Annotated in this window: 50 protein-coding genes, 3 tRNA genes and 6 other RNA genes (2 of these 59 running past the window's edge); 31 read left to right on the forward strand and 28 right to left on the reverse strand. The window is 57.6% G+C overall.

All coding sequences use genetic code 11. The features are described from left to right. Positions 1–681 carry the 5' portion of a fimbrial biogenesis chaperone gene (locus CSK29544_RS17945; protein ID WP_007888987.1) on the reverse strand. Its footprint begins 9 nt before the window's first position, so 681 of the gene's 690 nt are visible here — the first part of the coding sequence; its start codon is at positions 679–681; its stop codon lies off the left edge, out of view. Between the two features lie 79 nt (positions 682–760). Then, on the reverse strand, positions 761–1,294 hold the full coding sequence (locus CSK29544_RS17950) for a fimbrial protein (RefSeq protein WP_007888988.1): 534 nt from the start codon (positions 1,292–1,294) through the stop codon (positions 761–763). Positions 1,295–1,852: 558 nt separating this feature from the next. Between CSK29544_RS17950 and CSK29544_RS17955 the strand changes: the two genes are divergently transcribed. Then, positions 1,853–1,940 (forward strand) — tRNA-Ser (locus CSK29544_RS17955). Between the two features lie 47 nt (positions 1,941–1,987). Continuing rightward, a non-coding RNA gene (locus CSK29544_RS23300) (RtT sRNA) lies at positions 1,988–2,130 on the forward strand. Between the two features lie 215 nt (positions 2,131–2,345). Here CSK29544_RS23300 and CSK29544_RS17960 read toward each other — a convergent pair. Continuing rightward, on the reverse strand, positions 2,346–4,670 hold the full coding sequence (locus CSK29544_RS17960) for an FdhF/YdeP family oxidoreductase (RefSeq protein WP_007887862.1): 2,325 nt from the start codon (positions 4,668–4,670) through the stop codon (positions 2,346–2,348). Between the two features lie 246 nt (positions 4,671–4,916). Between CSK29544_RS17960 and CSK29544_RS17965 the strand changes: the two genes are divergently transcribed. The 6 genes from CSK29544_RS17965 to CSK29544_RS23325 all read left to right on the forward strand — a co-directional run bounded on the left by CSK29544_RS17965 (position 4,917) and on the right by CSK29544_RS23325 (position 5,954). After that, positions 4,917–5,004: transfer RNA gene (locus CSK29544_RS17965), tRNA-Ser, on the forward strand. A 47-nt stretch (positions 5,005–5,051) separates the two neighbouring features. Further along, positions 5,052–5,194, forward strand: a non-coding RNA gene (locus CSK29544_RS23305) — RtT sRNA. A 47-nt stretch (positions 5,195–5,241) separates the two neighbouring features. Further along, positions 5,242–5,384: non-coding RNA, RtT sRNA (locus tag CSK29544_RS23310), on the forward strand. A 47-nt stretch (positions 5,385–5,431) separates the two neighbouring features. Continuing rightward, a non-coding RNA gene (locus CSK29544_RS23315) (RtT sRNA) lies at positions 5,432–5,574 on the forward strand. Between the two features lie 47 nt (positions 5,575–5,621). Next, positions 5,622–5,764: non-coding RNA, RtT sRNA (locus CSK29544_RS23320), on the forward strand. Positions 5,765–5,811: 47 nt separating this feature from the next. Then, positions 5,812–5,954: non-coding RNA, RtT sRNA (locus CSK29544_RS23325), on the forward strand. A 380-nt stretch (positions 5,955–6,334) separates the two neighbouring features. Here CSK29544_RS23325 and phoH read toward each other — a convergent pair. The 4 genes from phoH to efeU all read right to left on the reverse strand — a co-directional run bounded on the left by phoH (position 6,335) and on the right by efeU (position 10,964). Further along, positions 6,335–7,123 (reverse strand): phosphate starvation-inducible protein PhoH, encoded by a 789-nt coding sequence (gene phoH / locus CSK29544_RS17970; RefSeq protein WP_004387572.1) that lies wholly within the window; start codon positions 7,121–7,123, stop codon positions 6,335–6,337. A 538-nt stretch (positions 7,124–7,661) separates the two neighbouring features. Continuing rightward, a complete protein-coding gene (efeB, locus tag CSK29544_RS17975) occupies positions 7,662–8,945 on the reverse strand; it encodes an iron uptake transporter deferrochelatase/peroxidase subunit (RefSeq protein ID WP_007898009.1) in 1,284 nt (427 codons plus the stop codon). A gap of 5 nt (positions 8,946–8,950) precedes the next feature. Further along, the gene (gene efeO / locus CSK29544_RS17980) at positions 8,951–10,078 is read right to left on the reverse strand and encodes an iron uptake system protein EfeO (RefSeq protein ID WP_007898010.1); all 1,128 of its coding nucleotides are present in this window, start codon (positions 10,076–10,078) and stop codon (positions 8,951–8,953) included. A gap of 55 nt (positions 10,079–10,133) precedes the next feature. After that, positions 10,134–10,964: an iron uptake transporter permease EfeU gene (gene efeU, locus CSK29544_RS17985; RefSeq protein WP_007898011.1), complete on the reverse strand. Its 831-nt coding sequence runs from the start codon at positions 10,962–10,964 to the stop codon at positions 10,134–10,136. A gap of 357 nt (positions 10,965–11,321) precedes the next feature. Between efeU and CSK29544_RS17990 the strand changes: the two genes are divergently transcribed. Continuing rightward, positions 11,322–12,506: a NupC/NupG family nucleoside CNT transporter gene (locus CSK29544_RS17990; protein WP_004387577.1), complete on the forward strand. Its 1,185-nt coding sequence runs from the start codon at positions 11,322–11,324 to the stop codon at positions 12,504–12,506. Between the two features lie 29 nt (positions 12,507–12,535). On the opposite strand, the gene CSK29544_RS17995 is transcribed toward CSK29544_RS17990, so the two are convergent. After that, on the reverse strand, positions 12,536–12,958 hold the full coding sequence (locus CSK29544_RS17995; protein WP_007898012.1) for a DUF3574 domain-containing protein: 423 nt from the start codon (positions 12,956–12,958) through the stop codon (positions 12,536–12,538). A 117-nt stretch (positions 12,959–13,075) separates the two neighbouring features. Beyond that, on the reverse strand, positions 13,076–14,584 hold the full coding sequence (gene putP / locus CSK29544_RS18000) for a sodium/proline symporter PutP (protein WP_029038936.1): 1,509 nt from the start codon (positions 14,582–14,584) through the stop codon (positions 13,076–13,078). Positions 14,585–14,997: 413 nt separating this feature from the next. On the opposite strand from putP, the gene putA reads away from it, so the two are divergent. Continuing rightward, entirely contained in the window at positions 14,998–18,960 is a 3,963-nt protein-coding gene (gene putA / locus CSK29544_RS18005) for a trifunctional transcriptional regulator/proline dehydrogenase/L-glutamate gamma-semialdehyde dehydrogenase (RefSeq protein WP_007898014.1), read from the forward strand. A gap of 60 nt (positions 18,961–19,020) precedes the next feature. Here putA and rutR read toward each other — a convergent pair whose 3' ends face one another. Next, a complete protein-coding gene (rutR, locus tag CSK29544_RS18010; protein WP_007898015.1) occupies positions 19,021–19,659 on the reverse strand; it encodes an HTH-type transcriptional regulator RutR in 639 nt (212 codons plus the stop codon). 282 nt (positions 19,660–19,941) lie between these two features. Between rutR and rutA the strand changes: the two genes are divergently transcribed. From rutA to rutG, 7 genes are read left to right on the forward strand one after another with little or no spacing between them, the layout of a single operon-like run. Then, positions 19,942–21,030, forward strand: a complete 1,089-nt coding sequence (gene rutA / locus CSK29544_RS18015; RefSeq protein ID WP_029038935.1) for a pyrimidine utilization protein A — start codon at positions 19,942–19,944, stop codon at positions 21,028–21,030. After that, complete coding sequence (gene rutB / locus CSK29544_RS18020; protein ID WP_007898017.1) at positions 21,030–21,728, forward strand: pyrimidine utilization protein B; 699 nt, start codon at positions 21,030–21,032, stop codon at positions 21,726–21,728. Before rutA ends, rutB begins: the two co-directional genes overlap by 1 nt. A 9-nt stretch (positions 21,729–21,737) precedes the next feature. Further along, positions 21,738–22,136 carry a pyrimidine utilization protein C gene (gene rutC / locus CSK29544_RS18025; protein WP_007898018.1) on the forward strand — a complete coding sequence of 133 codons (399 nt, stop codon included), beginning with the start codon at positions 21,738–21,740 and terminating at the stop codon, positions 22,134–22,136. Beyond that, positions 22,136–22,939 carry a pyrimidine utilization protein D gene (rutD, locus tag CSK29544_RS18030; protein WP_007898019.1) on the forward strand — a complete coding sequence of 268 codons (804 nt, stop codon included), beginning with the start codon at positions 22,136–22,138 and terminating at the stop codon, positions 22,937–22,939. Before rutC ends, rutD begins: the two co-directional genes overlap by 1 nt. Next, complete coding sequence (locus CSK29544_RS18035; protein ID WP_007898020.1) at positions 22,936–23,526, forward strand: malonic semialdehyde reductase; 591 nt, start codon at positions 22,936–22,938, stop codon at positions 23,524–23,526. The genes rutD and CSK29544_RS18035 overlap by 4 nt, the downstream gene beginning before the upstream one ends. A gap of 9 nt (positions 23,527–23,535) precedes the next feature. Beyond that, positions 23,536–24,036, forward strand: coding sequence for an NADH-dependent FMN reductase RutF (rutF, locus tag CSK29544_RS18040; protein ID WP_007898021.1), 501 nt, complete (start codon positions 23,536–23,538; stop codon positions 24,034–24,036). Positions 24,037–24,053: 17 nt separating this feature from the next. Next, on the forward strand, positions 24,054–25,391 hold the full coding sequence (gene rutG, locus CSK29544_RS18045; RefSeq protein WP_007898022.1) for a pyrimidine utilization transport protein G: 1,338 nt from the start codon (positions 24,054–24,056) through the stop codon (positions 25,389–25,391). Between the two features lie 84 nt (positions 25,392–25,475). Here rutG and CSK29544_RS18050 read toward each other — a convergent pair whose 3' ends face one another. Beyond that, complete coding sequence (locus CSK29544_RS18050) at positions 25,476–25,649, reverse strand: con-10 family general stress protein (protein ID WP_007866642.1); 174 nt, start codon at positions 25,647–25,649, stop codon at positions 25,476–25,478. A 399-nt stretch (positions 25,650–26,048) separates the two neighbouring features. Here CSK29544_RS18050 and wrbA point away from each other — a divergent pair, with 399 nt between their 5' ends. Both wrbA and CSK29544_RS18060 read left to right on the forward strand, forming a co-directional pair. Further along, complete coding sequence (gene wrbA, locus CSK29544_RS18055; protein WP_007898023.1) at positions 26,049–26,645, forward strand: NAD(P)H:quinone oxidoreductase; 597 nt, start codon at positions 26,049–26,051, stop codon at positions 26,643–26,645. A gap of 21 nt (positions 26,646–26,666) precedes the next feature. Then, a complete protein-coding gene (locus CSK29544_RS18060) occupies positions 26,667–26,894 on the forward strand; it encodes a YccJ family protein (RefSeq protein ID WP_004385405.1) in 228 nt (75 codons plus the stop codon). Positions 26,895–26,929: 35 nt separating this feature from the next. Here the strand turns inward: CSK29544_RS18060 and blaCSR are convergent, their stop codons facing one another. Next, a complete protein-coding gene (gene blaCSR / locus CSK29544_RS18065; protein ID WP_029038934.1) occupies positions 26,930–27,817 on the reverse strand; it encodes a CSR family subclass B3 metallo-beta-lactamase-like protein in 888 nt (295 codons plus the stop codon). Between the two features lie 72 nt (positions 27,818–27,889). Here blaCSR and CSK29544_RS18070 point away from each other — a divergent pair, with 72 nt between their 5' ends. Next, positions 27,890–28,792, forward strand: a complete 903-nt coding sequence (locus CSK29544_RS18070; RefSeq protein ID WP_007898025.1) for a LysR family transcriptional regulator — start codon at positions 27,890–27,892, stop codon at positions 28,790–28,792. Between the two features lie 163 nt (positions 28,793–28,955). On the opposite strand, the gene CSK29544_RS18075 is transcribed toward CSK29544_RS18070, so the two are convergent. The 5 genes from CSK29544_RS18075 to CSK29544_RS18095 form a co-directional block, all read right to left on the reverse strand. Then, positions 28,956–30,293 (reverse strand): VasL domain-containing protein, encoded by a 1,338-nt coding sequence (locus tag CSK29544_RS18075; RefSeq protein WP_029038933.1) that lies wholly within the window; start codon positions 30,291–30,293, stop codon positions 28,956–28,958. Between the two features lie 23 nt (positions 30,294–30,316). Next, positions 30,317–30,772: a type VI secretion system baseplate subunit TssE gene (tssE, locus tag CSK29544_RS18080; protein WP_007898028.1), complete on the reverse strand. Its 456-nt coding sequence runs from the start codon at positions 30,770–30,772 to the stop codon at positions 30,317–30,319. A gap of 31 nt (positions 30,773–30,803) precedes the next feature. Then, complete coding sequence (gene tssA / locus CSK29544_RS18085; RefSeq protein ID WP_007898029.1) at positions 30,804–32,390, reverse strand: type VI secretion system protein TssA; 1,587 nt, start codon at positions 32,388–32,390, stop codon at positions 30,804–30,806. Positions 32,391–32,687: 297 nt separating this feature from the next. Further along, positions 32,688–32,775, reverse strand: a tRNA-Ser gene (locus CSK29544_RS18090). A 157-nt stretch (positions 32,776–32,932) separates the two neighbouring features. Continuing rightward, positions 32,933–34,558, reverse strand: coding sequence for an ABC transporter substrate-binding protein (locus CSK29544_RS18095; RefSeq protein ID WP_007898030.1), 1,626 nt, complete (start codon positions 34,556–34,558; stop codon positions 32,933–32,935). A gap of 259 nt (positions 34,559–34,817) precedes the next feature. Between CSK29544_RS18095 and yccA the strand changes: the two genes are divergently transcribed. Together yccA and tusE are read left to right on the forward strand one after the other, a co-directional pair. Continuing rightward, entirely contained in the window at positions 34,818–35,477 is a 660-nt protein-coding gene (yccA, locus tag CSK29544_RS18100) for an FtsH protease modulator YccA (protein WP_004385411.1), read from the forward strand. Between the two features lie 107 nt (positions 35,478–35,584). Then, positions 35,585–35,914 (forward strand): sulfurtransferase TusE, encoded by a 330-nt coding sequence (gene tusE, locus CSK29544_RS18105; protein WP_029038932.1) that lies wholly within the window; start codon positions 35,585–35,587, stop codon positions 35,912–35,914. Here tusE and yccX read toward each other — a convergent pair. Further along, on the reverse strand, positions 35,911–36,192 hold the full coding sequence (gene yccX, locus CSK29544_RS18110) for an acylphosphatase (RefSeq protein WP_007866613.1): 282 nt from the start codon (positions 36,190–36,192) through the stop codon (positions 35,911–35,913). The genes tusE and yccX overlap by 4 nt on opposite strands. Before the next feature lie 88 nt (positions 36,193–36,280). On the opposite strand from yccX, the gene rlmI reads away from it, so the two are divergent. Then, positions 36,281–37,471 (forward strand): 23S rRNA (cytosine(1962)-C(5))-methyltransferase RlmI, encoded by a 1,191-nt coding sequence (rlmI, locus tag CSK29544_RS18115; protein ID WP_007898034.1) that lies wholly within the window; start codon positions 36,281–36,283, stop codon positions 37,469–37,471. 59 nt (positions 37,472–37,530) lie between these two features. Further along, positions 37,531–37,848, forward strand: a complete 318-nt coding sequence (hspQ, locus tag CSK29544_RS18120) for a heat shock protein HspQ (protein ID WP_004385415.1) — start codon at positions 37,531–37,533, stop codon at positions 37,846–37,848. Positions 37,849–37,875: 27 nt separating this feature from the next. Here hspQ and CSK29544_RS18125 read toward each other — a convergent pair whose 3' ends face one another. Further along, positions 37,876–38,289 (reverse strand): CoA-binding protein, encoded by a 414-nt coding sequence (locus tag CSK29544_RS18125; RefSeq protein WP_007898035.1) that lies wholly within the window; start codon positions 38,287–38,289, stop codon positions 37,876–37,878. Positions 38,290–38,449: 160 nt separating this feature from the next. Between CSK29544_RS18125 and mgsA the strand changes: the two genes are divergently transcribed. Continuing rightward, positions 38,450–38,908 carry a methylglyoxal synthase gene (gene mgsA / locus CSK29544_RS18130; RefSeq protein WP_004385417.1) on the forward strand — a complete coding sequence of 153 codons (459 nt, stop codon included), beginning with the start codon at positions 38,450–38,452 and terminating at the stop codon, positions 38,906–38,908. A 1-nt stretch (position 38,909) separates the two neighbouring features. Here mgsA and helD read toward each other — a convergent pair whose 3' ends face one another. Further along, a complete protein-coding gene (gene helD, locus CSK29544_RS18135; protein WP_029038931.1) occupies positions 38,910–40,964 on the reverse strand; it encodes a DNA helicase IV in 2,055 nt (684 codons plus the stop codon). A 126-nt stretch (positions 40,965–41,090) separates the two neighbouring features. On the opposite strand from helD, the gene CSK29544_RS18140 reads away from it, so the two are divergent. Together CSK29544_RS18140 and yccS are read left to right on the forward strand one after the other, a co-directional pair. Then, complete coding sequence (locus CSK29544_RS18140; RefSeq protein WP_004385418.1) at positions 41,091–41,537, forward strand: YccF domain-containing protein; 447 nt, start codon at positions 41,091–41,093, stop codon at positions 41,535–41,537. Between the two features lie 14 nt (positions 41,538–41,551). Then, a complete protein-coding gene (gene yccS, locus CSK29544_RS18145; RefSeq protein WP_029038930.1) occupies positions 41,552–43,687 on the forward strand; it encodes a YccS family putative transporter in 2,136 nt (711 codons plus the stop codon). On the opposite strand, the gene CSK29544_RS18150 is transcribed toward yccS, so the two are convergent. Beyond that, positions 43,678–44,292, reverse strand: a complete 615-nt coding sequence (locus tag CSK29544_RS18150) for a TfoX/Sxy family DNA transformation protein (RefSeq protein WP_007898057.1) — start codon at positions 44,290–44,292, stop codon at positions 43,678–43,680. The genes yccS and CSK29544_RS18150 overlap by 10 nt on opposite strands. A 217-nt stretch (positions 44,293–44,509) precedes the next feature. Between CSK29544_RS18150 and sulA the strand changes: the two genes are divergently transcribed. Next, positions 44,510–45,016 (forward strand): SOS-induced cell division inhibitor SulA, encoded by a 507-nt coding sequence (gene sulA, locus CSK29544_RS18155; RefSeq protein ID WP_004385420.1) that lies wholly within the window; start codon positions 44,510–44,512, stop codon positions 45,014–45,016. A 356-nt stretch (positions 45,017–45,372) separates the two neighbouring features. Continuing rightward, positions 45,373–46,416, forward strand: a complete 1,044-nt coding sequence (ompA, locus tag CSK29544_RS18160) for a porin OmpA (RefSeq protein ID WP_004385421.1) — start codon at positions 45,373–45,375, stop codon at positions 46,414–46,416. Positions 46,417–46,600: 184 nt separating this feature from the next. Here the strand turns inward: ompA and matP are convergent, their stop codons facing one another. Further along, positions 46,601–47,056 (reverse strand): macrodomain Ter protein MatP, encoded by a 456-nt coding sequence (matP, locus tag CSK29544_RS18165; protein WP_007849091.1) that lies wholly within the window; start codon positions 47,054–47,056, stop codon positions 46,601–46,603. A gap of 183 nt (positions 47,057–47,239) precedes the next feature. On the opposite strand from matP, the gene CSK29544_RS18170 reads away from it, so the two are divergent. Beyond that, the gene (locus tag CSK29544_RS18170) at positions 47,240–48,997 is read left to right on the forward strand and encodes an AAA family ATPase (protein ID WP_032976065.1); all 1,758 of its coding nucleotides are present in this window, start codon (positions 47,240–47,242) and stop codon (positions 48,995–48,997) included. Positions 48,998–49,065: 68 nt separating this feature from the next. After that, on the forward strand, positions 49,066–49,584 hold the full coding sequence (gene fabA, locus CSK29544_RS18175; RefSeq protein WP_004385423.1) for a bifunctional 3-hydroxydecanoyl-ACP dehydratase/trans-2-decenoyl-ACP isomerase: 519 nt from the start codon (positions 49,066–49,068) through the stop codon (positions 49,582–49,584). A gap of 68 nt (positions 49,585–49,652) precedes the next feature. Here the strand turns inward: fabA and rmf are convergent, their stop codons facing one another. From rmf to rlmKL, 6 genes are all read right to left on the reverse strand, one after another. Next, entirely contained in the window at positions 49,653–49,820 is a 168-nt protein-coding gene (gene rmf, locus CSK29544_RS23335; RefSeq protein WP_004385424.1) for a ribosome modulation factor, read from the reverse strand. Between the two features lie 255 nt (positions 49,821–50,075). Beyond that, complete coding sequence (gene pqiC / locus CSK29544_RS18180) at positions 50,076–50,639, reverse strand: membrane integrity-associated transporter subunit PqiC (protein ID WP_007898070.1); 564 nt, start codon at positions 50,637–50,639, stop codon at positions 50,076–50,078. Then, positions 50,636–52,276, reverse strand: a complete 1,641-nt coding sequence (pqiB, locus tag CSK29544_RS18185) for an intermembrane transport protein PqiB (RefSeq protein ID WP_007898074.1) — start codon at positions 52,274–52,276, stop codon at positions 50,636–50,638. Before pqiB ends, pqiC begins: the two co-directional genes overlap by 4 nt. After that, positions 52,266–53,534, reverse strand: coding sequence for a membrane integrity-associated transporter subunit PqiA (pqiA, locus tag CSK29544_RS18190; RefSeq protein WP_029038929.1), 1,269 nt, complete (start codon positions 53,532–53,534; stop codon positions 52,266–52,268). Before pqiA ends, pqiB begins: the two co-directional genes overlap by 11 nt. A gap of 16 nt (positions 53,535–53,550) precedes the next feature. Next, on the reverse strand, positions 53,551–55,461 hold the full coding sequence (locus tag CSK29544_RS18195; protein WP_007898080.1) for an ABC transporter ATP-binding protein: 1,911 nt from the start codon (positions 55,459–55,461) through the stop codon (positions 53,551–53,553). 6 nt (positions 55,462–55,467) lie between these two features. Further along, a protein-coding gene (gene rlmKL / locus CSK29544_RS18200) for a bifunctional 23S rRNA (guanine(2069)-N(7))-methyltransferase RlmK/23S rRNA (guanine(2445)-N(2))-methyltransferase RlmL (RefSeq protein WP_007898082.1) crosses the window boundary here: on the reverse strand, positions 55,468–56,398 show its final stretch. The gene runs 1,187 nt beyond the window's last position; the window shows 931 of its 2,118 coding nt (coding positions 1,188–2,118); the start codon falls outside the window, past its right edge — the gene reads right to left on this strand; its stop codon occupies positions 55,468–55,470.

A 56,398-nucleotide genomic window follows, 5' to 3' on the forward strand; every position in this document is an offset into this window, starting at 1 on the left:
GCGAGTCTCGGGTTTTGTCACGCCGCCATAATCATTGATGACGCGCCAGCTCACTTCTCGCCCGGTTTCCGTTGCAGGCAGCGTAAAGTGCTGGTTTGCGAAAGGCGCGAGCATATCAGCGCTCTGAATGCGTGTTGTTCCCACCTTCAGGCTGTCAAATACCATGTAAAAGGGCGTCGGGTTTTCGGCCACCAGTTGACCACCGGCGAGATGAAATGTGAGCTGTTTATAAGCCGTCCGCGCGTCGGCAACCAGCGCCTGCGGGCGGTAAAACAGCTTGAGGCGGGTTTTCACCACGAGCTTGAGAGTATTGACCGCATCCTGAGATGAGGGTGGGATGGCCCGGATATTCAGATAAAATAACGATTCGCGATCCTCCGGCAGGCTACCCGTTTTCGCAATACGCAATTCATGATCTTCTAAAGGCTCGATACGAAATAGCGGCGGTGTGACCATAAAAGGGCCGCGCGTTTTCCCGTCTCCGTTATCCACCCACGTTTGCAATAAAAAGGGGCTCTCAGTGCTGTTATTTTTAACGCCCAGTGCCGCCTCTTTTTTATTTCCCTCATAAATGATACGAGTACCGCCAACGACAATACCACCGGCGGTGACGTTATTTACCATGAAGAGCAGAAAGATAAAAAGATTCACCCTGAGAATAAATTTTCTCATCGCACGCATAGTCAACTCAGTTTGAAAGAAGAATAACAAGCCGCTAACCCGTGTTAACGGCTTGATGATACGTTAAATAATTGCTTAATTAGCGATAATCAAAAGTAATATCGGTTGTCCCGTTAGCTACCCCTGCGCCAACCGTGGTGCTTGTTGACTCATAATAGGCAATGAGATTGAGATCCATAGTTGTACTGGTTAACTCATATTTACGCTGAGTAAACTGATTCATCGGAATTGTTTCTCCTTTATCATCAGTAATAACTATAGCGACCCCTGTAGCTCCACCGTCAGCCACTTTTAAATAATCTTTATTTATAGGATCAGAATCACCTGTAAGATAAACAGTGAAGTGTGGGTTCTCCCCCTCCTCCACTATAGGACAATTTTTAAGCTTAATATTAATCGGTGTTGGAGGACTCTTAACACCAACGGTCGCGTTAAACTGATTAACGGAATAGACACCCAGATCCACATCCAGCACTTTATCGTCATCATCAATTTCACATGCCTGATCGGTAATTGTGCCTGTGAAATTAATTGTGCCATCCGCGGCTAAAACTGAAGCGGCATGAAATGATAGCGCGCCTGCAAGCGCCATCCAACAGAGCTTTTTTTTCATATCTTCTCCTTGATTGTTTATCCAAAATCATATGTTTTACAGATAAATATCCGCTGTAACCAAATGCTCGCGCATATTATCCGCAGATAAATAAATTGACAATTCCCTGCCTCATTTTTCGTTAAAGTTTCCAGATAAATAGCAAACTTTGTTTTGTATTAGTTACATTGTTTCATTCAATTAAAATATATATTGATTGAATATTATTTTGCTCTCGGATTATTTCAGCACGCCTGTTTCATTAGTCTATAGATGATAGTTTCTTCGGCTTGTATTCATGCGATTTAGTCATTATTTTTTGTATTATTTGCCATGAAAATTATTTATCGCTTTTGATTACGTCGCACAGATTAAAGAAATCTGTCAATGTAAGCGATTAAAAAAAACGCATATATTCATTCCTGTAACGGACAACGGGACTGGAGAAAGAGTGGTTGTTTTAAGCGCATTTTGTATGAAGTTTGTTTAAACGCGCCGAAAAGCGCTAAATTTACGTTGACGCCTATGGGCCTTTCCCCTACATTAGCGCCCGTCCCGACAGCATCGGGATGACAATATGGTGAGGTGTCCGAGTGGCTGAAGGAGCACGCCTGGAAAGTGTGTATACGGCAACGTATCGAGGGTTCGAATCCCTCCCTCACCGCCATATTCAAAGAAAGAGCCTGTACGCAAGTACGGGCTTTTTTGTTTTTATATCGCGCCGACCCGGGAGGGATGAGAAACCTCGACCAGGGTTCGACCACTGGCGCAGCCAGGGGGACAGTCTGCGAGCCACGCGAGCTGACTGCCCGCAGGGTGAGGCCCAACGGGCCGAATCAATCCCTCCCTCACCGCCATATTCAAAGAAAAAGCCTGAGCTAACCCTCAGGCTTTTTTGTTTTTTTATCGCGCCAGGAAAACGGCAGGTGCGCTCCGCTTACCTGCCCTACAAAACCTGCCGTAGGGTGGGTAAGCGTCAGCGCACCCACCAGCTGCCTGTCAGAGACATTTTCGTAAGGTGGGTAAGCGCCAGCGCACCCACCACGCCCGCGAGAAGGCAGGTGCCCACCGGTTAGCGCCGCGCCCCCGACGTCGTCACCGGCTCGGCGACGCGCTCCATCGCGATTGGGATACTTTTGTAAGCCGGGATCCCGCTTTGCGTGTCGTGACTGTCCAGCGGCACCAGCACGTTGGCTTCGGGGTAATAAGCCCCTACCGAGCCAGGAGCCATATCGATAACCACCACGGTCAGGTTATTGAGCCGCCGCGAGGTCGGATTGCCGTCCGGATCAAGCGCGGTCACGTTTACCTGATCGCCCACGCGCAGCTCGCGTTTTTCTGCCTCATCCGGGTTGATAAACAACACGTCACGCCGCCCGGTCACGCCGCGGTAGCGGTCATTCAGGCCATACAGCGTCGTATTGTACTGGTCATGGCTACGCAGCGTGGTCAGCACCAGATCGTGGCACTTAAGCGATCGCGGATCCTCATTAATCCCCTGCATCACCTTAAACTCCGCCTTGCCGGATGGCGTATTCCAGACGCGCTCCGAGGCCGCGTTACGCAGACGAAAACCGCCCGGCTGCTTAACACGCTCATTAAAGTTCGCGAACGCCGGGAACACCGCCTCGATGGCGTCACGGATAAAACTGTAATCACCGATCATTTTGTCCCAGTTGACGACCGTCTCCGGCAGCGTCGCTTTGGCAAGCCCCGCAACAATAGCGGGCTCTGAGCGCAGGTACGGCGACGCAGGTTGCAGCATGCCACGCGAGGCATGCACCATCGACATCGAATCCTCAACGGTAATGCTCTGTTCGCCCGACGCCTGCACGTCCGTTTCCGTGCGGCCCAGCACCGGCAGAATATAGTTGTGCTTGCCGAGCAGCAGATGCGAACGATTAAGCTTGGTCGCCATATGTACGACTAAATCGAGATTGCGCATGGCCGGAAACGTAACCTGCGGATCGGAAATCGCCTCGGCCAGGTTACCGCCCAGGCACAGCAACGCTTTTGCTTTACCGTCGCGCATCGCCTGAATCGCAGCGACAGCGCCATGGCCGTGTTTCTGCGGCGGTTTAAAACCAAACACGCGCTCGATACTGTCAAGCAGCGACTGCGGCGGGATCTCCGTGATGCCCACCGTGCGGTCGCCCTGCACGTTAGAATGCCCACGCAGCGGGCAGATGCCTGCGCCTTTTTTGCCGATATTGCCGCGCAGCAGCAGGAGGTTGGCGATCTGCTGCACGTTCTGGGTCCCGTACTGATGCTGGGTTATCCCCATGCCGTAACAGATAATGGTCCGCTCCGCTTTTGCATACAGACGCGCGACATTCTGGATTTCTTTGCGCTCCATACCGGAGACTTTCAGGATGTGATCCCACTCGGTCGCGTCGAGATCCGCCTTCAGCGCCTCAAACCCTTCGGTATGCTCACGGATAAACGCCTCATCAATGATGCCCGGCTCACCGTTCGCCAGCGCCTCTTCATGCATGGAGAGCAAAATTTTCATTACGCCTTTGAGCATGGCCGCGTCTCCGCCGACACGCACTTTATAGTAGGTCGAGGCGAGCGCAGTGGAACTCAACGACAGCATCTCAATAGGGCTTTGCGGCGAGGTAAAGCGTTCCAGACCGCGCTCGCGAAGCGGGTTAATAGCGACAATAGTCGCGCCGCGCTTCGAGACTTCGCGCAGCGTGCCGAGCATACGCGGATGATTAGTGCCTGGATTATGACCGATGCACAGCACCAGGTCGCAGTGGTCGAAATCGTCAAGCTCTACCGTGCCTTTGCCGACGCCGATAGATTCTGGCAAGCCGACGCTGGTCGGTTCGTGGCACATATTCGAGCAATCCGGGAAGTTGTTGGTGCCATATTCGCGGGCGAACAGCTGCCACAGAAACGCCGCTTCGTTGGAGGCGCGCCCCGAGGTGTAAAACTCCACGCTGTCGGGGTCGTCATAGCTGCGCAGGCGCTCGCCAATCTCCTGAAACGCCGTTTCCCATTCAATGGGTTGATAGGTATCGCTAGCCACGTCGTATTTCATCGGGTGCGTCAGCCGCCCCTCGCCTTCCAGCTCAAACGCATTGCGCTCCCACAGTTCGCTGACGGTATGCGCCGCGAAAAATTCCGGCGTGGTGCGTTTGCTGGTGGCCTCCCAGGAGACCGCTTTCGCGCCGTTTTCGCAAAACTCAAACGACGAGGCGTGCTGCGGATCGGGCCAGGCACAGCCAGGGCAGTCAAACCCCTGCGGCTGATTGACTTTGAACAGGGCAATCACGTCCTGCTTCATCGACATCTGGCCGCGGATAGCGTCAGCAACGGCCTTCAGTGCGCCCCAGCCGCCCGCCGATCCGCCATAAGGCGCGATGCCGATAGTACGATTTCGCTCTTTCATAGTGCTCCACATTCTCTGTCTCATAGTTGTGGTTTAAGCCTGGTACAGAAAATGCGATAAGCGAAGCGAATGAAGGGATATCAGGCGGTATTGAGGGCTGTAATGGCGGGTTTTGCAGGAGAAAACGCCATTTCGTTTAACCCTTAACCGAACGATAAAGAAAGAAAAAAATCTGCTTGACCGTTTTCATGCAGATCCCTATAGTAGCGCCCCGTTGCCCCGCTACGCGAGGCAGCAAGACAATATGGTGAGGTGTCCGAGTGGCTGAAGGAGCACGCCTGGAAAGTGTGTATACGGCAACGTATCGAGGGTTCGAATCCCTCCCTCACCGCCATATTCAAAGAAAGAGCCTGTACGCAAGTACGGGCTTTTTTGCTTTTATATCGCGCCGACCCGGGAGGGATGAGAAGCCTCGACCAGGGTTCGACCACTGGCGCAGCCAGGGGGACAGTCTGCGAGCCACGCGAGCTGACTGCCCGCAGGGTGAGGCCCAACGGGCCGAATCAATCCCTCCCTCACCGCCATATTCAAAGAAAGAGCCTGTACGCAAGTACGGGCTTTTTTGCTTTTATATCGCGCCGACCCGGGAGGGATGAGAAGCCTCGACCAGGGTTCGACCACTGGCGCAGCCAGGGGGACAGTCTGCGAGCCACGCGAGCTGACTGCCCGCAGGGTGAGGCCCAACGGGCCGAATCAATCCCTCCCTCACCGCCATATTCAAAGAAAGAGCCTGTACGCAAGTACGGGCTTTTTTGCTTTTATATCGCGCCGACCCGGGAGGGATGAGAAGCCTCGACCAGGGTTCGACCACTGGCGCAGCCAGGGGGACAGTCTGCGAGCCACGCGAGCTGACTGCCCGCAGGGTGAGGCCCAACGGGCCGAATCAATCCCTCCCTCACCGCCATATTCAAAGAAAGAGCCTGTACGCAAGTACGGGCTTTTTTGCTTTTATATCGCGCCGACCCGGGAGGGATGAGAAGCCTCGACCAGGGTTCGACCACTGGCGCAGCCAGGGGGACAGTCTGCGAGCCACGCGAGCTGACTGCCCGCAGGGTGAGGCCCAACGGGCCGAATCAATCCCTCCCTCACCGCCATATTCAAAGAAAGAGCCTGTACGCAAGTACGGGCTTTTTTGCTTTTATATCGCGCCGACCCGGGAGGGATGAGAAGCCTCGACCAGGGTTCGACCACTGGCGCAGCCAGGGGGACAGTCTGCGAGCCACGCGAGCTGACTGCCCGCAGGGTGAGGCCTAACGGGCCGAATCAATCCCTCCCTCACCGCCATATTTAAAGAAAGAGCCTGTACGCAAGTACGGGATTTTTTGCTTTTATATCGCGCCAGGAAAACGGCAGGTGCGCTTCGCTTACCTGCCCTACAAATCTTCCGTAGGGTGGGTAAGCACAGGCGCACCCACCGACCGCCTGCATTGGCAGGTGCGCTCCGCTTACCTGCCCTACAAAACCTTCCGTAGAGTGGGGAAGCGCAAGCGCACCCACCATTCGCCTGCATTGGCAGGTGCGCTCCGCTTACCTGCCCTACAAAACCTGCCGTAGGGTGGGTAAGCGCAAGCGCACCCACCTTCCAGCCACAGAGAAAACGCAAAAGATAAAAACAAAAAAAGCCCAACACACGTTGGGCTTTTACGTGGTGATATCAGGCGAGCTTAATCGTAGGCGTTAAGCGTTCGCTGGCAGAGCGCGGAGCGCACGCAATCGGCTTTACCGAACCGCACGATGCCAATCATTTCATCTTCCTCAAAACGCGCCAGCGCGTCGCTCAGGCCGGACTGCACGCCCGCCGGCAAATCGCACTGCGTGATGTCGCCATTGACTATCACGGTCACGTTCTCCCCGAGGCGGGTTAAAAACATCTTCATCTGCGCGGCTGTCACGTTCTGGGCCTCGTCCAGAATCACGACGGCGTTCTCAAAGGTACGTCCGCGCATATAGGCGAACGGCGCAATCTCAACTTTCCCGATTTCCGGGCGCAGGCAATATTGCATGAAGGAAGCACCAAGACGGCGCACCAGCACGTCATACACCGGGCGGAAATACGGGGCGAACTTCTCAGAGATATCGCCGGGCAGGAAGCCGAGATCTTCATCGGCCTGCAGAACCGGGCGGGTGACAATTATCCTGTCGACATCCTTATGAATCAGGGCCTCAGCGGCTTTCGCCGCGCTGATAAACGTTTTGCCGCATCCGGCTTCACCGGTGGCGAATATCAGCTGTTTGCTCTCAATAGCCTCAAGATAATGCGCCTGAGCGTCGGTACGAGCGACAATCGGCGCGTTATCGCGGCTGTCCCGCGCCATGCCGATTGCTTCAACGCCACTCATTTGCACAAGCGTGGTGACCGATTCCTCTTCACGCTGCCGGTGGCTGCGTGAATCTCGTCTGAGAACGCGTCTTGCTTCACGACGAGCTTTGATCACTGCTTTCTGTCTTCCCATGGATGGCACCTTGTTAAGTTGGTTTACATGAGCCGCGTCCTGCTGATGGACGCGATTATGCGCACAAACGTTTGAGGTTTGGCTTCCTTTTAAGCCATAGATTGCCGGTCGAAAAGACGCGGTAGTACGGCTACGCGCACCGCTTACCGCATCGTCTGGAACAGGGTGAGAAGCTTTGAACGTTTCTGAGGGGGTGGAGATAACGCTGCCGGAGGAGGCTCCTCCGCGCCGGGTGGTGCGGGTTGTTTTCCGTTTAAGTCCAGTTCTGGACGCTACCATTCGCGATCTCCATCGTGCTACTGCTGCCACAGAGGGGAACTACCGCTAACACTTTAAGTACAACAAAAATTATCAACTTTGCAACATAATATTTACTAAAAGATAACTTTTGAGACTGAACGTCTGATGCATCTTTTATGACAGAAAAATATTACAGAAATGTATCAACAGAATAGCCGCCGCGAAAATGCTCTGCCACGTTCGCGCGAAAATTGTTAGCAAATGAAAACAAAAACCCCGCCGTTATGGCGGGGCTTCGTCAGGCTTTCAGCAGGCCGTCGGCAAGGAAGCGGGATTTATCCGCCACCCCCGGCAGCACAAAGAAATAGCCGCCGCCGATAGGCTTCACATACTCCTCCAGCGCCTCGCCGTTAAGCCGTTTTTGCACCGTTAAAAATCCCTTTTCGAGATCGTGCTGGTAGCAGACAAACAGCAGGCCCATGTCGAGCTGGCCGGAATTGGTCACGCCGAGCGAATAGCTGTAGCCGCGGCGCACCATCAGGCTGGACTGCGTCTCGGGTGTGCGCGGGTTCGCGAGCCGGATGTGGCTGTCGAGCGCAATCACGTTACCGTCAGGATCTTTACTGTAGTCCGGCACGTCATGCTCATGCTGCATACCAAGTGGCGCGCCGGTCTGTTTGTCGCGCCCGAAAATCGTCTGCTGCTCTTTGAGCGGCGTGCGGTCCCAAAACTCCACGTGGAACTGAATAATGCGCACGGCCTGATAGCTGCCGCCCACCGCCCACGCGGGCTCGCCCTGATCCGGCGTTACCCACACCACGCTGTCCATTAACGCGGTATTACGCGTATCGGGGTTCGCGGTGCCGTCTTTAAAGCCAAGCAAATTCACCGGCGTCTCTTTGCCACGGCTGCGCGCCGCGTGATCTGAGATAAACCCTTCACGCTTCCAGCGCACGCTCAGCAGATCCGGCGTGTGCTTAATAATATCGCGCAGCGCATGGATCACCGTATCCTGGGTATTGGCGCAGATTTGCAGCAGCAGATCGCCGTGACACAGCGCCGCGTCCAGTGAATCGTTCGGGAAACGCTCCATCTTTTGCAGCTTTTTCGGCATCTGCGGCGCAAGGCCGTAGCGATCGTCAAATAAAGAACGCCCCAGCGATACGGTGATCGTCAGGTTATCCGGCGCAATCACCGGCCCCAGAATACCGGAATCCATCGGCGGCAGACGCGGGTTCGGCGTCTGCGGCGCCGGGCCGCCCGCGGTTAAAAACGCGATGCGGTCGGTGAGCAAACGGAACAGCCGTTCGAGATCGGCTTTGTTTCCCGCCAGCACATCGAAGGCCACCAGCATCATCGACGCCTGCTGCGGCGTCAGCACGCCTGCCTGATGCGCGCCGTAAAACGGCTGCGTCTCCTGACGCGCATCCGGGGGAAGCGTGCCGGGCGCGCTCTGTACCTGCGCGCCATGCGCCACCGGACAACCGCCGGTGACCGCGAGCGCGCCGGTCAGCGCGCCCAGCCCTTTCAGCAGACGGCGGCGCGCCGGTTGCGGCACGCCGTGAGTATCATGTTCTTGCATTACGCTTAGTCCAGTCCGAGCACGCCACGCAGTAACGAGAGATCTTCAGCAAGCGAGGTAATCGGCCCTTTCAGCGCGTTGCGGTCAGCGTCGGTCAGCTTGTCGTAGGTCTCAAAACCGTCTTTAGTGCGGTACTTCGCAAGGATCGCATCCACTTTTTTGAAGTTCGCGTCCACTTTCGCGAGCAGCGGCGCGTTCTCTTTTTGCAGTTGCGGACGCAGCAGATTCACAATTTTCTGCGCGCCATCGATATTGGCCTGGAAATCCCACAGATCGGTGTGGCTGTAGCGATCTTCTTCACCGCTGATTTTGCTGGCCGCCACTTCTTCGATAAGGCCTGCCGCGCCGCCCACGACTTTGCCCGGCGGGAAGGCGAGTTCACTGATGCGTTTTTGCAGCTCCAGCACGTCGCTGTTGAGCTTGTCGGCATACTGCTCCATGCCTTTGACGCTGTTATCGCCAAACAGCGCTTTTTCCAGGCGGTGGAAGCCGGTAAATTTCGGGTCGGCTGCTTTCTGCTCGTAATCATCTTCGCGGGCGTCGATGCTGCCGTCGAGATCGGAGAACAGCTCGGCGATAGGCTCGATACGCTCATAGTGCTGGCGAGTGGGCGCGTAGAGGGATTTCGCTTTGGCGATATCGCCTGCTTTTACCGCGTCGGTAAACGCTTTGGTGCCGGAAACCAGCGCGGCGGTTTCGGCGCTCACCCAGGTTTTGTACTCGGTCACAGCGCCTTCCAGCGACATCAGCTCGCTCTTCGCCGCCGCTTTTTCACCACCGGCGGCCTTGACGATAAGCTTGCCTTTCGGGTTGCTCAGCAGGCCGCAGGTCATGTCATATTCACCCGGCTCCAGGTTAGCGGTCATCTTCTGGCTAAAGCCTGGCGCGATGTTTTCGCGCTCTTCGACGACCATCACGCCTTTAAGGATTTCCCACTCCAGCGCCTTCTGGCTGTGGTTCAGGATGATGAACTGGGTTTTACCGGCGTTTACCGTGAGCGTCATCGGCTCGCACTGTTTGTCGTTTACGGTGACTTTCACCTGCGGAATATCCGCCGCGCGGGCGGCAAAGGCGGAGCTGATAAGCGCCAGCAGCGTCACGGAAAGCGCGCTACGGCGAAGTTGATTCGTCATGACCATCCCTCTAAAAGTATGTTGTAACTAAGCCACGCACGGGCGCGGCAAAAAATCAGGCGTTCCCGGAGACGCGCGCTTCGGCGCGCGCTGGCAGCGCATAAAACGCCAGCGCCGGGATCAGATAGATAAACCATACCGCCACTTCGCTGACGGTCGGCGCTTCCTGGTAGCCGAAAATGCCTTCCAGCAGCGTGCCGGTGAGCGAATGCGTGGAGAGCACATTGCTGAAATCAAACGCCACGGCCTGGAAGTGGTTCCACAGTCCGGCTTCATGAAACGCGCGAATGGCACCCGCCGCGAGCCCGGCGGCGACGAGCAGAATAAAGAGGCTGCTCCAGCGGAAAAACGCGCCGAGATTAAGACGAATGCCGCCCCAGTAGAGCAGAAAACCGAGCACCACGGCGGTCGCAAGCCCAAGCATTGCGCCGAGCGGCGGCCAGACGCCGACATCCTGGCCAAACGCCGCCAGCAGGAAGAAGACCGATTCCAGACCCTCGCGCGCGACCGCAAAAAACACCATCATGATCAGCGCCCAGCCGTGACCGCCGGGGCGTTTCAGCGCGCGATCCACGGCCTGTTCCAGCTCGCCTTTCACGTTGCGGGAGACTTTACGCATCCAGAACACCATCCAGGTGAGGATCACGACGGCCACCGTCGCCACAAGCCCTTCAAACAGCTCCTGCTCTTTTTGCGGGAACTCGCCGGTAGTTTCATTGATAAAAATACCGAGGCCTAAGCAGAGGGCGGCGGCGAGAAACACGCCCGCCCACATTACGCCAAGCCAGTTGCCGCGCTGCGTGCGTTTAAGATAGCTCGCAATAAGGCTGACGATGAGCGCCGCTTCAAGGCCTTCACGCAGCATAATCAGAAAAGGAACAAACATTCGGGCACCTGTAAGTGTGAAATCAGGTCAACTGATGCAAAGAAACGTAAACGGGAGTGAAAGTGATTATCATTACCGCCAAAAGAAAAACAAGCGAAATGTGGGGATAAGTATGACGAAGTGTAAAAGTTGCGAAGTTGAGTAGTCACCTGATGAAACCATAAGCGAAATCGGCTGGCCCGGCGCCGCGTTTTCTCTTTCCACCGCCCTCTGAAAACATTCACCTGAAAAATAGCCAGCCATCGCTTTTTCTTATTCCATTTGCCAGATAACGATGCGGGAAATTATGCTTAGCGCGCTGTTTACCGGCCCGTTTTTATGTGGCTAACTATTTTTCTTTCAGACACCTGCGTAACTATGACAACCATACTGCATTTTATTTTCGCCGTGGTGGCGATCCTCCTGCTCGCGTGGCTCGCAAGCTTTGACCGTAAAAAGATCCGCCTGCGTTATATTCTTCAGCTGATTGTGATTGAAGCGGCGCTCGCCTGGTTCTTCCTGCATGCACAGGCCGGGCTGCTGGTTATCCAGTCGATTGCCGGCGCGTTCTCCTCGCTGCTGCACTTCGCGGCCCAGGGCACCGATTTTGTCTTCGGCGGCATGAGCCAGAAAGGTCTCGCGTTTGTCTTTCTCGGCGTGCTCTGCCCTATCGTGTTTATCTCCGCGCTCATCGGCATTCTGCAACACTGGCGCATTCTGCCAATTTTTATCCGCGTCATCGGTACGCTGCTGTCGAAAGTTAACGGCATGGGTAAGCTGGAATCCTTTAACGCTGTCAGTTCACTGATCCTCGGCCAGTCGGAAAACTTTATCGCCTATAAAGGCGTGCTGGCGGATCTCTCCTCGCGTCGGCTGTTCACAATGGCGGCGACCGCCATGTCCACCGTTTCGCTCTCCATCGTTGGCGCGTATATGTCGATGATCGAGGCGAAATATGTGGTGGCGGCCCTGGTGCTTAACCTCTTCAGCACGTTCATCATTCTCTCGGTTATCAACCCGACGCGCCCGCAGGATGAGCCGGAAGTGAAGCTTGAAAAGCTGCATGAATCACAAAGCTTTTTCGAGATGCTCGGCGAGTACATTCTGGCGGGCTTTAAGGTGGCGATGATTATTCTCGCGATGCTGATTGGCTTTATCGCCATTATCAGCGCGGTGAATGCGCTGTTCCTGACGCTGTTCGGTCAGAGCTTCCAGCAACTGCTGGGCTACGTGTTTTACCCGCTCGCCTGGCTTATCGGGATTCCGGCGCAGGATGCCCTGACGGCGGGCGGCATTATGGCCACCAAGCTGGTCGCCAATGAGTTCGTGGCGATGATCGAGCTGCAAAAAATCGCCGCGACGCTCTCCCCGCGCGGTCTCGGTATTCTGTCGGTCTTCCTGGTGTCGTTTGCCAACTTCGCGTCCATCGGCATTGTGGCCGGGGCGATTAAGGGGCTGAACGAGCCGCAGGGCAACGCGGTGTCGCGCTTTGGCCTGCGTCTGGTCTATGGCGCGACGCTGGTGAGTTTACTCTCCGCGGCCTTCGCCGGGCTGGTGCTGTAAAAGAAAAGGCGGGGTCTCCCCCGCCTTTTTCAGAACTGTACGCACACGCTTTCATCGACGCGCATGACCGACTCCTGCGCAAAGCGCGATTTGTAAATTCCGCGCAGAGCTTCAATCCCCTTCTCGCTCACGCTGTCATTCGCGTGAATCAGCATCAGCGCCTTGCTTGGCTCGCGCGCCACCTTGCCATCGTTACCGAGCCACTGCCCGCGCGCGTCAAATACCGTCAGCCCGTCGCGAAAGCGCGGCGTGACGTCGTTATCCACAAAACGCTGCCACTCGTCTGCGGTAATTGCCGGGCCGGAGGGCCGGTTGAGGCCAAAGTACAGCGTGGTTTGCGTCATGCGGTTTTGCGCCGCGCAGCGCGGCGCCTGTTCTGGCGCGTGCGGCGCGCAACCGGCGAGCGTCGCCGCCAGCGCGAGTGAAACAATAATCTTGTGAATCGCCATCATCCTGTCCTTTTTTGTTATGGGTGAACGCGACGATAACAGCGTAAATCGCGGCGTCTGGCAAGCTACCGGATTGATGAAAAAGAAAAAACCCGCCGGGTGGCGGGTTTGTTAAGACGCTTAGCTGGCGCGAAGCTTAGACGGCGCAGGCGTGTGATACTCCTCGTCCGCTTTTTCAAAGCGCGCCTGCATGGAGGCCGACGGCGCTTTGCCCATCAGGCTCACCACCACGATACCGAGGCTTGCAAAGATAAAGCCCGGAATGATTTCGTAAAGGTTAAACCACGCGAACTGTTTCCAGACGATAACCGTCACCGCGCCGATGATCATGCCCGCCAGCGCACCGTTGCGCGTCATGCGCGACCACATCACCGAGAACAACACCACCGGGCCGAAGGCCGCGCCAAAGCCCGCCCACGCGTAGCTCACCAGGCCCAGCACGCGGTTTTCCGGGTTCGCGGCCAGCGCAATGGCGACCAGCGCCACCACCAGCACCATCATACGCCCGACCCACACCAGCTCTTTCTGGCTCGCGCCTTTACGCAGAAACGCTTTGTAGAGGTCTTCGGTAATGGCGCTGGAGCAGACCAGCAGCTGGCAGCTCAGCGTTGACATCACCGCCGCCAGAATTGCCGACAGCAGGATACCGGCAATCCACGGGTTAAAGAGGATCTGTGCCAGTTCAATAAACACGCGCTCGCCGTTCTGGTTCACCGCGGCCGCTTGGTCAGGATGCTCGTTAAAGTAGGCGATGCCGAAGAAACCAACGGCCACTGCGCCCGCGAGGCACAGGATCATCCAGGTCATCGAGATACGACGCGCGTTGACGATGGTGTGGTGAGAATCCGCCGCCATAAAGCGCGCCAGAATGTGCGGCTGGCCGAAATAGCCCAGTCCCCAGCCCATCAGCGAGATAATCGCCACCAGATTCAGGCCCTTGAGCATGTCGATATTTTCGATGCTCTTCTGCTTAATAACGGCCAGCGAATCGTCCAGCCCGCCGACCGCGAAAATCACAATCACCGGCGTCAGGATCAACGCAAAAATCATCAGGCTCGCCTGCACGGTATCGGTCCAGCTCACCGCCAGGAACCCGCCGATAAAGGTGTAAAGAATCGTCGCCGCGGCACCCGCCCAGAGCGCGGTTTCATAGCTCATGCCGAAGGTGCTTTCGAACAGGCGCGCGCCCGCCACGATGCCTGAAGCGCAGTAAATGGTGAAGAACAGCAAAATCACCAGCGCCGAGATAATCCGCAGCAGACGGCTGTTATCTTCAAAACGGCCGGTGAAATAATCCGGTAACGTCAGGGCGTTATTGTTGTGCTCGGTGTGAACACGCAGGCGCCCTGCCACCAGCTTCCAGTTGATCCAGGCACCCAGCGTCAGGCCGATGGCTATCCAGCTTTCGGAGATCCCGGAGAGAAACACCGCGCCCGGCAGGCCCATCAACAGCCAGCCAGACATATCCGACGCGCCCGCAGAGAGCGCGGTCACCACGCTCCCGAGACTGCGCCCGCCGAGAATGTAGTCATCAAAGTTTTTGGTGGAGCGCCACGCAATAAACCCAATCAGTATCATCCCCAAAATATAAATAATGAAAGTCACCAGCATCGGTGTACTCGTCGTCATTTCACTTCTCCGCGTTATGGCCGGGTCGCCCCGTTTATCACCGCCGGAACGTAGCGGTGGCGTTATTGTCATGTCGTGTGGCGGCAGTATCCTGCCGGAAGCGTTTTTTATTCACAATCGATTTAACACACCATTCACATGTTTTGCATCTGTGAAACCTGTACATTTTTTGAGAGGTTGCACTCGCTCACGCTTTTGCCGGTTGCACCTGTTAAAAATGTTAACCAGGCCCGGATTCTGAGCTTATAACCGCCCTTTCTTCGGTGCGTCATAGCAATTTCATATTTAACATTTCATTCATTTTTAAGCTTGCTGGCGAGGTCACATTTAACAAGGTTGCACAAAGTTGCAACATGATAGATATTGCCGATCATTCGCCTTTTTTATACAGACCGAGACACAGGAGTAAGGGCATGGGCACCACCACGATGGGGGTCAAGCTGGACGACGCCACCCGCGAGCGCATTAAATCCGCCGCGACGAAAATCGACCGCACGCCGCACTGGCTGATTAAACAGGCCATCTTTAATTATCTGGAACAGCTGGAGAACAGCGACGGCCTGCCGGAGCTGCCTGCGCTGCTGGCGGGCGCGGCGAACGAAAGCGATGAAGTACCAGCGCCAGTGGAAGAAACTCACCAGCCGTTCCTTGAATTCGCCGAGCAGATCCAGCCGCAGTCCGTCAGCCGTGCGGCCATCACTGCCGCCTGGCGTCGTGCGGAAACCGACGCGGTGCCGATGCTGCTGGAGCAGGCCCGTCTGCCGCAGCCGGTCGCCGAGAAAACCCACCAGCTTGCCTGGAGCCTCGCCGAGAAGCTGCGCAACCAGAAAACCGCCTCCGGCCGCGCCGGTATGGTGCAGAGCCTGTTACAGGAGTTTTCGCTCTCCTCGCAGGAAGGCGTGGCGCTGATGTGCCTTGCCGAAGCGCTGCTGCGTATCCCGGATAAAGCCACGCGTGATGCGTTGATCCGCGACAAAATCAGCAACGGCAACTGGCAGTCGCACATTGGCCGCAGCCCGTCGCTGTTTGTCAACGCCGCCACCTGGGGCCTGCTGTTTACGGGCCGTCTGGTCTCGACGCACAACGAAGCCAGCCTGTCGCGCTCGCTCAACCGCATTATTGGCAAGAGCGGCGAGCCCCTTATCCGTAAAGGCGTGGACATGGCGATGCGTCTGATGGGCGAACAATTCGTGACCGGCGAAACCATCGCCGAGGCGCTGGCCAACGCGCGCAAGCTTGAAGAGAAAGGCTTTCGTTACTCCTACGATATGCTGGGCGAAGCGGCGCTCACCGCCGCCGACGCGCAGGCTTACATGGTCTCCTACCAGCAGGCTATTCACGCCATCGGCAAAGCCTCCAACGGGCGCGGCATTTATGAAGGGCCGGGCATTTCAATTAAGCTCTCCGCCCTGCACCCGCGCTACAGCCGCGCGCAGTACGACCGCGTGATGGAAGAGCTCTACCCGCGCCTGAAATCCCTGACGCTGCTGGCGCGCCAGTATGACATCGGCATTAATATCGACGCCGAAGAGGCCGACCGCCTGGAAATCTCCCTCGATCTGCTGGAAAAACTCTGCTTTGAGCCGGAGCTGGCGGGCTGGAACGGCATCGGGTTTGTGATTCAGGCGTACCAGAAGCGCTGCCCGTTCGTTATCGATTATCTGATCGATCTCGCCACCCGCAGCCGTCGTCGTCTGATGATCCGTCTGGTGAAAGGCGCTTACTGGGACAGCGAAATCAAGCGCGCCCAGATGGAAGGCCTTGAGGGCTACCCGGTTTACACCCGCAAGGTTTACACCGACATCTCCTACCTCGCCTGCGCGAAGAAACTGCTGGCGGTGCCGAACCTTATCTACCCGCAGTTCGCCACACACAACGCCCATACGCTGGCGGCCATCTACAATCTGGCGGGCCAGAACTACTACCCCGGCCAGTATGAATTCCAGTGCCTGCACGGCATGGGCGAGCCGCTCTATGAGCAGGTGGTTGGTAAAATCAGCGACGGCAAACTGAACCGTCCGTGCCGTATTTACGCGCCGGTCGGCACCCATGAGACGCTGCTGGCCTATCTGGTGCGTCGCCTGCTTGAAAACGGTGCCAACACCTCGTTTGTGAACCGCATCGCCGATAACACGCTGTCGCTGGACGATCTGGTGGCCGACCCGGTCAGCGCAGTCGAACAGCTGGCGGCGCAGGAAGGCCGCGTCGGTCTGCCGCACCCGAAAATCCCGTTACCGCAGGATCTCTACGGCGAAGGGCGCGTTAACTCCGCCGGGCTTGATCTGGCGAACGAACACCGCCTGGCGTCGCTCTCCTCGTCGCTGCTGAACAGCGCGCTGCAAAAATGGCGCGCGCTGCCGATGCTGGAAAAAACTGTGGACGACGGCGAGCTGGCACCGGTGATTAACCCCGCCGAGCCGCGCGATATCGTCGGTTACGCCCGTGAAGCCACCGAAGCGGAAGTGGCGCAGGCGCTGGAAAGCGCGGTGAACAACGCGCCTATCTGGTTCGCCACGCCGCCGCAGGAGCGCGCCGCCATTCTTGAGCGCGCCGCCGTGCTGATGGAAGACCAGACCCAGACGCTGATTGGCATTCTGGTGCGCGAAGCGGGTAAAACCTTCGCTAACGCCATCGCCGAAGTGCGCGAGGCGGTCGACTTCCTGCGCTATTACGCAGGCCAGGTGCGTGATGATTTCGATAACGAAACCCATCGCCCGCTCGGCCCGGTCGTCTGTATCAGCCCGTGGAACTTCCCGCTGGCTATCTTTACCGGCCAGGTGGCCGCCGCGCTTGCCGCAGGCAACAGCGTGCTGGCGAAACCGGCGGAGCAGACGCCGCTTATCGCCGCTCAGGGCATTCAGATCCTGCTGGAAGCAGGCGTGCCGCAGGGCGTGGTACAGCTGCTGCCAGGGCGTGGCGAAACTGTCGGCGCGCAGCTTACGGGCGATCCGCGCGTGCGTGGTGTGATGTTCACCGGTTCAACGGAAGTGGCGACGCTGTTGCAGCGCAACATCGCCGACCGTCTCGATCCGCAGGGCCGTCCGACGCCGCTTATCGCGGAAACCGGCGGGCTGAACGCCATGATTGTCGACTCCTCCGCGCTCACGGAACAGGTGGTCGTGGATGTCGTGGCCTCAGCTTTCGACAGCGCCGGCCAGCGCTGCTCCGCGCTGCGCGTGCTCTGCCTCCAGGAAGAGATTGCCGATCACACCCTGACCATGCTGAAAGGCGCGATGGCCGAATGCCGGATGGGCAACCCTGGCCGCCTGACGACCGACATCGGACCGGTTATCGACGCCGACGCCAAAGCCGGTATCGAGCGCCATATTCAGGCGATGCGCGCCAAAGGCCGCAAAGTCTTCCAGGCCGCGCGCGACAACAGCCTTGATGCGCGTGAATGGCAGACTGGCACGTTTGTCATGCCGACGCTTATCGAGCTGGAAAGCTTTGATGAGATGAAAAAAGAGGTCTTCGGCCCGGTGCTGCACGTGGTGCGCTACAACCGCAACAACCTGGCGGGACTGATCGAGCAGATCAACAAAGCGGGCTACGGCCTGACGCTCGGCGTACACACGCGTATCGATGAAACCATCGCGCAGGTGACCGGCAGCGCGCACGTCGGCAACCTGTATGTGAACCGCAATATGGTCGGCGCCGTAGTCGGCGTGCAGCCGTTCGGCGGCGAAGGGCTGTCCGGCACCGGGCCGAAAGCGGGCGGGCCGCTCTATCTCTACCGCCTGCTGGCGAGCCGTCCGGACGCGGCGGTGCAGACGACGCTTGAGCGTCACGACGCCCGCTACGCCCAGGATGCACAGGTTAAAGCACTGATTACGCGCCCGCACCAGGCGCTGACCGAATGGGCCGCAGGCCGTCCGGAGCTTAAAGCGTTATGCGAGCACTACCTCGCGCTGTCGCAAAGCGGCGTACAGCGCACCCTGCCAGGCCCGACCGGCGAGCGCAACACCTATACCCTGCTGCCGCGCGAGCGCGTGCTGTGCCTTGCGGATAACGAGCAGGACCTGCTGGTGCAGCTCGCCGCCGCCACCAGCGCGGGCAGCCGCGTACTGTGGGTTGACGAGCCGCTGCAACGCACCCTGGCCAAACAGCTTCCGGCCGCCGTGAACGCGATTATCGACTTCGCCAAACCGGATGTGCTGTTTAGCCAGTTCTTCGACGCGGTGATTTACCACGGCGATTCCGATCAGCTGCGCGCGCTGTGCGAGAAAGTGGCCGCACGCGACGGCGCGATTGTTTCGGTACAGGGCTTCGCACGCGGGGAAACCAACCTGCTGCTGGAGCGCCTGTGGCTTGAGCGTTCGCTTAGCGTCAACACCGCCGCCGCAGGCGGCAACGCCAGCCTGATGACCATCGGCTGACGGTTGATAAACACTAAAGGCGCCCGCGGGCGCCTTTTTCTTTGGTAATACACGAACGCTTCACCGCACCCGAACACCTTCAATAATCATCCGCTGGACATTCTCGACGGTGCGGTTAAAAAACGCCTCGTCGGCGAGCGTCGCGCCGGTGACGGCTTCCACCTGGGTGGCGAAATCGGCGTAGTGCTGGGTCGTGGCCCAGATCATAAAAATCAAATGGTGCGGATCGACGGGCGCGAGCTTGCCGCTTGCCACCCAGCCGGTAATGATCGCCGATTTGGTTTCCACCAGCGCTTTTAAATCTCCCTGCAATTCAGCCATCAGAAGCGGCGCGCCCTGCAACATCTCCAGACAGAACAGCCGCGAGGCTTCGGGGAAATCGCGCGAAACCTCAAGCTTTAAACGAATGTATTCGCTGATGGCTGCGAGCGGTTGCAGATCGGCGCGAAAGGCCCGCAGCGGTGCCAGCCAGATGTCCAGAATGTGCTTTAGCACGGCGACATACAGCGCCTCTTTGGACGGAAAATAGTAGAGCAGATTGGTTTTGGACACGCCGGAGCGCTCCGCGACCTGTTCAAGCGTCGTGCCATGCAGGCCGAACTGGGAAAACAGCGTCAGGCCAGCGTCCAGTATCGCCTGTTTCTTCGCCGCTACCGCCTTTGACCGCTTGCCGGTCTCTTTTTGCGCGCCTTGTGCCATGCGCCCTCTCCTTTTTGTTTTGCTCAAGCATAGCAAAAGCGCGCTGCAGGCTCGACCTCGCTGCACTTTGATTGCGCAACGCTGCCTGTTTTCTGTGCAACGTTTTTGACCATTCAGTCCGTTTTTTTAACCGCAAAAATGCCACACTTCATCAACACAATGATAACAAAGACATTTTTAAAACTGGCATTCGCTTTGCAAAACCTTCTCTGAGCGCGGCACAGGACGTGCAGGATGCAACGCCACGCGACGGTTCTTTCACCTGCAAAAGAGAGGTTCGTGATGAAAATTGGTGTCTTTGTGCCTATCGGAAATAACGGCTGGCTGATTTCCACCCATGCCCCGCAATACATGCCGACGTTCGAGCTGAATAAAGCCATTGTGCAGAAAGCCGAGCAGCAGCAGTTCGATTTTGCGCTCTCGATGATCAAACTGCGTGGCTTCGGCGGAAAGACCGAATTCTGGGATCACAATCTGGAGTCGTTCACCTTAATGGCGGGCCTCGCCGCCGTGACCTCGCGTATACAGATTTACGCCACCGCCGCCACGCTCACCCTGCCGCCCGCGATTGTGGCGCGCATGGCGTCAACTATCGACTCCATCTCCGGCGGACGGTTTGGCGTGAATCTGGTGACCGGCTGGCAGAAGCCGGAGTATGAACAGATGGGCCTGTGGCCGGGCGATGACTACTTCTCGCGCCGCTACGACTACCTCACTGAATATGTCCATGTGCTGCGCGACCTCTGGGACACTGGACGGAGCGATTTCAAAGGCGACTACTTCACGATGAACGACTGCCGCGTCAGCCCGCGCCCGCAGCAGCCGATGAAAGTGATCTGCGCCGGCCAGAGCGACGCGGGTATGGCGTTTTCCGCACAGCACGCCGACTACAACTTCTGCTTTGGCAAGGGCGTCAACACGCCCGCCGCGTTCGCCCCGACCGCCGCGCGCATGAAGGCGGCGGCTGAAAAAGCCGGGCGCGACGTGGGTTCCTATGTGCTCTTTATGGTGATCGCCGATGAGACCGACGAAGCGGCACGCGCCAAATGGGAGCACTACAAAGCCGGTGCCGATGAAGAGGCGCTGTCGTGGCTTACCGAGCAGAGTCAGAAAGATACCCGCTCCGGCGCGGATACCAACGTGCGCCAGATGGCGGACCCGACCTCGGCGGTCAATATCAATATGGGTACGCTGGTCGGCTCTTACGCGAACGTCGCCCGGATGCTGGATGAAGTCGCCGCCGTGCCGGGCACCGAAGGCGTGCTGCTGACGTTCGACGACTTCCTGACCGGCATCGACGCCTTTGGCGAACATATTCAGCCGTTGATGCGCTGTCGCGATCATCTGCGCGTGACGCAGGAGGTGGCCTGATGAATACGATAACGCTGACGGCGCGCCCCGAGGCGCTCACCTTCGCGCCGAAACAGAGCGCGCTGATTGTGGTGGATATGCAGAACGCCTACGCAAGCCAGGGCGGCTATCTGGATCTGGCGGGGTTTGACGTCTCCGCCACCGCGCCGGTGATTGAAAACATCAAAACCGCCGTGGCGGCCGCGCGCGAGGCAGGCATGACCATCGTCTGGTTCCAGAACGGCTGGGACAGCGACTATCTCGAAGCGGGCGGCCCCGGCTCGCCAAACTTCCATAAATCGAACGCACTGAAAACCATGCGCCGCCGCCCGGAGCTGCACGGCAAGCTGCTGGCGAAAGGCGGCTGGGATTATCAGCTGGTGGATGAACTGACGCCGCTTCCCGGCGATATCGTACTGCCGAAACCGCGCTACAGCGGCTTTTTCAACACGCCGCTCGACAGCATGCTGCGCGCGCGCAATATCCGCCATCTGGTCTTTACCGGCATCGCCACCAACGTCTGCGTGGAATCAACGCTGCGCGACGGTTTCTTCCTGGAGTATTTCGGCGTGGTGCTGGAAGACGCCACGCACCAGGCCGGGCCGCCATTCGCCCAGCAGGCGGCGCTGTTTAATATCGAAACCTTTTTCGGCTGGGTGAGCGACGTGCAGAGCTTCTGCGACGCGCTCTCACCAGAAGCCCTCGCCCGCATCGCGTAAGGAGTCGTTATGCCAAAACAGGTCATTATTCCGCCCAGCACCAGCACGCCCATCGCGCCGTTTGTGCCCGGCACGCTCGCTGACGGCGTGGTCTATGTCTCCGGCACGCTGCCTTTTGATAGCGCCAACAACGTGGTGTACCCCGGCGACCCAAAGGCGCAAACCCGCCATGTGCTGGAGACGATTCGGCGCGTTATCGAAACGGCGGGCGGGACGATGGAGGACGTGACGTTCAACTCGATCTTTATTACCGACTGGAAAAACTACGCCGCGATTAACGAGATTTATGCGGAGTTTTTCCCCGGCGATAAACCGGCGCGTTTCTGTATTCAGTGCGGCCTGGTGAAACCGGAGGCGCTGGTAGAGATAGCGACAGTCGCCCATATCGGACAGCCGGGAGGCGCATGATGAAACTGCGTGTAAGCGAAGCGCCCTTTCCCGGCGCGCCGGTGATGGTGATGATTGCGGGCCTCGGCGGGCTTGGCGGTTACTGGCTGGCGCAGCAGAGCGCGCTGAGTCGCGATTATCAGGTGGTGGTGTATGACCAGCTCGGCACCGGCGATAACGCCGATACGCTACCGGAGGGCTATACGCTCGCCGATATGGCGCAGGAGCTGCACCACGCGCTGTTCATCCACGGCGTGCATCGCTATGCGGTGCTTGGCCACGCGCTTGGCGGGCTGGTGGGTCTTGAACTGGCGCTGGCGTTTCCGGAGGCGGTGAGCGCGCTGGTTATCGTTAACGGCTGGCTGTCACTCAGCGCCTGGACGCGCCGCTGCTTTGAAGCTCGCGAGCGGCTGCTGCTCGACAGCGGCCCTGAAGCGTATATCGCCGCGCAACCGCTGTTTCTCTACCCGCCGTCGTGGGCGCAGGAGAATCAGCCGCGCCTCGAAGCCGAAGAAGCGCTGCATAACGCCCATTTTCAGGGCACCGAAAACCTGCTGCGCAGGCTGTGGGCGCTGAAAAACGCCGATTATCGCGAACGCGCCGCGCGCGTTATCACGCCGGTTCAGATTATCTGCGCGCGCGATGACGTGCTGGTGCCGTGGACCTGTTCGCAGGCGTTGCACGAGGCGCTGCCCCACAGCCGTCTTGACGTGATGGACTTTGGCGGCCACGCCTGCAACATCACCGCGCCGCAGCCGTTCCATTCCCTGCTTTATGCCGGGCTGGCATCACTTGCGCCCGCGCCCCACAAGGAGACCGTATGAGCGAAGCTCTGAGCGCCAGCGCGCTCGCCACGTTATTTACCGACGCCCGCACCCACAGCGCCTGGCGGGAAACGCCCGTCAGCGACGCGCAGTTGCGCGATCTCTATGAGATGGTGCGCCTCGGCCCGACCTCCGCCAACTGCTCGCCGGGGCGGCTGCTGTTTGTCACCACGCCGCAGGCCAAAGCCCGCCTGAAACCCGCGCTCTCCAGCGGCAATGTCGACAAAACCATGCAGGCACCGGTGACCGCCATCGTCGCCTGGGACAGTGAATTTTACGAGGCGCTGCCGAGGCTGTTTCCCTATGCCGACGCCCGCGCCTGGTTCACCTCAAGCCCGGCGGTGGCTGAGGAGACTGCGTTTCGCAATAGCTCGCTACAGGCCGGGTATCTGATCATGGCCTGCCGGGCGCTGGGGCTTGATACCGGCCCGATGTCCGGCTTTGACCGCGCGGCGGTGGACGCCGAATTCTTCAGCGGCACTCCCTGGAAGAGCAATCTGCTTATCAATATCGGCTATGGCGATACCGAAAAACTGCATCCGCGCCTGCCTCGTCTTGCCTTTGAAGACGCCTGCGCGATCGTTTAAGGAGGGGTTATGAGTGAACAACAGGCTTTTCGCGATGCAATGTCCCGCCTCGGCGCGGCGGTGAATATTGTGACTACCGACGGCCCGGCGGGCATGGCGGGCTTTACCGCCTCGGCGGTGTGCAGCGTGACGGACAGCCCACCGACGCTGCTGGTGTGTCTGAACCGCAACGCCTCCGTCTGGCCGGTGTTTCAGGCCAACGGGCAGTTGTGCGTCAACACGCTCGCCGCCGGGCACGAGGCGCTCTCTGGCCTCTTCGGCGGCAAAACCCCGATGGAAGAGCGCTTCGCCGCCGCCCGCTGGCATCGCGGCGTCACCGGCTCTCCGAAGCTCGACGGCGCGGTGGTCTCCTTTGACTGCCGGGTGGAACAGGTGGTGCCGGTCTCCACCCACGACGTGCTGCTGTGCCGGGTGCTGGAAATCTCACGTAATGACGATACGCACGGGCTGGTCTGGTTTGACCGGCGTTATCACGCCCTTTCGCGCCCCGTCTGCGGGCTCGCCTCTTAGCTCCACAGGAGATACCTATGGCCAATTCCTGGTTTCCTCACTGGCGTAAACCTGCCGGCCCCGCGGGCGGCGTGGTCGCCCCGGACGAAACGCTCTCCGCCGGCCAGACGCTGGTCATGGGCGCGCAGCACGCGGTGGCGATGTTTGGCGCAACGGTACTGATGCCGCTTTTAATGGGGCTCGACCCGAATTTGTCGATTCTGATGTCCGGCATCGGCACGCTGCTGTTTTTTGTGATTACCGGCGGACGGGTGCCGAGCTATCTCGGCTCCAGCGCCGCTTTCGTGGGGGTGGTGATCGCCGCGACCGGCTTTAACGGCCAGGGGCTGAATCCGAATATGAGCGTGGCGCTGGGCGGGATTATCGCCTGCGGTTTGTTGTATACGCTTATCGGCGTGGTGGTGATGAAATCGGGCACGCGCTGGATAGAACGGCTGATGCCGCCGGTCGTCACCGGGGCCGTCGTGATGGCGATTGGGCTTAATCTCGCGCCGATTGCGGTTAAAAGCGTCTCCGCCAGCGGCTTTGACGGCTGGATGGCGGTGATGACCGTGCTCTGTATTGGCCTCGTGGCGGTGTTTACGCGCGGCATGGTGCAGCGGTTGCTGATTCTGATGGGGCTTATCGCCGCCTGGGCCCTGTATGCGCTGTTCACCAATGTGCTGGGCTTCGGCAAGCCGGTGGATTTTACGCCGGTGACGCAGGCCGCGTGGTTCGGGCTGCCCCACTTCGCCGCGCCCACGTTTAACGTGCAGGCCATCATGCTGATTGCGTCGGTTGCCGTGATTCTGGTGGCGGAAAACCTCGGGCATCTGAAAGCGGTCGCGGGCATGACGGGGCGCAATATGGACCCGTATATGGGGCGCGCGTTTGTCGGCGACGGGCTGGCGACGATGCTTTCCGGCGCGGTGGGCGGCAGCGGTGTGACGACCTATGCGGAGAATATCGGCGTGATGGCGGTGACGAAAGTCTACTCGACGCTAGTCTTCGTGGCGGCGGCGGTCATCGCCCTGCTGCTCGGCTTCTCGCCGAAATTTGGCGCGCTGATCCACACTATTCCGGCCCCGGTCATCGGCGGCGCGTCGATTGTGGTCTTCGGGCTGATTGCGGTCGCGGGCGCGCGTATCTGGGTGCAAAACCATGTGGATCTGAGCCAGAACGGCAACCTGATTATGGTGGCGGTAACGCTGGTGCTGGGCGCGGGTGATTTTGCGCTCACGGCAGGCGGCTTTACGCTTGGCGGCATCGGCACCGCGACCTTTGGAGCGATTGCGCTCAATGCGCTGTTAAGCCGCAAACAGGCGCAGACGCCGGAGCCGGTACTTGCGCCACAGGAGCCGCCCCCGCAGGCATAAAAAAACCGCCGGGAATGCCCGGCGGTCAGGGGTGCTATTAACCTTTGACGTACATAGAATGGTTAATAACGGTCATGCGAGGCGCTAGCTACGTCCGCCGCCATGACTGTTTTTACCCCCTTTTTTCCCGGCTTCGGAGGCGCGTTGCGGGTCATTTTTGAAGTTCCCGCCGCTGTGCTGGCCACCTTTACGACCTGCTTCTGATGCTCTGTCACGATCTTCTGCGAAATTACCTGAACCACCACGATGGTTTGCCATTTCTGACCTCCAGATTGTGTGAATCATTAGACATCATACTGCATTCAGTAAAAGAGGATTCTTTCACCTCACGGCACTGGCCGGAGCCGTTATCGTTGCCGCGTGATTAAAAGCTTAGCCAGGGTGCCCGACCTCGCCACTTTTCGGAAACATTTAGCAACATCAATCTGGCGTTTCGCCCGTAAAACTGACGAAACGATTAATAAGGCATTCTTATGATTGAAAAATTTCAGCGCTTAAAAAATGTGATCTAATGCTACAAACACCCCATTCATAGATAAGCTCTTATTTTTAAAGATTTTTTAGCTGCCGGTTTGCACTCTGCCATCAGGGGCATATGCTTTATAGATGAGCGCAGCGATAACGGCTGTGGCAACCACTGATACAGGAGCAAGGCTGATGGCGAAAGTTCTGGTGCTTTATTATTCCATGTATGGGCATGTCGAAACGCTGGCGCACGCAGTGGCGGAAGGCGCCGAAAAGGTTCAGGGCGCGGAAGTGACAATTAAGCGCGTGCCGGAAACTATGCAGGCGGAAGCCTTCGCGAAAGCGGGCGGGAAAACGCAAAATGCGCCGGTCGCCACGCCGCAGGAGCTCGCCGATTACGACGCGATTATCGTCGGCACCCCGACCCGCTTTGGCAATATGTCCGGTCAGATGCGTACCTTCTTTGACCAGACCGGCGGCCTGTGGGCCTCCGGCGCGCTGTACGGCAAACTGGCGAGCGTGTTTAGCTCAACCGGTACGGGCGGCGGTCAGGAGCACACGATCTCCTCCACATGGACTACGCTTGCTCATCATGGAATGATCATTGTGCCTATCGGTTACGGGGCGCAGGAGCTGTTTGATATTTCCACGGTTCGCGGCGGAACGCCTTACGGCGCGACCACCATCGCAGGCGGCGACGGTTCACGCCAGCCAAGCCAGGAAGAACTGGCGATCGCCCGCTATCAGGGCGAATACGTGGCGGGCCTCGCCGTCAAAATGAAAGGCTAACTCACTTCACTGGAGGAAAGCATGCCAACACAAGAATCGAAAACCCATCACGTGGGGGAATGGGCCAGCCTGCGTAATACGTCCCCTGAGATCGCCGAAGCGATTTTTGAAGTGGCCGATTATGACGAGGTGATGGCCGAGAAAATCTGGGAAGAAGGCAGCGACGAAGTGCTCATTCGCGCCTTTAAGAAAACCGATAAAGATTCGCTCTTCTGGGGCGAACAGACGATCGAACGTAAAAACGTCTGACGCTTCGGCCCTCTGCGTATGCAGAGGGCTTCGTTTTATGGTTGCGCGCGCTGCGCTGCCAGCTGTTTCTCAAAAGCCGCCCGCGACTGCGCGACATAGCGCGCCAGCCCTGCCTTATCGATAAACGCGTTATTCTCTCCCCTCGCCTTGCGCGCCATTTTATCCATCAGGCCAAAACGCTCGCCTTTGTTGGCAAGAAAAATATCCACCTGTTGCGCCTCAAGCCGCGCAAAACTGCGACGGATATCTTCCACCAGTGTCGGATAGTTGCGGTTGTTGATAAGCGGATACCCCGGCGTCGCGAGGCTGTCGGCATAGATAAGCGTTTTACCGTCAGCGAGTGTGACTTTCCATGAGGTCGCTCCCGGAAGATGGCCTGGCGTGAAAATGGCCGCAAGCGTCACGCCGCCCAGATGCCACTGCTGCCCGTCCTGCGCTTCCATATCCACCGTCACTGGCGGGAACGGCAGCGCGTCGCCCAGCGCGAAATCCTCTTTACCACCGCGCGCCATCTGCTCTGCATTGGCGTGGCTTGCGATAACGCGCGCGCCGCTCCACGCTTTAAGCCTCGCGATGCCGCCCGCCTGATCGAGTCGCGCATGGCTGTTCGCGATGTAGCGAATATCGGCCATGCGAAAACCGAGCGCTTCAATGTTGCGCCTGATTTGCGGCGCGCTGGCATCAAGACCCGCGTCAATCAGAATGTGGCCCTGCGGCGTGGTAAGCAGCACCGACGAGAGGTTTTCGGTGCCGACGTACCAGACGCCAGGCCAGATGGCGAAGGGCTGAACGGGCTTCGCCCAGGCTTCAAAAAGGGAATACGGCGGTGCCTCGGCGAGCGGCTGGGCGGGGTCGAGCGCGGCATGCGCGGGTACAGAGAGCAGTGACATCAGACAAGAAAAAAGTGCGATACGGGGTTTCATTATCATCTCCTGAATAAGGAGACGCAGTATAATCAGCGCCTTTTTAATGCGGCTCAATTGGAATGACATCTGATGAATATCCTGCAACTGGATATGAACCTGCTGAAAGTGCTCTATGTGATGCTACAGACGGGTACGACCGGCGAGACGGCGCAGCGGCTGAATATTACGCCTTCCGCCGTGAGCCACGCGCTCTCGCGCCTGCGTGAAGCGCTGGGCGATCCGCTGTTTCGACGCGAAGGGAACCGCCAGCATCCAACGCCTTTTGCACAGGCGCTGCGCGATAAACTGGTGCCGCTGTTCGTTTCGCTGAATGAAGAGATGTTCGGCGAGCCGCAGCCGCACGAGCGGCGTTTTCGGGTGGTGGTGCCGCCCGCGCTCAATACGCTGCTCGCCCCTGTTCTTGCGCAAAAAGCGCATCAGGCGCAGGCGAGCGTCGAGTGCGTGGCGTTCGAGCGGCGCGCCTGGCGTGACGATCTGGTGGATGGGTCAATTGATCTGCTGCTGGCGGTGGGCGATCACCAGAAGCAGCTTAGCGCGCTGCACTATGAGCGCGTCGGGCAGACGCGGCTGGTTATCCTTTATGGCCCGCCGCTTCGCCCTGCGCTTGCCGGGCAAAAGAGCCTGACGCTTGCAGGGCTGTGCGACTACCCGCATGCCTATTGTCACCCGTGGCCACAGCCAGAAAACGAGCTGGATCGCCAGCTGGCGCGCAGTGGACTGACGCGGCGGCTGGGGTTTATCGGCACCGATTACGCCCAGCTTCCCGGCGCGCTGCGCGAAGCGCCGCTACTGGCGGTGGTGCCCTGGCCATGGTTTGCCACGCTCAAAGATAACGCGCAGCTCTCGATGCTGGAGCTTGACGATGAAAAAGCGCTCGGCAGTCTTTTTTTGCAGTACCGCACCTCGACGGTGCCATGGAAAAAGCGTCTGATAAGCGCGGTACGTCAGGCGCTAACGCCCTGGTATCATTGAGAATCTTCTCAAATGCACTGAGGGAGCCTCAAGGCTGGCTACACTGGATTCATGTACTCATTACTCCTGAGATACATGCTCGATGTGAATCCCCTGATACTGTTATTTCCTGCCCGGTGGGCAGGATTTTTTTTGCCTGTTACAGGGAGAGCGAAACTAATCGTTATGGCGTGGCGGCATCGGGTGACGGCGGTGTCAGCAGCACATAGCGATAGAGAAGCTGATTAAGCCGGGTGGCGGTTTCCTGACGCAGCGCACCAGGCTCAACGCCCTGCTGGCGCTGCTCTGCCATCTGACGCAGCAACTCCTCCGCAGGCGGCATGGCGGCAAACGCCTGGTGAATATTAAACACCATCGTTTTAAGCTCGCTGCCGGTCAGGTATTTCCCCCGCCGCTCATCCAGCGCGTTGAGCCGCGCGGTCAATTCGTCAAGCTGCGTCATGCCACGGCGCCAGCCATCCAGATTTTGCAGCGGCAGCGCCGCGGCGCTCATCTGCTGACGCCATTCGCGGGTCAGCGTTTGTACCTGGGCGTGCTGAGGCAAAAGTTGGCCCGCCTGGCGCACCAGCTCACAGGCAAAACGGATATTGCGATCGGGCGGCAGCGTTGTCAGCCACCCCAGACGCTGGCGCGTTTGCGTCAGGAGCATAGCAGGATCAATCTGGCGCGCCTGTTCCGGTGTGATGGTGGCACTGTCTGCCATCTGCGGCCACGCGCGAAGTGACGCCGCAATCCGCGCCTGCACTGGATCGGGGCGGTGATACGCCTGCCAGCCCATCAACACGGCGCTGCCCGCCACCAGCATAGTGAGCATCCCGGCGATGAACGGCTTCAGGCTACGGCGCGTTAGCATGTGAGCCGATGCCACGTCTGGCGCAGGCACGCTGTCCGGAACATACACCCGGCGGATATCATCATCCGTCTGCGGATCGTTAACCGTCACCGCGCGCTCCTTCAGCGTCACTTCACTCTGCCCCGCGTCATTTTCCAGCCGCGCCGCTGCGTTTTGCAGATGCAGACGCAGCGCGTCCATCTGACTGACATGCTTAAGCTCAAGGCGCTCCAGCACCGTGATAATACGTGTCAGGTGCTGCTCCGCCTGATAGAGCGCGCCGAGATCCGCATAACGCAACGAGAAAGTGCGCAGCGTCTGCTGCACACGCTGGCTGAGGCCGCTTAAAATCTCCATTCGCGCGTGTACCGGCTGCGGCCACAGGTTGCCCCACTGGCGCGAGATGAGCGCCTCGAGGATCGCCAGCCCTTCGTTAAGACCGGGCAACCCCAGCAAGCGCAGACGCGCCTGCGTATACCAGGCGGCGGTTTGCAGCTCGACACCATTGCGCTCAAAGAGCGAGAGCGACAGCTGTTCGACCCGCCGCCAGTCCACATCCGGGCGCGCCGGGTGCGTGAGTTTGCCGAGCTCTTCGCGAAGCGCGGCGTAGTCCGGCAGCAGGCGCGGATCGCTGCCGGTTTTCAGATGACGTTCGGTGGACGTGTCCATAATATCCCTGTCCTGAAGGCCGCTCAGATCGCGGCGCGGTTATCCATAAACTGCTGTTGTTTGAGGTGGCGGATCAGCACCCGCCCTTCTGGCATAAACGCCGTGCCGTAGCGCACCAGCCCCACGCCTTTCAGCTCGGCGTCGATGGCATAGCGCAGCTCGCCGGGAAGGGATTGCGGGAGCATCACAACGTTGATCCGTTTCAGACGCGGCTCATATTTCAGCAATACGGCAGAGAGCGCGCTGATGAGTTCATGGGCGGTGCCGGGCATACCCTGAAGAATTTTGGTCAGATCCGGCAGGCCGTAATCCGGCAGATGTTTGAGGCTACCGGCGCGGGTATTGAGAATGCGCTGCATGTTATCGAGCACCGACAAAATGACCTGATTTTCTTCGCTGACCGCATCCAGCGGCAGGCCGCCGTCGAAATTGCCGTAGAGTATTTCATAGAGCGATGGCGAGAGAGGGGTTTCGGGCATCATTTTCTCCTTCCATGAATAAGGTGATGACTTAGCTGCATAACACGGCGGCGCGCGCCGGATCGATGGCGATAAGTGCCGCCAGCAGCTGTTCCATATCAGTTTGCAGGCGCGCTTTCTCCGCGTCGCTACGCCCGGCTTTCATACGCAGCAACCGCAGCCGTCTGGCACCCACTTCAAAAAGCAGCGCCGGCTCCCATTGTGCAAGCGTCATTTGCGACGCGCCCGCGTCCAGCGCGGCAAGCAGATGCAGCGCCAGATCGTTTTTGCCGTATTGCTCCGCCAGACGCGCCATCAGCAGGCGCAAAAGCCAGCGCTGGCGCGGTGTGGTGAGCGCGGGCCGGGTCTGTAGCCAGCCGAGTGCTGCGTCAATACCGTCGCTGTCGGCGAGCGCGACGGCTTCCGGCTCCAGTTGCAGTACCTCGTCATCGGCGGCGCTGCCAGCGTCCACAACGTGCGCTGCGTCAGGGCCGGAGGCATTCTCGCGCACCTGCTGCGCGATCCAGTGTTGCGTTACCTCATCGGCAAACGGCGTGCCGTCGCTAAACGCCAGCGTCTCAAGGCCGGGCAGCCGGTTTAACAGCCCGTTCAGATCGGCGCGAATGATGCCTGCCAGTGTCTCCTTACCAGACTTCTGCAGCGCTTCGTGAAGATACCACTGCAAATCGAGCCACAGATGGCTGGCACCGCGCGCAAAGAGGCTGTCGGCCTGCTCCAGCAGCTCAAGCCAGCTCTGCTGAAGCCAGAGCCTCTTCAACAATGCGCGCTGGTCGGCCTTCGGGGGTTCTATGCGGGTGCGTCCGTCGCCTGCGAGCGGCGGCAACTGGTGAAGGGTGTCGTGACGCAGGCTTTTCATCATGCGGTGGGCGGCGAGCCAGCCGTCAGGCTGATTACGCAGGTAGTCGGCAAGCTGACGGGCCTGATCCAGCAGATCGCGCCCGGACGTAATTGCGCTGATAACAGGCGCAGCCGTGGGCTGCGACGCGTTGCTGTCGCTGGTGGTTTGCGGCACCACCGCATCCACGCCGCCCGCTTTCATCAGCCGCGCTTCCAGCGCGCCGTAAAGCGCGCTTAATGACGGACGCGCGGAAGGCTCCTCCTGCGCCAGCGCCTGTTCAATCAACAACAGCGCGCCCGCGGTGCGCCGGGCGTCATCGCGCGTCACTTCCGGGTAAAGCGACAGGCTGTCGAGCACGCGCGAGCCCGCAAGCCACTCCAGCGCCGCCTGACGACTGCGCGCGCGCTGCGGGTGCAACGACGTGCCAAAACGCGCAAGCAGCGCGGCGAGCAGTTCCAGCCCTTCGGCAAAACCAGCCTCGCCCTCCTGGTGCAGCCGCGACCACGCATAATAGGTGGCGACACGAATATCTTTCGATGCCGTGATCAGCACTTTTTCTGCCAGCTCGCCGATAAGCGTGAGATCGGCACCGGAAAGCTTATTCACCTCCTCGCGGATCTGCTGGAAATCGTCGTCATAACCCGGATCGTCCCCGGTGGGGGCCGTGGTGATGATGGGTTGAAGCCATTTTTCCCAGAGCGCGAGACGCGCCTGCGCCTGGGCGGCCAGTTCATCTGTCTGCGCCTGACAACTTTCCAGCACTGTCTGCAGCGATGCCATTGTTTCTCTCCCTGAAACGAAACCGCCAGCTCCGCCACAAGACGGGAAGCATTTATTTAACAGCGGGTTAAAGCGCAGATGCTACGCACGCAAGAGACATTCACAAGCAATGGGCAACGGGCAGATGTAAACAGAGTTTACGCATCAGGAGAGGTGTTCTGCGGCGAGGCGCTGGCTGCATGCCACAGGAATGTTGTCTTCAGTAACAAACTTACTGCAAGCGTTTAAGGAAAGACTGATGACACATGAGAGATAAAACGAAAAAGGGGACGCCTTTCGGCATCCCCTTAAATTGGTTGGCGGAAGCGCAGAGATTCGAACTCTGGAACCCTTTCGGGTCGCCGGTTTTCAAGACCGGTGCCTTCAACCGCTCGGCCACACTTCCGCAATGACGCGAACTATAAACATCCCCCTGCGCCGTGTAAAGCCCGAATGTGTTCGATTGCCTTAAAAACAGCCAAAAGCACGCTAATTGACTGAAATACCGGCACAACGATCACAAATACAGCAGCTTTACGGGCAATAACGGCGTCGCGCTCCGGTTAATGTTTTTTGATGTACATATCTTTTGTGTAGTAGAAGCCCAGGTTATTGGAGTAAAAACCGCCAACCCAGGGTTTCACCATATGGGTACGCACGTAGTGATAGACCGGAATCGCAGGCACATCCTGAGCCAGGATCGTTTCCGCCTGCTGATAATATTTCCCGCGTTCGGTGGCATCAGCGGCTTTTGAAGCGTTCGTCAGGACCTCGTCATACGCTTTGTTGGTATAGCGCGAGGTGTTCTGGCTGTCGCCGGTGCGGTAGTTATTCAGGAAGGTCGAGGCGTCGTCGTAATCGGCGTTCCAGGCGTAGCGTACCACGTCAAAATTGCCGGTGTGTTTACTATCCAGCATGGTTTTCCACTCCTGGTTCTGGAGCTTTACCACCACGCCGAGATTTTTCTGCCACATGGAGCTTGCCGCGATGGCGATGCGCTGGTGCGATTCCAAAGTGTTATAGAGCAGATTAAACGTGAGCGGATGCTGCGCATTGAAGCCTGCCTCCTCCAGCAGTTTTTTCGCCTCGCTGACGCGTTTTTCCAGCGGCCAGCTGGCGTACTCCGGCGGCGCAATTTTCACGCCGCCAATTTCAGGCTGGCTGACCACCCACGCCGGACGCTGCCCCTGCGCCAACACTTTTTGGGCGATGATGTCTTTGTCGAGCGCCATGTTGAGCGCGCGGCGCACACGTGGATCGTTAAACGGCGGTTTGCTGGTGTTAAATTCGTAGTAATACGTCGCCAGCAGTGGAGAGACATTAACCTGATCGGGCAGCGTTTTTTTCAACTGCGTGAACTGATTGAGTGGCACAGTACTGGTGATGTCAATTTCGCCCGCTTTATAGCGATTCAGATCCGCTGTTTCAGCGGCGATCGGCAGATAAGTCACTTTATTAATGACGGTCTCTTTGTCGTTCCAGTAGCGTTTATTACGCTCGGCCACGATCTTTTCATTCACCACCCAGTCGGTGACTTTGTACGCCCCGCTGCACACGAAATGCTCCGGCCGCGCCCATTTATCGCCGAAACGCTCAATGGCGGTTTTATCGATGGGCACCAGCGACGGGTGCGCCAGCATCGACAGGAACGCCGCGGTGGGCTGCGTCAGCGTCACCTGAATGGTATTGTCATCCAGCGCCTTCACGCCCAACGTGTCGGTCGGCTTTTTGCCGTTGGCGATGTCAGCAGCGTTTTCAATATTCATGTTGCCCGGAAAGCTGGCATAAGGAGAGACGGTTTTCGGGTCGACCAGACGCCGCCAGCTCCAGACCACATCTTCCGCCGTGATAGGCTCGCCGTCAGACCAGGTCACGCCTTTGCGCAGATGAAACGTCCAGACGGTGTTGTCTTTGTTTTCCCAGCTTTCTGCGAGCCGCGGTTCAATCGAGCCATCTTTACGCACCGCCACCAGCCCTTCAAAAACGTCGCTGATGATGTTGAATTCAACGTCGCTCTCCACTTTATGCGGATCGAGCGAGGCAGGCTCGCTGCCGTTGTTGCGCACCAGTTCCTGTTTTGCCGCCAGCTCAACGCCTGCCGGCACCTGCGCCGCATACGCCGTCGCGCATGCGCCGGAAATGACGGCAGCGATGAGAGAAAAAGTCAGAGCCTTATGATTCACTTTCATTTTCCACGCCTTGTGTGTTGTTGTGATGTGTCGTTAACACTGATAGTCGCGCGCCGGGTTTCATGCAACGGTTTTACGTCATATATAAGAGGGGGATCTGAAAGCGCGTCGGGGCAGCCCGGTTTTTATGATATAAACGCCTTTTCTGAGTCCTTGTTTTTAGAGAAATAAAGCAGCGTAAAGATGGGTAAAAGGGCTTTTCCCGTTGCGTGCTACCTTCTATGCTCGGAAACTAAACACCTGTAATGAGAGACTACTCATGGATCGCTTAATTACCTCTGCGCGCGACAGACAGTCGCTGCTTAGCACCCATAAGGTTCTGCGTAACACCTATTTTATGCTGAGCCTGACGCTGGCGTTTTCCGCGATCACCGCGACCGCCAGTACCGTATTCGCACTGCCATCGCCGGGTTTGATTCTGACGCTGGTCGGTATGTACGGCCTGATGTTCCTGACCTACCGCCTGGCCGATAAACCGAGCGGCATCCTGGCGGCGTTCGCCTTCACCGGCTTTCTGGGCTATATTCTGGGGCCGATGCTGAATGCCTATCTGTCTGCCGGTATGGGCGATGTCATCGCACTCGCGCTTGGCGGCACCGCGCTGGTGTTCTTCTGCTGCTCCGCCTACGTGTTGACCACCCGTAAAGATATGTCTTTCCTGGGCGGTATGCTGATGGCGGGCGTGGTGGTTGTGCTGATCGGCATGGTGGCGAACATCTTCCTGCAGCTTCCTGCGCTGCACCTGGCGATTAGCGCCGTGTTTATTCTGCTTTCTTCAGGCGCGATCCTGTTTGAAACCAGCAATATCATCCACGGCGGCGAAACCAACTACATTCGCGCGACCGTCAGCCTGTATGTGTCGCTCTACAACATCTTCGTGAGCCTGCTGAGCATTCTGGGCTTCGCGAGCCGCGACTAACGGTTAACCGAAACTGCGCTTAAGCCCCGCCCCGTGCGGGGCTTTGTTTTTTCTGGCGGCGGGAATTTGCTACACTGCGCGCTGTGTGAATCAGGGCAAAAATGCGTATGTTAACGTTTGAAGGTAAAGAGTTTGAAACCGACGCCGAGGGCTATCTGAAAGTCTTCGACGCCTGGAACGAAGGCCTGGCGGAAGTGATTGCCGAAAAAGAAGGCATCACGCTCACGCCAGAGCACTGGGAAGTGGTGCGCTTCGTGCGCGAGTTTTATATCGAATTTAATACATCGCCGGCTATTCGCATGCTGGTCAAAGCGATGGCGTCGAAATTTGGCGAAGAGAAAGGCAGTAGCCGCTATCTCTATCGCCTCTTTCCGAAAGGCCCGGCAAAGCAAGCCACTAAAATCGCGGGTCTGCCGAAACCCGTGAAGTGCATTTAATAGCGAATACGGAAATCCTGGTAATCTTCCGCGGGCGAATGCGGCTCGGTCAGCACCTTTTCCACATGGGCGCTGCGCGGTCCGCCCGCTTTCAGCCAGGCGATTAACTTCTCCACCTGCTCGGCCTCGCCGCAGGCCAGCACCTCCACGCTGCCGTCGTCCAGATTACGCGCATAGCCGGTCAGACCCAGCCGCGTCGCTTCATGCTGCGTGGTGTAGCGAAACCCGACGCCCTGTACCCGGCCATGTACCCAGGCCATTGTGCATTGTTGTGCCATAGCGGTTCTCCTTTGCAGTGGCGTTGCATTTCCCGGCTGAAGTCGGGAGAATGGCGCCCATTTTCTTTGAATCACAGAATAGCAAATTATGAGCGTACGTTTAGTGTTAGCCAAAGGGCGCGAGAAATCTCTCCTGCGCCGCCATCCCTGGGTCTTTTCCGGTGCCGTCGCGCGCATGGAAGGTAAAGCCGCACCGGGTGAAACCATCGACATCGTCGACCATCAGGGAAAATGGTTAGCACGCGCCGCCCTCTCCCCCGCTTCGCAGATCCGCGCGCGCGTCTGGACGTTTGATCCGAATGAAACCATCGATATCGCCTTTTTTACTCGCCGCCTGCAACAGGCGCAGCAGTGGCGCAACTGGCTGGCGAAAAAGGACGGGCTCGACAGCTACCGTCTTATCGCTGGTGAATCGGACGGCCTGCCGGGCGTGACGATTGACCGTTTCGGTAATTTCCTGGTGCTGCAACTGCTCTCGGCGGGCGCGGAATATCAGCGCCCGGCGCTGGTGTCGGCCCTGCAGGCGCTCTATCCGGAATGCGCCATCTATGACCGCTCCGACGTCGCGGTACGTAAAAAAGAAGGTATGGAGCTCGCGCAGGGGCCGGTCAGCGGCGAACTGCCGCCGGATCTGCTCGCGATTGAAGAGCACGGCATGAAGCTACTGGTGGATATCAAAGGCGGCCATAAAACGGGGTATTACCTGGATCAGCGCGACAGCCGTTTCGCCACGCGCCGTTACGTAGAAGACAAACGCGTGCTGAACTGCTTCTCTTACACCGGCGGTTTTGCCGTTTCTGCGCTGATGGGCGGCTGCCGCCAGGTCATCAGTGTCGATACGTCGCAGGACGCGCTGGATGTGGCGAAGCAAAACGTTGAGCTGAACAAGCTTGATATCAGCAAAGCAGAATTCGTGCGCGATGACGTCTTTAAGCTGCTGCGCAAATATCGCGACCAGGGCGAGACGTTCGACGTCATCGTAATGGACCCGCCGAAATTCGTTGAGAACAAGAGCCAGCTTCAGGGCGCATGCCGCGGTTATAAAGACATCAATATGCTGGCTATCCAGCTGCTTAACCCTGGCGGCATTTTGCTGACGTTCTCCTGCTCCGGGCTGATGACCACCGATTTATTCCAGAAAATTGTTGCCGATGCCGCAACAGATGCGGGGCGTGATGTACAATTTATAGAGCAGTTCCGTCAGGCCGCCGATCACCCCGTGATCGCGAGCTACCCGGAAGGTCTTTATCTGAAAGGGTTTGCCTGTCGCGTCATGTAGCTTGAAAAGGAATGCTCCGCCCTTATATACAGGGTATGAACGTTTCCCGGGAGGTGACAATGATTGCCAGCAAATTTGGTATCGGCCAGCAGGTTCGTCATTCTCTTTTAGGGTATTTAGGGGTTGTGGTGGATATCGACCCTGAATACTCGCTTGATGAACCTGAAGTCGATGAACTGGCGGTAAACGCCGAGCTGCGCGCCGCGCCGTGGTATCACGTCGTGATGGAAGACGACGACGGCCAGCCCGTGCACACCTATCTTGCAGAAGCCCAGCTCAGTGGCGAAATGCAGGAGGAACATCCGGAGCAACCCTCTATGGATGAACTGGCGCGATCCATTCGCCAGCAGCTCCAGGCACCCCGTCTGCGTAACTAAAAAAACCCGGCAACGCCGGGTTTTTTATTACTGTAAAAGACCGAGACGCGGAATTTCTATCGCCGGACAGCGGTCCATCACCACCTTCAGCCCCGCATCGCGCGCCAGTACGGCGGCCTCTTCGTTGATGACGCCAAGCTGCATCCAGAGCGTTTTTGCGCCGATCGCAATCGCCTCCTGCGCAACCCCCCACGCGGCCTCGGAGTTACGGAACACATCCACCATATCGACTTTTTCCGGCACGTCAGCAAGCGTGGCGTATCCCTGCTGGCCGAGCAGCGTTTTGCCCGCCACTTTCGGCGAGACGGGGATAACGTGATAGCCTTTATCCAGAAGATACGACATGACGCGATAGCTCGGACGGTCCGGTTTATCGCTCGCGCCCACCAGCGCGATCGTTTTGGTGCTCTGTAAAATCTCTGCGATATCAGAATCTTTCATTTTACCTCCCCGTTAGCTCAGTCCTTTCAGTGTATGCCAAAGGCGTCGGGCGCACCATGCGACGACGGTAAGCAGAAACGCACACAGTTTTTGCCGGCTTCGCTTGCAGCCGCCATCACTTCCAGTAATCTGTAGGCAGTTATGTAATCCGGAAAATAATATGGAACTGACAACCCGAACCCTGCCAGCCCAAAAGAAAATCGCCCTGGTGGCGCATGACCACTGCAAATCGATGCTGATGAAATGGGTGGAGCGCCATAAAGCGTTGCTGGCAAACCATACGCTGTATGCAACCGGCACCACAGGCAATCTGGTACAACGCGCGACCGGTCTTGACGTCAACGCCATGCTGAGCGGCCCGATGGGCGGCGATCAGCAGGTAGGCGCGATGATCGCCGAAGGCAAAATCGACGTGCTGATTTTCTTCTGGGATCCGCTCAACGCCGTGCCGCACGATCCCGACGTCAAAGCGCTGCTGCGCCTTGCCACCGTCTGGAATATCCCGGTGGCGACCAATCTCTCAACCGCGGATTTTATTATCCAGTCGCCGACCTTTAGCGACACGCTGGATGTGTTAATCCCCGACTATCCGCGCTATCTCGCCGAACGCCTGAAATAAGTTACGGCTTACGAGCCGTCGGTACGCCGAGACGCGTCAGCGCTTCGACAAACACCGACGGCGCCGCTTTGTCATACAGCAGCCAGACCCGGTGCCGCGCGCGGGTCAGCGCCACATAGAGCAAACGCCGCTCTTCGGCATCCGGGAAATCCTCCGGTGGCGGCAACAGCGCCTGTTCCATGATGGATTCCCGCGCTGGCGCCGGAAAGCCTTCCCGCCCCTCGTTCAGCCCGAGAATAATCACATAATCCGCCTGCTGCCCTTTGCTGGCGTGAATCGTCATAAATTCCAGTTGCAGCTTCGGCCAGCGGGTCGCGGCCATTTCCAGCGCCGCCGGGCGCAGATGGTGGTAGCGCGCCAGCACCAGAATGCGCTCGTCAGGGCGCACGTAACCGCTCATCTTATCAAGCAGCGCCTCCAGTTGCTCCTGCGCAAGCAGCGTCACGGCGTTCTTGTCACCCGCGCGCAGACTGTTGAGCGGTTTTTCACGCTGGTGCGGGTTTTGTTGAATGAAGCGATTAGCGATATCGCCGATGCGCCCGTTAAAACGGTAGGTGGTATCCAGCGCGCACTGGTCGCCCCGGCCAAAATGCGCCTCAAACGCCGTCGTTAGCGAAAGCTGCGCGCCGCTAAAGCGGTAGATAGCCTGCCAGTCGTCACCCACCGCAAACAGGCTGGTGGCGGAGTTCTGACGCCGCAGGGCAGCCAGCAGGGCCGCGCGCTGCGGCGAGATATCCTGAAACTCGTCCACAAGAATATGCTTCCACGGACTGACGAACCGGCCTTTTTCCAGCACATTGATGGCCTGATGGATAAGCCCGGAAAAATCGACGGCCTCTTCGGCTTTTAGCGCGGCTTTCCAGGCTTTCAGCAGCGGTGCCATCAGTTTGACGCGCTTCTGGAACAGATCGCGTACCTCGTCGGGCGCGGCGGATATCATCTCGGCCTGCGAGCCGCCATGCATGCGCATCAGCCCCAGCCAGCGGTCGAGACGGCTCGCCAGCCGTTTGCCCAGCGTCTCGTCCTCCCAGAAATCGCCGTCCTCAACGTCCCACTCCAGCTCGTCGGTAAGCCACTGTCGCCACCCCTTCGCCTGCGCTTTTTTCTCGCGGCACTGTTCCCGCCAGGCGTTCAGTAAGAGTTCATGGCGCGCCGCGGTATCGTTTTCCAGCTCGCTGACGCGCGGGGTTTTCCGCCCGCCCTGGCCGATAATTTGCAAGGCCAGCGCATGAAACGTGCGTGCGGTGATGGCATCCGTATGCAGCCGCGCCTGAAGCCGCTCTTCCATTTCTTTGGCAGCCTGACGCCCGAACGCCAGCAGCAGGATCTGCTCCGCCGTCGCCTCGCCGCGCTCAATAAGCCAGCCTGCGCGCGCCACCAGCACGGAGGTTTTGCCGCTCCCGGCGCCGGCCAGTACCAGCAGCGAGCTTTCGCCGTTGACGACAGCCCGCGCCTGCGACGGATTCAGCGGCGAGCTTTCAATCTGCGAGAAGAAATCGGCGTAGCGCGTCAGCATCGCGTCGGTATAGGCCTGATTATGCAAAAGACGCTTCGCCTCGCTGTCGGCAAGCCAGGCCTGACATTCGCGCCAGGCCTCGCGGCAGTTATCGAACGCCTCAAGGCGCGATGTCGGCATCGGCAGCGCCTGCAACGCCCGGCGCAGCGCGTGACACAGCGCCTCCCCCTCTTCACGCTTAAGCCATTTTTCCTGGGATTCGCTACTGCGAAGTTTCTCCTGCCAGGCATTTAGCACCCCTGCCGCCACCTCGCTCATCTCCTGGCTCCACTGCTGCCAGAGCGCCATCAGATGATGGTAAAAGCGCTGGGTTTCCGCCCATTCGGTACCGTGCAGACGAACGACTTTGTTATCCGGCAGCGTAAATTCCAGCTCCCCCCAGACAAGCCCCCGACGGCATTCAATGCCCAGCAACTGATTAAACGGGATCAGATATTCATGCTTATCCCCGGAGACTTTCACTCCGGCGGTGAGAATTTCTGCGCGATCATAGGGATGCTGCGCCAGACGTTTACCCAGAGAGGTTGCTTTCAGTTCCATGAGGCTGCCAGTCAATAGTGTTATGAGGCTAAGTTTACCCGCCTGCGATATCACGCTCCAGACCCAAAACGCGTTACAATTGTTGTGGTTATCACTCCGGCGCTCTGCCGACGCTTTTGAGGTTTTATGCGTACTGTTTTAAATATTCTGAATTTCGTCCTGGGTGGCTTCGCCACGACGTTCTCCTGGCTGGTGGCGACGCTTGTCAGCATTATTTTTATCGTGACGCTGCCGCTGACGCGCTCCTGTTGGGAAATCACTAAACTGTCGCTATTGCCGTACGGCAATGAAGCGGTGCATGTCGATGAACTTGACCCGGCGGGCAAAAACGCCCTGCTGAACACCGGTGGCACGCTGCTGAATGTTTTCTGGCTGGTGTTTTTCGGCTGGTGGCTGTGCCTGCTGCATATCGCGACCGGCATTGCGCAGTGTGTCACTATCATCGGCATCCCGGTAGGCATCGCAAATTTTAAAATCGCCGCGATTGCGCTCTGGCCGGTTGGGCGTCGCGTCGTCTCCGTGGAAACCGCGCAGGCAGCCCGCGAAGCCAATGCCCGCCGCCGTTTCCAGTAAAAACGGATGCGCTCATGATGCTCAATCCTCTGCTTCACCGTCACGCCTGGAACAGCGCGTGGCTCACTAACGTGCGCATTTTTATCGCGCTGTGCGGGACGGCGGCGCTGCCCTGGTGGCTTGGCGAGGCGAAGCTGACTATTCCGCTGACGCTTGGCGTTGTGGCCGCAGCACTCACCGATCTCGACGACCGCCTGACGGGACGCCTGCGCAATCTGCTGATTACGCTGGTCAGCTTTTTCATTGCCTCCGCTTCGGTGGAACTGCTGTTTCCGTGGCCGTGGCTGTTCGCCGCCGGGCTGACGGTCTCGACCATCGGTTTTATTTTGCTTGGCGGCCTCGGACAACGCTACGCGACTATCGCCTTCGGCGCGTTGCTTATCGCCATCTATACGATGCTCGGGGTTTCACTCTATGAGCACTGGTATCAGCAGCCGCTGCTGCTGCTCGCAGGTGCGGTCTGGTACAACCTGCTGACGCTTGCCGGGCATTTGCTCTTTCCGGTGCGTCCTCTTCAGGAAAATCTCGCCCGCTGTTATGAACAGCTGGCGCACTATCTGGAAATTAAATCACGTTTTTTTGACCCGGATATCGAAGACGAAAACCAGGTGCCGATGATGGAACTGGCGATGGCGAACAGCCAGCTGGTCGCGACATTAAACCAGACCAAAGCCTCGCTGCTCACCCGCTTGCGCGGCGACCGCGGTCAGCGCAGCACGCGCCGTACACTGCACTACTATTTTGTCGCGCAGGATATTCACGAGCGCGCCAGTTCGTCGCATATCCAGTATCAGACGCTGCGGGACACCTTCCGCTACAGTGACGTGATGTTCCGCTTCCAGCGGCTGCTTTCGATGCAATCGCAGGCGTGTCAGCAGCTCGCGCGCTCTGCGCTGCTTCGTACGCCCTATCAGCATGACCCGCGTTTTGAGCGCGCGTTTACGCACCTTGACGCCGCACTCGATCGCACCGCCGCGGCCGGTGGCTCGGCATCAGAAATTAAAGCCGTGCGCTTTCTGGTCGCGAATCTTAAGGCTATCGACGCTCAGCTCGCGACGATCGAATCAGAACAGCCGTTTACACAAGCAGATGCCAGCGGGAGCGAGCACAGCCTTGCCGATGATAGCCTGAACGGCTTTAGCGATATCTGGTTTCGCCTGACGCGTAATCTGACGCCGCAGTCCGCGCTGTTCCGCCATGCGGTGCGGATGTCCGTTGTGCTGTGCGTGGGCTACGCCTTTATTCAGTTCACCGGGCTGAACCACGGCTACTGGATTTTGCTGACCAGCCTGTTTGTGTGCCAGCCGAACTACAACGCCACGCGACATCGCCTGACGCTGCGCATTATCGGCACCCTGGCGGGCGTGGCGGTCGGTATTCCGGTGCTTTATTTCGTGCCTTCGCTGGAAGGCCAACTGGTACTCATCGTGATTACCGGCGTGCTGTTTTTTGTGTTCCGCACAGTGCAATACGCGCACGCCACGCTGTTTATCACGCTTTTGGTCTTGCTGTGCTTTAACCTGCTGGGCGAAGGGTTTGAAGTCGCTCTGCCGCGCGTGGTGGATACGATAATCGGCTGCGCTATCGCGTGGTGTGCCGTGAGCTTTATCTGGCCCGACTGGCGTTTTCGCCGGTTGCCGGTGGTGCTGGAGCGCGCGCTTAACGCCAACTGTCGCTATCTGGATGCCATCCTTGAGCAGTACCATCAGGGGCGCGATAACCGTCTCGCGTATCGCATCGCGCGTCGCGACGCGCATAACAGCGATGCGGAGCTGGCCTCGGTGGTGTCGAACATGTCCAGTGAGCCTCGCGTCAGCGCGCAGATGCGCGAACTCGCTTTCCGCTTTCTGTGCCTGAACCACACGCTGACCAGTTATATTTCAGCTCTGGGTGCTCACCGCGAAAAACTGACGCGCCAGGAGATCCTTTCTCTGCTGGACGACGCCGTCTGTTATGTGGATGACGCGCTCCATCATCAGCCTGCCGATGAAGCGCGAGTAGAAAACTCACTGACGCAACTGGCGCAGCGTATTGAACAGATAGAGCCGCGCCAGGAGAGTAAAGAGCCGCTGGTGCTTCAGCAAATCGGGTTGTTAATCTCTATTTTGCCGGAAATCAGTCGACTGCAGCGTCAGCTTATTCAGGACTGATTTTGCACCGAAAGCTGCATAAACCACTCCAGCAGCTCCTCGCGAATGTGCACAGGTAACGCTGCTTCATGGGTGCCGATGATGGCACCCTGAAGCGCATACAATACTTGCAGACTGAGATTTTTCCGGGCTTTGCGCAGCTTAAGCCAGCACTCTTTCGCACCGTATGCGCAGAGCGTTTCCACATCGCGTATTCCCGCTTCCCACAATGAGACTTCCAGCTGAACATTGAGATTGGGCAGATCTTTGACCCGCCGCTCGCGGGCACGCTCGTTTTTTTCCGCCTGCGCGCAGGCCAGCGCCATTCGTGCGTGATCGCGCAGCAAGGAGGGTGAATTCCAGAGCGTGTCATCTACAAGATAATAATTGAGGCTGATATGACGGCCGCGTCGGGTACAGACCAGCATCGGCGGATTGTGGGCGTGCTGGTAGTCACGACTCTCATTGCTGGCGCGCAGGTATAGTTTTCCTCCTGCCAGCATGGCGAACACGGCGTCATCAATGGCAAGGCTATAGCCGCCAAACAGTGAACGATGGGTAACATTTCCCAAAGATGAAAGTGTATTCTGCACCCGAACCAGCGTGTCAGACGAAGATTTATCCATGATTATTCCTTTTATATCAAACAGTAATGGATGAAAAATTCCATTAGCGTTTCCCTTAACAGGAACATATGAAAGTTGTGCGCCGTGAGCAATCCGAATTTTGTTTTAAGTGGAACGAGATGCGAAATTTGCGAGATGCTTTCCGAAATTTCGATTGATCTTTGGTCGCGCCAGCATTACTGTATATGCATACAGTAACTAGCGAGGCTGGACCTTTATGTACTCTTCTCATCAAAATCGCGCGTATGGCTCACGTCGTCTGGCAAAAGAAACGGCGGGCGCTTTGGCTCAGGCGGAAACCCGAGGCCTGATCAGTGAAGTGATGTACAACGAAGACCAGCCGTGGATGACGCAACTGGTCCTGCTGCCGCTCTTGCAGCAGCTCGGGCAGCAATCCCGCTGGCAGCTCTGGCTGACTCCGCAGCAACGTCTTAGCCGTGAATGGGTGGAATCCGCTGGTTTGCCGCTGACCAAAGTGATGCAAGTCAGCCAGATGAACCCGCAGGTTACGCTTGATTCTATGATCCGTGCGCTGGAAACCGGCAACTACAGCGTGGTAATTGCCTGGCTGCATGACGATCTAACGGATGATGAACATCGCCGTCTGACTGCAGCGGCCGAGAAAGGTAACGCCATGGGTTTTTTAATGCGTCCTGTTCAACCCTCTCTGCCGGGTGACCGACCACGTTCTGCCTTAAGAATTCACTCTGGCATGGTGCATTAATCTTTTTTAGGATAATTCCTGGTAATTTTTTGTGCATGTCTCTTTATCAGAAGCGATAGTGGTGAATGAACGGCCAGACGGGCACTCACGTCCGCTTTCGCACTTTACGAGCGATTAAAATTTCCTCAAAAATGTTAAATTTTGCTTTCGCAAGTTGTTTTTTTTCATATGCCTGACGGACTTCACACTTGTAAGTTTTCAACTACGTTGTAGACTTTACCTCGCTAGGGTGCTCATCAATAAACCGACATTATCGGTAGAGTAACCATTGAGCTATACCCCGGTGAAGGATTTAACCGTGAACTTTTCCCAAGGAAAAGCGCATGGCCTTTTTGGATGATAACGAGGCGCAAAAAATGAAAAAGACAGCTATCGCGATTGCAGTGGCACTGGCTGGCTTCGCTACCGTAGCGCAGGCCGCACCGAAAGATAACACCTGGTACGCAGGTGGCAAACTGGGTTGGTCCCAGTTTCACGATACCGGCTTTATCCCTAACGACGGCCCGACTCACGAAAGCCAGCTGGGCGCAGGCGCGTTCGGTGGTTACCAGGTTAACCCGTACGTTGGTTTCGAAATGGGCTACGACTGGCTGGGCCGCATGCCGTATAAAGGCGACACTGTAAACGGCGCTTTCAAAGCTCAGGGCGTACAGCTGACCGCTAAACTGGGTTACCCGGTAACCGACGACCTGGACGTATACACCCGTCTGGGCGGCATGGTATGGCGTGCTGACTCCTCTTCTAACATCGGCGGCGACGACCACGACACCGGCGTTTCTCCGGTATTCGCTGGCGGCGTTGAGTGGGCGATGACCCGCGATATCGCTACCCGTCTGGAATACCAGTGGGTTAACAACATTGGTGACGCGCAGACTGTTGGCGCTCGTCCGGACAACGGTATGCTGAGCGTAGGTGTTTCCTACCGTTTCGGTCAGCAGGAAGATGCAGCTCCGGTTGTAGCTCCGGCTCCGGCTCCGGCTCCGGAAGTACAGACCAAGCACTTCACCCTGAAGTCTGACGTTCTGTTCAACTTCAACAAAGCGACCCTGAAACCGGAAGGTCAGCAGGCGCTGGATCAGCTGTACTCTCAGCTGAGCAACCTGGATCCGAAAGACGGTTCCGTCGTGGTTCTGGGCTTCACCGACCGTATCGGTTCTGACGCTTACAACCAGGGTCTGTCCGAGAAACGTGCTCAGTCTGTTGTTGACTACCTGATCTCCAAAGGTATCCCGTCCAACAAGATCTCCGCACGTGGTATGGGCGAATCCAATCCGGTCACTGGCAACACCTGTGACAACGTGAAACCTCGCGCTGCTCTGATCGAGTGCCTGGGTCCGGATCGTCGCGTAGAGATCGAAGTTAAAGGCGTTAAAGACGTTGTAACTCAGCCGCAGGCTTAAGTTAAACGTTTAGAAAAACCCCGCTACGGCGGGGTTTTTTGTTGGCCGGAAATCTTGTCATTTGGATTGAATTTCTGATGAGATGCGCTTAAGCGCATTATTTCCTTTTACAGCCAGAAGTAATTTCTCTGCTGCATGTAGTAGCAAAAAATAACCGCCTCGCCCTCTCATGAGCCTTCTCGGGTTACTCTTTCTTCCCCAGCAATGCCTGTAAATCCTGTTTCAGCGTCGACATATGGTTTTCATATTTCTCTTTGCGCTCGGCGTCTTCAATCAGTTGCACGATTGTTTCTGAAAGCGTGATGCCGCGGCGCTGCGCAAGGCCTGCGAGACGCTGCCAGACCATAAATTCCAGGTCGATGGATTTTTTACGGGTATGCTGATGCTCAGCATTAAAATGCCGCTTACGACGGGCGCGAATCGTCTGTTTCAGGCGGTTTTGCAGCGCCGGGTTCATATGCTGATCAATCCAGCCCAGCACTCTTACCGGTTCGTTTTCCATACCCAGCAAGAGATCCACCGCCTCTTTCGCGGCGCTGGCTTCAACATACCGGGTGATCAGCTCGCCTTCGCGATGCTTTTTCACCAGATATTTCCACTTCCAGCCGCTTTCCAGATTTTCGAGTTGTTGGTATTTCATTGCGATCTCAGGATGACCGTGTAACTCATTTCAGGATAACAGTTTTTTTTCGATTCGCTGAGGGGAAATAAACGTCTGTGACGCATGGGGAGATTCTGCGGGGCAATAGTGGCATTTCCGGTGTGTTGATCCGCCCATTACGCTATAATCTCGCCTTTTACATCTGACTAAAAAACCTCGACATTGACCATTAACAGACTTACATCACAAGCGCTTGTACCCGATACGGAGACCTTCCGGTCCCGCTTTGCTGAAATGGATGCCGGTTTTGCAGACGCGCTTGATTTTGAGGCGCTTCAACCTCGCCTTCACGACGGACTGAGCCAGCTGTGCGCGCCACGTCCTGTAAATGATTTCATGCTGGTTAAGGCTGACGAAGAGAAGCCTTTGCTGGAGCTTATCGCCAGTACCGCGAAAGCATTACTGCCGCATCAGTCAGAACTGGTCGGCGGTCATTATCGTATTGAAAACCAGAGCGTGACGCTGACACCACCGAATGCGACACCGGGCGATTTCGCCGTGCAGCGCGATGTGGTTGTCGCTACCTGGGCTGATGCGGGCGAGCTGTTTGGCTGTGTCAGACAGTTTGCAGGCCAGATTTCGCTTGAGCCGGGCCTGGTACATAAAGCCAACGGCGGCATTCTGGTCGTGCCGCTGAAAACACTGCTTCTGCAGCCGCTCTTGTGGCTGCGTCTGAAGCAGATGGTCGTCACGAAACGCTTCGACTGGGTCGCTCCGGACGAGACCCGCCCGCTGCCGGTGTCTGTTCCTTCTCTGCCTCTTGACCTTCGCGTCGTGCTGGTAGGCGATCGCGAATCACTGGCGGATTTCCAGGAGATGGAGCCCGTACTCGCGCAGCAGGCTATCTACAGCGAATATGAAGACGACCTGCAAATCGCTGACGAAGACGATATCGCGCTCTGGTGCAGTTGGGTCTGCGCGCAGGCCGCCCAGCTTGCGCTGCCCGCACCGGCATACGACGCCTGGCCCCTTATCATTCGTGAAGCCGTGCGCTATACGGGTGACCAGGAAACGTTGCCGCTCGATCCGCTCTGGATGGCGCGTCAGTTAACTGAAGTGGCCGCCTTTTGCGACGGCGCGACATTCACCGCAGCGCAATTTTCTGAGATGCTCGCGCGCCGCGCCTGGCGTGAAGGGTATCTCGCAGAGCGTATGCAGGATGAAATTCTGCTCGGCCAGCTGCTGGTCGAAACCGAAGGCGAGCGCATCGGTCAGATTAACGCGCTCTCGGTGGTGGAATTTCCTGGGCATCCGCGCGCGTTTGGCGAGCCATCGCGCATCAGTTGCGTGGTGCATATTGGCGACGGCGAATTTACCGATATCGAGCGCAAGGCTGAACTCGGCGGCAATATCCACGCCAAAGGCATGATGATCATGCAGGCGTTTCTGATGGCTGAGCTGGATCTGGAGCAACAGATGCCCTTCTCTGCCTCGCTGACGTTTGAGCAGTCCTATAGCGAAGTGGACGGCGACAGCGCCTCAATGGCCGAGCTGTGCGCGCTTATCAGCGCGCTGGCCAATGCGCCGCTCACTCAGCAGATTGCTATTACCGGCTCCGTGGACCAGTTTGGCCGCGCGCAGCCGGTCGGCGGGCTGAATGAAAAAATCGAAGGCTTCTTCACCGTCTGTCAGGCCCGTGGCTTAACGGGCAAACAGGGCGTGATTATTCCTTCCGCTAACGTGCGTCATTTATCGCTGAATCAGGCGATTCTGGACGCGGTCGATCAGGGGCAGTTTTCCATCTGGGCGATTGATGATGTCACAGATGCGCTACCCTTATTAACGACTCTCCCGTGGGATGGCGAAGGCCAGACGACACTGCTTGGGGTTATCGGCGAGCGAATCGCGCAGGCGACGCAGCAGGATATTCGTCAGCGTCCGTGGCCGTTACGCTGGATGAACTGGTTTAACCACAACTGATCGGACTTGTTCAGCGTACACGTGTTAGCTAACCTGCGGGCTTCACTAAAATAAGGCATACTGAGAACATGGTAGACAAACGCGAATCCTATACGAAAGAAGACCTTCTTGCCTCCGGGCGCGGCGAGCTGTTCGGCGCGAACGGCCCACAACTGCCGGCACCCAACATGTTAATGATGGACCGCGTGGTGAAAATGACCGAAACCGGCGGTAACTTTGATAAGGGTTACGTGGAAGCGGAACTGGATATCAACCCGGATATGTGGTTCTTTGGCTGCCATTTCATCGGCGATCCGGTAATGCCAGGCTGCCTCGGCCTTGACGCTATGTGGCAGCTGGTCGGCTTCTACTTAGGCTGGCTGGGCGGCGAAGGTAAAGGCCGCGCGCTGGGCGTGGGCGAAGTGAAATTTACGGGTCAGGTACTGCCGAGTGCGAAAAAAGTGACCTATCGCATTCACTTCAAACGCGTAGTCAACCGCCGTCTGGTAATGGGCATTGCCGATGGCGAAGTGCTGGTTGACGGCAAACAGATCTACACCGCGACTGACCTGAAAGTGGGCCTGTTCCAGGACACCTCCGCTTTCTGATAGCTTTTCTCAGCATTCAGAAAGGCGAAACCTCCGCATAGCGGAGGTTTCTTTTTAAAGAGACAAGCTCACGCAATCTGAGCCCTGTCCTCCATGGCTTCTCGCCAGCCTCCCAGCCAATAAGACCTCTGATTCAGGGTCTGGTAAGGACACATTTCTTTCGAGCGTCCGGTGATACCGGCCTGATAACCACGATGATGTGCCCGTTCCAGGCGATCTCTTTTTTGTCTCTTCATGCCTCGTTTCCCTCATTTCAGGTCTGGTGGAAAAGAAAACAGTGATTACATTTTGCGCAATCACCCTTTACGAATACCTGTAAACCTAGGGAACGTCAATGCGCAAAATTCACGCCAATGTCATATTTGTGAGCTACTCTGGACAACATTTATACAAAAATTGAGCAGGCGTTGAGCTTATCTGACTGGCATAAAAGAGAAAGCCGCCGCCCTCTTTAAGAAGAAGACGACGGCTTTTAACATCATTCGAAATTTTTATGGCTGACGCGCAACCTCATCGGCAATGGTTTTAGCCTGCTGCTGCCAGGCCTGCGCCAGCGTTTTCACCATCGCGTCATAACCATCCTGTTGCTGCTTAAGCTCAGTATAGAAAGGCCGCTTGATAAGATGCCCTTTGTGCTTGAGTAGCCATTCGCCGCTCACAATCACGCGCCCGTCATACCGGCCATGAAAGCCGGTCACGTTGACGTTCAGCGTATCCTGCTCGGCCCCCAGCGGCTGGGCGGAAACCACCCAGCCCGGCAGCGTGGCGCTCAGATTCGTCACCAGCGTATTACGCAGTTGCTGATCCAGCGGGCTGGCCCATAGGTTCTGGCTGGCGATGACATACTGCACGTCGGTCGTCTGGTAGACCACGCCGTTACCCGCGAGATAATCGGGCACCGACACCTGCTCCACCCAGAGCAGATGCTGACTGTCCATCGGCGCGCTGCGGGTCACCGGCGCCGTAGACGCCGGGAGCTGATACCAGGTGGTTTCCTGCGTGGTGCTACAGGCGCTCAGTAGCGCAACGGCGACAAACGGGAGCCATTTTTTCATTCTTTCGCCCTCTTCGGCTGCGGGTCCTTTTTCTCTTTCGATTCAAACACCAGCGCGTTGCTCTTCTCATTGAGCGTGCGCAGCACCGGCTGAAGCTCACGCAATACCTGATCCAGACGCTGCATATCCGCCACCATTTTGTTATAGGCGGCAGATCCCGGCTGGAAGCCCTGCATGCTGCGATTAAGCTCACGCAGCGTTTTCTGCATATCCGCCGGCAGCTCCTGCGCCGACTGGCTGGAGGTCAGCTGATTCAGGTTATCGAGCGTCGTCTGCAGTCGGCGCATGGTGCGCTGGCTTTCCGAGAGCGTATTGGTGGCCTGTTCAATCATCGGGTTGAGCGGCAGATTGTTAATTTTATCCAGCGTATCCATCAGACGCTGCTGGATTTGCGCAAGCCCGCTGCTCACCGTCGGGATCACCGGATATCCATTAAAGCTCGCCATATCGGTCACAGGGGGCGCCTTCGGATAGAAATCGAGATCGACAAACAGCTGCCCGGTCACCAGATTGCCGGTTTTGAGCGTGGCGCGCAGGCCTTTCTTCAACAGTTCATGCATATGACTGGCGATGTTCGGATCTTCGCCAATCTGATTCGCCAGACGCTCCGGCTCAATACGAACCAGCACCGGAATGCGGTAATCGGTAGTGACCGCCTGATGCAAGCCAGGTACAAAGAATGGCACCTGCGCAACAGTACCGAGACGAATGCCACGAAACTCTACCGGCGCGCCAGGCTGCAGACCGCGAATGGTGTCTTTAAAGAACATCAGGTAATCGATATGTTCGGTATAGAGCGACTCCTGAATGCTGCGCTGATCGTCGTAGAGCGTAAACGCGGTCTTCTCCGCCACCGGCTGGCCGAGTTCCCAGCCGTCCGGGACATCAAAACTGACGCCGCCGCTAAACAGCGTGCTAAGCGATCCCATTTCCACGCGCATACCGGAGGAGCTGAGATCGACCGCGATCCCGCTGTCTTTCCAGAAACGCACGTTGCTGGTCACCAGCCGATCGTTCGGCGCATTAATGAAAAGCTGATAGCTGATGGATCGCTTTTGTGGGTCAAACGTACTGGTTTCCACCGAACCGACGCGATAGCCGCGAAACAGCACCGGATCGCCGGGGTTAAGTTGCCCGGCTTTGTTACTGTCGAGGATGACCCGAATACCTTTGGCATCCGGCGGTGCCAGCGGCGGCGCGTCGAGCAGCTTGTAAGATTCCGGCACGCTGCCTTTCGAGCCCGGCTGAAGTTCAATGTAAGAGCCGGAAAGCAGCGTATTCAGGCCGGTAACGCCTTCGCGCCCAATTTGCGGCTTCACCACCCAGAAGACGGAATCGCTATACAGCAGCTTTTCCATACCGGGGTTCATACGCGCTTTAATTTCGACGTGATGCAAATCATCCGTTAGTACCGCGCTTTCCACCACGCCCACATCGACGCTGCGGCTCTTGATAGTGGTTTTACCCCCTTCAATGCCTTCCGCGTTGGTGGTCATCAGCGTCACGACCGGCCCCTGATGGCTGTAGTGATAAAACAGGATCCAGGCGCCGATAAGCGCGGTAATAATCGGGAAGATCCAGACAGGCGACCAGTTCTTCACCCGTTTAATCTTCGCTTCCCCGCGATTATTTTCCATGTTCGGGTAACTCCTCATAACTTGAATCAGACTCACGGTCCCAGGAGAGACGCGGGTCAAAGGTCATCGCGGCAAACATGGTGACAATCACCACCATCGCAAACATGACCGCTCCCCAGGCCGGATAAATATTCATCAGCGCGCCCATACGGACCAGCGCAGACAGCACGGCAATCACAAAAACGTCGATCATTGACCAGCGGCCGACAAACTCTACCACTTCATACATCAGATGCATTCGCTCGCGCTCCTGACGGCCATAGCCTTTAGCATCAAGGCACAGCCAGCCGAGGGCAATCATCTTAAGCGTCGGCACCATAATACTGGCAAGGAAAATCACCAGCGCCACCGGGTAAGAGCCTTCGTTCCAGATAAGGATTACGCCCGCTATAATGGTGGAAGGCATTCTGTCGCCGAGCAGATCGGTAATCATGATAGGCAGCAGATTCGCGGGCAGATAAAGCATAATGGAACAGACCAGCAGCGAGACCGTCCACTGGAGACTGTGTTTGCGGCGAACGTGACCGTACGTATGGCAGCGCGGACAGCGCCCCTCTTCGCCCGTAAGGATAGCGGTGCAGCACGGGCACGCGCGCAACCCCTGACGGATACCAGCGACGCCTACTTTCAGCGGCTGAGATACCGTCGGCATCGGCGCGATATCGTTCCAGAGCCAGCGGCGGTCGACGCACTGAAAAGCACGAAGCTGCAGGATGCAGAAGAGACACCAGGGGATAAAGCTGCTGCCAATGCCGATATCGCCATAGGCAATCAGCTTGACGAAACTCACCAGCACGCCCGCGAGGAAAATTTCCGCCATCCCCCAGCTGCGCAGCTGAAACAGTACGCGGGCCATCGCGATTTTAAGCCGTGGCGGCAGCGTAACGCGGTTGACCAGTAACAGGATGGTGACCAGACAGAACGCGGGCACCAGCTGAACAAACAGCATAAACAGCGAGCCGAGGCTCGCGTAATCTTCGTTAAACAGCACGCGCGGAATTTCCAGCATTGTCACTTCGCTGCTGACGCCCGCCGCTTCCATATTGACGAAGGGAAAAAGGTTGGAGAGCAGCAACATGAACAGCGCCGCCAGCGCATACGCCGTCGGACGCTGGCGGGGTGCCGCCCACTCGACGGCAAGCGTGGTGTCACAGCGAGGGCAATGCGCCTTTTGTCCCGGCATTAGCGCCGGGAGCCTGACCAGAAGATCGCATTGCGGGCAGAGCATATGCTCGCCCGCATGATGACGTTCACGCATGCGGGTTCCTGAATAATCAGCCGTTTTTAAGTGATTCAAGATATTCCCAGCGCTCAAACGCTTCTTCCAGTGCCGCTTCGGCAGCGCTCAGCTGCGCCAGCACATCCTGCGTTACGTCGTGAGGCTGGTTAAAGAACGACGCATCGCTGACTTTCGCCTGCAATGCCTCAAGCTCTGCCTCCAGCGTCTCAAGACGGGCGGGCAGCTGTTCCAGTTCGCGCTGCAAGTTATAGCTTAGTTTGTTGCTGCCTCGTTTGACAGTTTCTGCCTTCGACTCCGCCACCGGCTCCGGCTCCGCTTTTTTCGCCGTCGTCTGCTGCATCGCGCGCGACGACGCCTGCTGACCACGGGCATCGTGATAGCCGCCCACATACTGGCCGATACGGCCTTCGCCTTCGAAAATCCAGCATTCGGTCACGGTGTTGTCCACAAACTGACGATCGTGGCTCACCAGCAGCACGGTACCCTGATAGCTGTCGATAAGCTCTTCCAGCAGTTCCAGCGTTTCGACGTCGAGGTCGTTGGTCGGTTCATCGAGGATAAGCAGGTTACTGGGCTTGAGGAACAGACGCGCCAGCAACAGGCGGTTACGTTCACCGCCGGAGAGCGCACGCACCGGCGTCATGGCGCGCTTCGGATGGAACAGGAAGTCCTGCAGATAGCCGAGCACGTGGCGCGGTTTGCCGTTGACCATCACTTCCTGTTTGCCTTCGGCCAGGTTGTCCATCACGGTGCGTTCCGGATCGAGCTCCGCGCGGTGCTGATCGAAGTACGCCACTTCCAGTTTAGTGCCGCAATGCACGCGACCGCTGTCAGCTTTCAGCTGGCCGAGCATCAGTTTAAGCAGCGTGGTTTTACCGCAGCCGTTTGGCCCCACCAGCGCGATTTTGTCGCCGCGCTGTACCTGGGCGGAGAAGTCTTTCACCAGCACTTTCTCGCCGAGGCGGTAATTGACGTTCTCCAGCTCAAAGACGATTTTGCCGGAGCGGGTCGCCTCTTCCACCTGCATCTTCGCGCTGCCCATCACTTCGCGGCGTTCGCCGCGTTCGCGACGCATCGCCTTCAGCGCACGCACACGGCCTTCGTTACGGGTACGGCGCGCTTTAATGCCCTGGCGGATCCATACCTCTTCCTGCGCCAGCTTGCGGTCAAATTCGGCGTTTTGCAGCTCTTCAACGCGCAGCGCTTCTTCTTTCGCTACCAGATATTTGTCGTAATCGCCCGGGTACGACACCAGCTTGCCGCGGTCAAGGTCGACGATGCGCGTCGCCATATTGCGGATAAACGAACGGTCGTGCGAGATAAAAACGATACTGCCGGAGAACGATTTCAGGAAAGTTTCCAGCCAGTCGATGGTTTCGATATCCAGATGGTTGGTCGGCTCATCGAGCAGCAGCACGCGCGGCGCGCTGACCAGCGCACGGCCCAGCGCCGCTTTACGCAGCCAGCCGCCGGAAAGCGACGCGAGCGGCGTGTCGGCGTCAAGCTCCAGCTGCGCCAGCACTTCGGTAATGCGGTTTTCGAGCTGCCACAAATCGTGGTGCTCCAGCATCTCCTGCACTTTCGCGAGCTCTGACAGGTTTTTATCGCTCGGATCGCTCATTACCAGATGTGAAATCTGGTGATAACGCTTCAGGTATTCAGCCTGCTCCGCCACGCCTTCGGCAACAAAATCATAAACGCTGCCAGCGACATTTCGCGGCGGGTCCTGTTGCAGACGTGCGACCACCAGATCTTGCTCATAGACGATGCGACCATCGTCCAGCGGCAACTCATGGTTAATGATTTTCATCAGGGTCGATTTACCGGCCCCGTTACGCCCTACCAGACAGACACGCTCATTTTCTTCGATATGCAGTTCAGCATTATCGAGCAGCGGCGCGTCGCTGAATGAGAGCCAGGCGCCATGCATACTGATTAACGACATAATGCTTTATTCCTTGGTCTGGTGAGTAACAAGCCAGCAATTGTGGATCTGGCGGTTGCGCGCGAAGTCCTGAGAGAGCGTTTTTTGTGTGATGTCTTGCGCTTTCAGGCCCAGGGCCGCAAGCCCTTCGTTATCCATCTTGAACCCACGCTTGTTATTGGAAAACATAATTGTCCCGTCGCGACGCAGCAGACGCTTGAGATCTTTCATCAGGCGCAGATGATCGCGCTGCACGTCGAACGTCTCCTCCATACGCTTGGAGTTAGAGAATGTCGGCGGATCGATAAAGATCAGGTCGAACTGCTCATCGCTCTCGGCAAGCCAGCTCAGGCAGTCGGCCTGGATCAGGCGATGCGCGCGGCCGCTCAGCCCGTTAAGACGTAAATTGCGCTCCGCCCACTCCAGATATGTGCGCGACATATCCACCGTCGTGGTGGAGCGCGCGCCGCCGAGGCCCGCATGCACGCTGGCACTGCCGGTATAGGAGAAGAGGTTCAGGAAATCTTTGCCTTTACTCATCTGGCCGAGCATCCGGCGCGCGATGCGGTGATCGAGGAACAGGCCGGTATCCAGATAATCTGTCAGGTTGACCAGCAAACGCGCGTTAAATTCATGCACTTCCATAAACTCGCCCTTCTGGGCCAGTTTCTCATACTGATTTTTGCCTTTCTGGCGTTCGCGGGTTTTCAGCACCAGCTTATTCGGCGCAAGGCCGAGCACCGAGAGCGTGGCGGCAATCACGTCGAACAGACGCTGGCGCGCTTTTTCCGGCTCGATGGTTTTCGGCGGCGCATATTCCTGAATCACCACCCAGTCGGCATAGCGGTCCACCGCCACGTTGTAATCCGGCAGGTCGGCATCATACAGGCGATAACATTCAATGCATTCCTGTTTCGCCCACTTCTCCAGCTTCTTCAGATTTTTACGCAGACGGTTG

The sequence above is a fragment of the Cronobacter sakazakii genome (assembly GCF_000982825.1).
In the GTDB taxonomy this organism is placed as follows: Bacteria; Pseudomonadota; Gammaproteobacteria; order Enterobacterales; family Enterobacteriaceae; genus Cronobacter; species Cronobacter sakazakii.

Excerpts from the sequence above, each read along its gene's own strand:
- sulA (WP_004385420.1), top strand. The coding sequence starts at position 44,510 with ATGTACTCTTCTCATCAAAATCGCGCGTATGGCTCACGTCGTCTGGCA.
- pqiB (WP_007898074.1), bottom strand. The coding sequence starts at position 52,276 with ATGGAAAATAATCGCGGGGAAGCGAAGATTAAACGGGTGAAGAACTGG.
- CSK29544_RS18140 (WP_004385418.1), top strand. The coding sequence starts at position 41,091 with ATGCGTACTGTTTTAAATATTCTGAATTTCGTCCTGGGTGGCTTCGCC.
- rutC (WP_007898018.1), top strand. The coding sequence starts at position 21,738 with ATGCCAAAACAGGTCATTATTCCGCCCAGCACCAGCACGCCCATCGCG.
- CSK29544_RS18070 (WP_007898025.1), top strand. The coding sequence starts at position 27,890 with ATGAATATCCTGCAACTGGATATGAACCTGCTGAAAGTGCTCTATGTG.
- phoH (WP_004387572.1), bottom strand. The coding sequence starts at position 7,123 with ATGGGAAGACAGAAAGCAGTGATCAAAGCTCGTCGTGAAGCAAGACGC.
- CSK29544_RS17990 (WP_004387577.1), top strand. The coding sequence starts at position 11,322 with ATGACAACCATACTGCATTTTATTTTCGCCGTGGTGGCGATCCTCCTG.
- hspQ (WP_004385415.1), top strand. The coding sequence starts at position 37,531 with ATGATTGCCAGCAAATTTGGTATCGGCCAGCAGGTTCGTCATTCTCTT.
- CSK29544_RS18195 (WP_007898080.1), bottom strand. The coding sequence starts at position 55,461 with ATGTCGTTAATCAGTATGCATGGCGCCTGGCTCTCATTCAGCGACGCG.
- CSK29544_RS17995 (WP_007898012.1), bottom strand. The coding sequence starts at position 12,958 with ATGATGGCGATTCACAAGATTATTGTTTCACTCGCGCTGGCGGCGACG.
- rutD (WP_007898019.1), top strand. The coding sequence starts at position 22,136 with ATGAAACTGCGTGTAAGCGAAGCGCCCTTTCCCGGCGCGCCGGTGATG.
- CSK29544_RS17950 (WP_007888988.1), bottom strand. The coding sequence starts at position 1,294 with ATGAAAAAAAAGCTCTGTTGGATGGCGCTTGCAGGCGCGCTATCATTT.
- putA (WP_007898014.1), top strand. The coding sequence starts at position 14,998 with ATGGGCACCACCACGATGGGGGTCAAGCTGGACGACGCCACCCGCGAG.
- fabA (WP_004385423.1), top strand. The coding sequence starts at position 49,066 with ATGGTAGACAAACGCGAATCCTATACGAAAGAAGACCTTCTTGCCTCC.
- rutG (WP_007898022.1), top strand. The coding sequence starts at position 24,054 with ATGGCCAATTCCTGGTTTCCTCACTGGCGTAAACCTGCCGGCCCCGCG.
- rutR (WP_007898015.1), bottom strand. The coding sequence starts at position 19,659 with ATGGCACAAGGCGCGCAAAAAGAGACCGGCAAGCGGTCAAAGGCGGTA.
- CSK29544_RS17960 (WP_007887862.1), bottom strand. The coding sequence starts at position 4,670 with ATGAAAGAGCGAAATCGTACTATCGGCATCGCGCCTTATGGCGGATCG.
- CSK29544_RS18060 (WP_004385405.1), top strand. The coding sequence starts at position 26,667 with ATGCCAACACAAGAATCGAAAACCCATCACGTGGGGGAATGGGCCAGC.
- pqiC (WP_007898070.1), bottom strand. The coding sequence starts at position 50,639 with ATGAAAAAATGGCTCCCGTTTGTCGCCGTTGCGCTACTGAGCGCCTGT.
- rutF (WP_007898021.1), top strand. The coding sequence starts at position 23,536 with ATGAGTGAACAACAGGCTTTTCGCGATGCAATGTCCCGCCTCGGCGCG.
- CSK29544_RS18150 (WP_007898057.1), bottom strand. The coding sequence starts at position 44,292 with ATGGATAAATCTTCGTCTGACACGCTGGTTCGGGTGCAGAATACACTT.
- yccX (WP_007866613.1), bottom strand. The coding sequence starts at position 36,192 with ATGGCACAACAATGCACAATGGCCTGGGTACATGGCCGGGTACAGGGC.
- mgsA (WP_004385417.1), top strand. The coding sequence starts at position 38,450 with ATGGAACTGACAACCCGAACCCTGCCAGCCCAAAAGAAAATCGCCCTG.
- yccA (WP_004385411.1), top strand. The coding sequence starts at position 34,818 with ATGGATCGCTTAATTACCTCTGCGCGCGACAGACAGTCGCTGCTTAGC.
- matP (WP_007849091.1), bottom strand. The coding sequence starts at position 47,056 with ATGAAATACCAACAACTCGAAAATCTGGAAAGCGGCTGGAAGTGGAAA.
- putP (WP_029038936.1), bottom strand. The coding sequence starts at position 14,584 with ATGACGACGAGTACACCGATGCTGGTGACTTTCATTATTTATATTTTG.
- tssE (WP_007898028.1), bottom strand. The coding sequence starts at position 30,772 with ATGCCCGAAACCCCTCTCTCGCCATCGCTCTATGAAATACTCTACGGC.
- CSK29544_RS18075 (WP_029038933.1), bottom strand. The coding sequence starts at position 30,293 with ATGGACACGTCCACCGAACGTCATCTGAAAACCGGCAGCGATCCGCGC.
- CSK29544_RS18035 (WP_007898020.1), top strand. The coding sequence starts at position 22,936 with ATGAGCGAAGCTCTGAGCGCCAGCGCGCTCGCCACGTTATTTACCGAC.
- rutA (WP_029038935.1), top strand. The coding sequence starts at position 19,942 with ATGAAAATTGGTGTCTTTGTGCCTATCGGAAATAACGGCTGGCTGATT.
- tusE (WP_029038932.1), top strand. The coding sequence starts at position 35,585 with ATGTTAACGTTTGAAGGTAAAGAGTTTGAAACCGACGCCGAGGGCTAT.
- rmf (WP_004385424.1), bottom strand. The coding sequence starts at position 49,820 with ATGAAGAGACAAAAAAGAGATCGCCTGGAACGGGCACATCATCGTGGT.
- yccS (WP_029038930.1), top strand. The coding sequence starts at position 41,552 with ATGATGCTCAATCCTCTGCTTCACCGTCACGCCTGGAACAGCGCGTGG.
- blaCSR (WP_029038934.1), bottom strand. The coding sequence starts at position 27,817 with ATGAAACCCCGTATCGCACTTTTTTCTTGTCTGATGTCACTGCTCTCT.
- ompA (WP_004385421.1), top strand. The coding sequence starts at position 45,373 with ATGAAAAAGACAGCTATCGCGATTGCAGTGGCACTGGCTGGCTTCGCT.
- rlmI (WP_007898034.1), top strand. The coding sequence starts at position 36,281 with ATGAGCGTACGTTTAGTGTTAGCCAAAGGGCGCGAGAAATCTCTCCTG.
- CSK29544_RS18095 (WP_007898030.1), bottom strand. The coding sequence starts at position 34,558 with ATGAAAGTGAATCATAAGGCTCTGACTTTTTCTCTCATCGCTGCCGTC.
- pqiA (WP_029038929.1), bottom strand. The coding sequence starts at position 53,534 with ATGCGTGAACGTCATCATGCGGGCGAGCATATGCTCTGCCCGCAATGC.
- CSK29544_RS18050 (WP_007866642.1), bottom strand. The coding sequence starts at position 25,649 with ATGGCAAACCATCGTGGTGGTTCAGGTAATTTCGCAGAAGATCGTGAC.
- helD (WP_029038931.1), bottom strand. The coding sequence starts at position 40,964 with ATGGAACTGAAAGCAACCTCTCTGGGTAAACGTCTGGCGCAGCATCCC.
- rutB (WP_007898017.1), top strand. The coding sequence starts at position 21,030 with ATGAATACGATAACGCTGACGGCGCGCCCCGAGGCGCTCACCTTCGCG.
- CSK29544_RS18125 (WP_007898035.1), bottom strand. The coding sequence starts at position 38,289 with ATGAAAGATTCTGATATCGCAGAGATTTTACAGAGCACCAAAACGATC.
- efeB (WP_007898009.1), bottom strand. The coding sequence starts at position 8,945 with ATGCAAGAACATGATACTCACGGCGTGCCGCAACCGGCGCGCCGCCGT.
- efeO (WP_007898010.1), bottom strand. The coding sequence starts at position 10,078 with ATGACGAATCAACTTCGCCGTAGCGCGCTTTCCGTGACGCTGCTGGCG.
- efeU (WP_007898011.1), bottom strand. The coding sequence starts at position 10,964 with ATGTTTGTTCCTTTTCTGATTATGCTGCGTGAAGGCCTTGAAGCGGCG.
- tssA (WP_007898029.1), bottom strand. The coding sequence starts at position 32,390 with ATGGCATCGCTGCAGACAGTGCTGGAAAGTTGTCAGGCGCAGACAGAT.
- wrbA (WP_007898023.1), top strand. The coding sequence starts at position 26,049 with ATGGCGAAAGTTCTGGTGCTTTATTATTCCATGTATGGGCATGTCGAA.